The 54966-nt window shown below is 70.3% G+C and carries 54 protein-coding genes and 2 tRNA genes (2 of these 56 running past the window's edge); 16 read left to right on the top strand and 40 right to left on the bottom strand.

Going from position 1 to position 54966, the window contains the following annotated elements; genetic code table 11:
• Positions 1–742, bottom strand: partial view of a pyruvate dehydrogenase (acetyl-transferring), homodimeric type gene (gene aceE / locus EV670_RS05480; RefSeq protein ID WP_130430766.1) — the 5' portion only. The gene continues 1991 nt to the left of window position 1, outside the view; only the first 742 of its 2733 coding nucleotides appear in the window; it begins with the start codon at positions 740–742; the stop codon falls past the left edge of the window.
• A gap of 182 nt (positions 743–924) precedes the next feature.
• Between aceE and EV670_RS05475 the strand changes: the two genes are divergently transcribed.
• From EV670_RS05475 to EV670_RS05455, 5 genes are all read left to right on the top strand, one after another.
• Positions 925–3582 carry a PAS domain-containing sensor histidine kinase gene (locus EV670_RS05475; RefSeq protein WP_130430765.1) on the top strand — a complete coding sequence of 886 codons (2658 nt, stop codon included), beginning with the start codon at positions 925–927 and terminating at the stop codon, positions 3580–3582.
• On the top strand, positions 3579–4202 hold the full coding sequence (locus tag EV670_RS05470) for a response regulator transcription factor (protein ID WP_130430764.1): 624 nt from the start codon (positions 3579–3581) through the stop codon (positions 4200–4202). The genes EV670_RS05475 and EV670_RS05470 overlap by 4 nt, the downstream gene beginning before the upstream one ends.
• Before the next feature lie 424 nt (positions 4203–4626).
• Positions 4627–5478 (top strand): bifunctional methylenetetrahydrofolate dehydrogenase/methenyltetrahydrofolate cyclohydrolase FolD, encoded by an 852-nt coding sequence (gene folD / locus EV670_RS05465; RefSeq protein ID WP_130430763.1) that lies wholly within the window; start codon positions 4627–4629, stop codon positions 5476–5478.
• Positions 5479–5648: 170 nt separating this feature from the next.
• On the top strand, positions 5649–7703 hold the full coding sequence (locus tag EV670_RS05460) for a M3 family metallopeptidase (RefSeq protein WP_130430762.1): 2055 nt from the start codon (positions 5649–5651) through the stop codon (positions 7701–7703).
• A gap of 54 nt (positions 7704–7757) precedes the next feature.
• Positions 7758–8378, top strand: a complete 621-nt coding sequence (locus EV670_RS05455; protein WP_165393247.1) for a glutaredoxin domain-containing protein — start codon at positions 7758–7760, stop codon at positions 8376–8378.
• On the opposite strand, the gene rpiA is transcribed toward EV670_RS05455, so the two are convergent.
• Positions 8375–9037, bottom strand: coding sequence for a ribose-5-phosphate isomerase RpiA (gene rpiA, locus EV670_RS05450; protein ID WP_130430760.1), 663 nt, complete (start codon positions 9035–9037; stop codon positions 8375–8377). The genes EV670_RS05455 and rpiA overlap by 4 nt on opposite strands.
• Positions 9038–9112: 75 nt before the next feature.
• On the opposite strand from rpiA, the gene EV670_RS05445 reads away from it, so the two are divergent.
• Positions 9113–10147 (top strand): quinone-dependent dihydroorotate dehydrogenase, encoded by a 1035-nt coding sequence (locus EV670_RS05445; RefSeq protein WP_130430759.1) that lies wholly within the window; start codon positions 9113–9115, stop codon positions 10145–10147.
• A gap of 7 nt (positions 10148–10154) precedes the next feature.
• Here the strand turns inward: EV670_RS05445 and EV670_RS05440 are convergent, their stop codons facing one another.
• Genes EV670_RS05440 through EV670_RS05430 form a run of 3 tightly spaced genes read right to left on the bottom strand, consistent with a single transcriptional unit; the run spans position 10155 to position 13852 of the window.
• Entirely contained in the window at positions 10155–11441 is a 1287-nt protein-coding gene (locus EV670_RS05440; protein WP_130430758.1) for a 3-deoxy-D-manno-octulosonic acid transferase, read from the bottom strand.
• Positions 11442–11448: 7 nt separating this feature from the next.
• Positions 11449–12438, bottom strand: a complete 990-nt coding sequence (gene waaC / locus EV670_RS05435; RefSeq protein ID WP_130430757.1) for a lipopolysaccharide heptosyltransferase I — start codon at positions 12436–12438, stop codon at positions 11449–11451.
• 22 nt (positions 12439–12460) lie between these two features.
• Positions 12461–13852, bottom strand: coding sequence for a phosphomannomutase/phosphoglucomutase (locus tag EV670_RS05430; RefSeq protein ID WP_130430756.1), 1392 nt, complete (start codon positions 13850–13852; stop codon positions 12461–12463).
• A gap of 190 nt (positions 13853–14042) precedes the next feature.
• Between EV670_RS05430 and EV670_RS05425 the strand changes: the two genes are divergently transcribed.
• From EV670_RS05425 to EV670_RS05415, 3 genes are read left to right on the top strand one after another with little or no spacing between them, the layout of a single operon-like run.
• Entirely contained in the window at positions 14043–15512 is a 1470-nt protein-coding gene (locus EV670_RS05425) for a DNA-3-methyladenine glycosylase 2 family protein (RefSeq protein WP_130430755.1), read from the top strand.
• Positions 15509–16033, top strand: coding sequence for a methylated-DNA--[protein]-cysteine S-methyltransferase (locus tag EV670_RS05420; protein WP_130430754.1), 525 nt, complete (start codon positions 15509–15511; stop codon positions 16031–16033). Before EV670_RS05425 ends, EV670_RS05420 begins: the two co-directional genes overlap by 4 nt.
• The gene (locus EV670_RS05415) at positions 16030–16920 is read left to right on the top strand and encodes a DMT family transporter (protein WP_130430753.1); all 891 of its coding nucleotides are present in this window, start codon (positions 16030–16032) and stop codon (positions 16918–16920) included. The genes EV670_RS05420 and EV670_RS05415 overlap by 4 nt, the downstream gene beginning before the upstream one ends.
• A gap of 14 nt (positions 16921–16934) precedes the next feature.
• Here EV670_RS05415 and EV670_RS05410 read toward each other — a convergent pair whose 3' ends face one another.
• The 9 genes from EV670_RS05410 to EV670_RS05370 all read right to left on the bottom strand — a co-directional run bounded on the left by EV670_RS05410 (position 16935) and on the right by EV670_RS05370 (position 22773).
• Positions 16935–17156, bottom strand: a complete 222-nt coding sequence (locus tag EV670_RS05410; protein ID WP_130430752.1) for a LapA family protein — start codon at positions 17154–17156, stop codon at positions 16935–16937.
• A 46-nt stretch (positions 17157–17202) separates the two neighbouring features.
• Positions 17203–18099, bottom strand: a complete 897-nt coding sequence (locus tag EV670_RS05405) for a bile acid:sodium symporter family protein (RefSeq protein WP_165393246.1) — start codon at positions 18097–18099, stop codon at positions 17203–17205.
• Between the two features lie 107 nt (positions 18100–18206).
• Positions 18207–18282, bottom strand: a tRNA-Lys gene (locus EV670_RS05400).
• A gap of 44 nt (positions 18283–18326) precedes the next feature.
• Positions 18327–18402 (bottom strand) — tRNA-Lys (locus EV670_RS05395).
• A gap of 25 nt (positions 18403–18427) precedes the next feature.
• Positions 18428–19237 carry a tRNA threonylcarbamoyladenosine dehydratase gene (locus EV670_RS05390; protein WP_207225001.1) on the bottom strand — a complete coding sequence of 270 codons (810 nt, stop codon included), beginning with the start codon at positions 19235–19237 and terminating at the stop codon, positions 18428–18430.
• A 9-nt stretch (positions 19238–19246) separates the two neighbouring features.
• A complete protein-coding gene (gene ybgF, locus EV670_RS05385; RefSeq protein ID WP_242616840.1) occupies positions 19247–20023 on the bottom strand; it encodes a tol-pal system protein YbgF in 777 nt (258 codons plus the stop codon).
• 1 nt (position 20024) lies between these two features.
• Entirely contained in the window at positions 20025–20573 is a 549-nt protein-coding gene (locus tag EV670_RS05380) for an OmpA family protein (protein ID WP_130430749.1), read from the bottom strand.
• Positions 20574–20632: 59 nt separating this feature from the next.
• The gene (gene tolB, locus EV670_RS05375) at positions 20633–21946 is read right to left on the bottom strand and encodes a Tol-Pal system beta propeller repeat protein TolB (RefSeq protein ID WP_130430748.1); all 1314 of its coding nucleotides are present in this window, start codon (positions 21944–21946) and stop codon (positions 20633–20635) included.
• Entirely contained in the window at positions 21943–22773 is an 831-nt protein-coding gene (locus EV670_RS05370; protein WP_130430747.1) for a glycosyltransferase family 2 protein, read from the bottom strand. Before EV670_RS05370 ends, tolB begins: the two co-directional genes overlap by 4 nt.
• Before the next feature lie 133 nt (positions 22774–22906).
• On the opposite strand from EV670_RS05370, the gene msbA reads away from it, so the two are divergent.
• The 4 genes from msbA to EV670_RS05350 are packed head-to-tail and all read left to right on the top strand — an operon-like array spanning position 22907 to position 26941.
• Positions 22907–24643 carry a lipid A export permease/ATP-binding protein MsbA gene (msbA, locus tag EV670_RS05365; RefSeq protein WP_130430746.1) on the top strand — a complete coding sequence of 579 codons (1737 nt, stop codon included), beginning with the start codon at positions 22907–22909 and terminating at the stop codon, positions 24641–24643.
• A 12-nt stretch (positions 24644–24655) separates the two neighbouring features.
• Positions 24656–25261 (top strand): peroxidase-related enzyme, encoded by a 606-nt coding sequence (locus EV670_RS05360; protein ID WP_130430745.1) that lies wholly within the window; start codon positions 24656–24658, stop codon positions 25259–25261.
• Positions 25258–25959 (top strand): class I SAM-dependent methyltransferase, encoded by a 702-nt coding sequence (locus EV670_RS05355; protein WP_130430744.1) that lies wholly within the window; start codon positions 25258–25260, stop codon positions 25957–25959. Before EV670_RS05360 ends, EV670_RS05355 begins: the two co-directional genes overlap by 4 nt.
• A complete protein-coding gene (locus EV670_RS05350) occupies positions 25940–26941 on the top strand; it encodes a glycosyltransferase family 2 protein (protein ID WP_165393245.1) in 1002 nt (333 codons plus the stop codon). The genes EV670_RS05355 and EV670_RS05350 overlap by 20 nt, the downstream gene beginning before the upstream one ends.
• Positions 26942–26956: 15 nt before the next feature.
• Here EV670_RS05350 and EV670_RS05345 read toward each other — a convergent pair whose 3' ends face one another.
• Positions 26957–28135, bottom strand: a complete 1179-nt coding sequence (locus EV670_RS05345; protein WP_165393244.1) for a glycosyltransferase family 9 protein — start codon at positions 28133–28135, stop codon at positions 26957–26959.
• Between the two features lie 49 nt (positions 28136–28184).
• Between EV670_RS05345 and EV670_RS05340 the strand changes: the two genes are divergently transcribed.
• Positions 28185–29084, top strand: a complete 900-nt coding sequence (locus EV670_RS05340; protein WP_165393243.1) for a glycosyltransferase family 2 protein — start codon at positions 28185–28187, stop codon at positions 29082–29084.
• A gap of 15 nt (positions 29085–29099) precedes the next feature.
• Here EV670_RS05340 and EV670_RS05335 read toward each other — a convergent pair whose 3' ends face one another.
• From EV670_RS05335 to EV670_RS05290, 10 genes are read right to left on the bottom strand one after another with little or no spacing between them, the layout of a single operon-like run.
• Positions 29100–30083 carry an alpha/beta hydrolase family protein gene (locus tag EV670_RS05335; RefSeq protein ID WP_130430740.1) on the bottom strand — a complete coding sequence of 328 codons (984 nt, stop codon included), beginning with the start codon at positions 30081–30083 and terminating at the stop codon, positions 29100–29102.
• 10 nt (positions 30084–30093) lie between these two features.
• On the bottom strand, positions 30094–31563 hold the full coding sequence (gene rng / locus EV670_RS05330) for a ribonuclease G (protein ID WP_130430739.1): 1470 nt from the start codon (positions 31561–31563) through the stop codon (positions 30094–30096).
• A 39-nt stretch (positions 31564–31602) separates the two neighbouring features.
• On the bottom strand, positions 31603–32250 hold the full coding sequence (locus tag EV670_RS05325; RefSeq protein ID WP_130430738.1) for a Maf family protein: 648 nt from the start codon (positions 32248–32250) through the stop codon (positions 31603–31605).
• Positions 32222–32692 (bottom strand): 23S rRNA (pseudouridine(1915)-N(3))-methyltransferase RlmH, encoded by a 471-nt coding sequence (gene rlmH, locus EV670_RS05320; protein WP_130430737.1) that lies wholly within the window; start codon positions 32690–32692, stop codon positions 32222–32224. The genes EV670_RS05325 and rlmH overlap by 29 nt, the downstream gene beginning before the upstream one ends.
• A 24-nt stretch (positions 32693–32716) precedes the next feature.
• Entirely contained in the window at positions 32717–33439 is a 723-nt protein-coding gene (rsfS, locus tag EV670_RS05315; protein ID WP_130430736.1) for a ribosome silencing factor, read from the bottom strand.
• A gap of 51 nt (positions 33440–33490) precedes the next feature.
• On the bottom strand, positions 33491–34150 hold the full coding sequence (gene nadD / locus EV670_RS05310; protein WP_130430735.1) for a nicotinate-nucleotide adenylyltransferase: 660 nt from the start codon (positions 34148–34150) through the stop codon (positions 33491–33493).
• Positions 34147–35106 (bottom strand): oxygen-dependent coproporphyrinogen oxidase, encoded by a 960-nt coding sequence (hemF, locus tag EV670_RS05305; protein WP_130430734.1) that lies wholly within the window; start codon positions 35104–35106, stop codon positions 34147–34149. The genes nadD and hemF overlap by 4 nt, the downstream gene beginning before the upstream one ends.
• 10 nt (positions 35107–35116) lie before the next feature.
• A complete protein-coding gene (locus tag EV670_RS05300; protein ID WP_130430733.1) occupies positions 35117–35713 on the bottom strand; it encodes a 1-acyl-sn-glycerol-3-phosphate acyltransferase in 597 nt (198 codons plus the stop codon).
• Between the two features lie 26 nt (positions 35714–35739).
• Positions 35740–37035: a phosphoribosylamine--glycine ligase gene (gene purD, locus EV670_RS05295; RefSeq protein ID WP_130430732.1), complete on the bottom strand. Its 1296-nt coding sequence runs from the start codon at positions 37033–37035 to the stop codon at positions 35740–35742.
• A gap of 6 nt (positions 37036–37041) precedes the next feature.
• Entirely contained in the window at positions 37042–37767 is a 726-nt protein-coding gene (locus EV670_RS05290) for a YebC/PmpR family DNA-binding transcriptional regulator (RefSeq protein WP_130430731.1), read from the bottom strand.
• 169 nt (positions 37768–37936) lie between these two features.
• Here EV670_RS05290 and EV670_RS05285 point away from each other — a divergent pair, with 169 nt between their 5' ends.
• Positions 37937–39493, top strand: coding sequence for a helicase HerA-like domain-containing protein (locus tag EV670_RS05285; protein WP_130430730.1), 1557 nt, complete (start codon positions 37937–37939; stop codon positions 39491–39493).
• A 361-nt stretch (positions 39494–39854) separates the two neighbouring features.
• Positions 39855–40259 carry a DUF2306 domain-containing protein gene (locus tag EV670_RS05280; protein ID WP_130430729.1) on the top strand — a complete coding sequence of 135 codons (405 nt, stop codon included), beginning with the start codon at positions 39855–39857 and terminating at the stop codon, positions 40257–40259.
• A gap of 4 nt (positions 40260–40263) precedes the next feature.
• Here EV670_RS05280 and EV670_RS05275 read toward each other — a convergent pair whose 3' ends face one another.
• The 15 genes in view from EV670_RS05275 to EV670_RS05205 are tightly spaced (at most 38 nt apart) and all read right to left on the bottom strand, a layout consistent with a single transcriptional unit that may run on beyond the window.
• The gene (locus EV670_RS05275; RefSeq protein WP_130430728.1) at positions 40264–40905 is read right to left on the bottom strand and encodes a 4'-phosphopantetheinyl transferase family protein; all 642 of its coding nucleotides are present in this window, start codon (positions 40903–40905) and stop codon (positions 40264–40266) included.
• Between the two features lie 11 nt (positions 40906–40916).
• Complete coding sequence (locus EV670_RS05270) at positions 40917–41357, bottom strand: excinuclease ATPase subunit (RefSeq protein WP_207225000.1); 441 nt, start codon at positions 41355–41357, stop codon at positions 40917–40919.
• A gap of 38 nt (positions 41358–41395) precedes the next feature.
• Positions 41396–42622, bottom strand: coding sequence for a beta-ketoacyl-ACP synthase (locus EV670_RS05265; RefSeq protein WP_130430727.1), 1227 nt, complete (start codon positions 42620–42622; stop codon positions 41396–41398).
• The gene (locus EV670_RS05260; RefSeq protein ID WP_130430726.1) at positions 42619–43359 is read right to left on the bottom strand and encodes a 3-ketoacyl-ACP reductase FabG2; all 741 of its coding nucleotides are present in this window, start codon (positions 43357–43359) and stop codon (positions 42619–42621) included. Before EV670_RS05260 ends, EV670_RS05265 begins: the two co-directional genes overlap by 4 nt.
• Entirely contained in the window at positions 43356–43784 is a 429-nt protein-coding gene (locus tag EV670_RS05255) for a hotdog family protein (protein ID WP_242616839.1), read from the bottom strand. Before EV670_RS05255 ends, EV670_RS05260 begins: the two co-directional genes overlap by 4 nt.
• Positions 43785–43794: 10 nt before the next feature.
• Positions 43795–44976 (bottom strand): beta-ketoacyl-ACP synthase, encoded by a 1182-nt coding sequence (locus EV670_RS05250; RefSeq protein WP_130430724.1) that lies wholly within the window; start codon positions 44974–44976, stop codon positions 43795–43797.
• A 9-nt stretch (positions 44977–44985) separates the two neighbouring features.
• The gene (locus tag EV670_RS05245; protein WP_130430723.1) at positions 44986–46059 is read right to left on the bottom strand and encodes a class I SAM-dependent methyltransferase; all 1074 of its coding nucleotides are present in this window, start codon (positions 46057–46059) and stop codon (positions 44986–44988) included.
• Positions 46053–48419 carry an MMPL family transporter gene (locus tag EV670_RS05240; RefSeq protein ID WP_130430722.1) on the bottom strand — a complete coding sequence of 789 codons (2367 nt, stop codon included), beginning with the start codon at positions 48417–48419 and terminating at the stop codon, positions 46053–46055. Before EV670_RS05240 ends, EV670_RS05245 begins: the two co-directional genes overlap by 7 nt.
• A gap of 10 nt (positions 48420–48429) precedes the next feature.
• The gene (locus EV670_RS05235) at positions 48430–49068 is read right to left on the bottom strand and encodes a LolA family protein (protein WP_165393242.1); all 639 of its coding nucleotides are present in this window, start codon (positions 49066–49068) and stop codon (positions 48430–48432) included.
• On the bottom strand, positions 49065–49484 hold the full coding sequence (locus EV670_RS05230; protein ID WP_130430720.1) for an acyl-CoA thioesterase: 420 nt from the start codon (positions 49482–49484) through the stop codon (positions 49065–49067). Before EV670_RS05230 ends, EV670_RS05235 begins: the two co-directional genes overlap by 4 nt.
• On the bottom strand, positions 49481–51025 hold the full coding sequence (locus EV670_RS05225) for an HAL/PAL/TAL family ammonia-lyase (RefSeq protein WP_130430719.1): 1545 nt from the start codon (positions 51023–51025) through the stop codon (positions 49481–49483). The genes EV670_RS05230 and EV670_RS05225 overlap by 4 nt, the downstream gene beginning before the upstream one ends.
• Positions 51022–52002 (bottom strand): LpxL/LpxP family acyltransferase, encoded by a 981-nt coding sequence (locus tag EV670_RS05220; RefSeq protein WP_130430718.1) that lies wholly within the window; start codon positions 52000–52002, stop codon positions 51022–51024. Before EV670_RS05220 ends, EV670_RS05225 begins: the two co-directional genes overlap by 4 nt.
• Positions 51999–52730 (bottom strand): glycosyltransferase family 2 protein, encoded by a 732-nt coding sequence (locus EV670_RS05215; protein WP_130430717.1) that lies wholly within the window; start codon positions 52728–52730, stop codon positions 51999–52001. The genes EV670_RS05220 and EV670_RS05215 overlap by 4 nt, the downstream gene beginning before the upstream one ends.
• The gene (locus EV670_RS05210; RefSeq protein ID WP_130430716.1) at positions 52723–54441 is read right to left on the bottom strand and encodes an ApeI family dehydratase; all 1719 of its coding nucleotides are present in this window, start codon (positions 54439–54441) and stop codon (positions 52723–52725) included. The genes EV670_RS05215 and EV670_RS05210 overlap by 8 nt, the downstream gene beginning before the upstream one ends.
• A protein-coding gene (locus EV670_RS05205; protein WP_130430715.1) for a COG4648 family protein crosses the window boundary here: on the bottom strand, positions 54434–54966 show its 3' portion. The gene runs 34 nt beyond the window's last position; 533 of the gene's 567 nt are visible here — the last part of the coding sequence; the start codon falls outside the window, past its right edge — the gene reads right to left on this strand; its stop codon occupies positions 54434–54436. Before EV670_RS05205 ends, EV670_RS05210 begins: the two co-directional genes overlap by 8 nt.

Here is a 54966-nt window from a genome sequence, read left to right as displayed (position 1 = left end):
CGCAGAAGACCCAGACCTTGCGCTGGCTGGTGTCGGCAATGCCGCGCGCATGCAGGTACTTGAGGAAGCGCGCCTGGTAGATCGCCATCAGCGGGCCGAGGCCCATCGAGACGGTCGGGAACTGCCAGAACTCGGGCATCAGCTTCGGGTGCGGATAGCTCGACAGACCCTTGCCGTCGACCTCCTGGCGGAAGTTCAGCAGCTGGTCCTCGCTGATGCGCCCTTCCATGAAGGCCCGCGCATAGATGCCGGGCGAGGAATGGCCCTGGATGTAGAGCAGGTCGCCGCCATGGGTGCCGCCCTTGGCGGTGTCGTCGGCGTGCCAGAAGTGGTTGAAGCCGGCGCCGAACATCGTCGCCACCGAGGCAAAGCTGGAGATGTGGCCGCCGAGGTCGCCGCCGTCGGCCGGGTCGAGCCGGTTGGCCTTGACCACCATCGCCATCGCGTTCCAGCGCATGTAGGCGCGCAGCCGCTCCTCGATCTCGAGGTTGCCGGGGCAGCGCTCCTCGTCGGCCGGCTCGATGGTGTTGACGTAGCCGGTGGTGGCCGAGAACGGCATGTCGATGCCGGTCTGGCGGGCGTGCTCGAGCAACTGTTCGAGCAGGAAGTGGCCGCGTGCGCGACCCTCCGTGTCGACCACCGCGCTGAAGGCGTCGAGCCACTCGCGGGTTTCCTGGCGGTCGGCGTCGGCGGCATTGCCAGGCGGACGCGACTCGGGCGTGTCAGACAGTACGGCGGACATGTTTTGTCTCCTCAGAACGGCTTCGCACCCGCCAGCGCACGCTCGATCGGCGAGCCCGGCAGAACGGCCGCTAGTGTGGCACATCTAAAGTCAAATTCCAAATGCCGCAACGTAGTTGCGTATTATGAAATACATTTCAACGCATTCCGGGCCGAGGTAGCAGCCCTTGATAATCGGGACCAATGCCCTCCACGCGTGCCTCTTCCCAGACCGAAAAGCCGCTGCTTTCGCGTCGCCAGCGCCTGTTCGGCTCCTGGTGGAAGCGCCAGTCACCGGCCCGCCAGGACCGCTTTGCCACCATCGGCCCGCTGATCTCGGTGTTGCTGTTCCTGGCAGCGATGGTCGCGGCCTTCTGGTACCTGCGCAACGAGGAATTCGAGCGCGAGCAGGAATCGGTCAAGCGCGACACCGAGATCGCCCAACAGCAGATCCGGCTGCGCATGATCGAGAACCAGGAGCAGCTGGTGCGCATGGCGCGCGAGGTCGCCACGCAAGCCATCGACGTCGACGAGTTCGTCGGCCAGGCCACCGGCTTCGTGCGCGAACGCCCCGAGGTGACGAGCCTGAGCTGGATCAAGGCCGACCGCAGCACGCGCGCCCGCTACGACTCGCCGAACCACCCGCTCGACCCCGACCGCCGCCTCGAGCCCGATCGCCCCGTGGTGGAGGCCCCCCGACGCGCGCGCACCCGGCCCGCCGCACCGCCGCCGCCCGCAACGCCCGATGCGCCTGCCAGTCTCGGCAGCGAACCGGATCGAGCCTTTGCCGCGGCGCGCGAACTGCGCCAGCCGGTCTACTCGCGCCCCTATCTCAACCCGCTCGGCCAGCCGGTGTTCCAGGTCCACGTGCCCCTGCTCGACCGCAGCGCGTTCGCCGGCGCGCTGGTGTCGGAGGTCGCGCTCGAATCGCTGCTGCGCCACTACGTGCCCTCGGAAGTGGCGCGACGCCACGCGATCTCGCTGATCGACGGCTCGGGCCAGGTGCTTGCCAGCACCGTCACCCGCGACGCGGCCGACGTGGCGCGCCGCCCGGCCTTCGTCGAGCAGGTGCCGGTGGCGCCGGTCGGCAACGGCCTGGTGCTGCGCGGCCAGGGCTGGCGCACCTCGATCGGCCTGATCGGCAACGCGCTGTTCTGGATGGTGGTGGCGCTGTCGTGCCTGACGGTATGGATGCTGCTGGGAACCTGGCGCCACATGCGCCGGCGCAGCCAGATCCAGGGCGCGCTGAGCTCGGAGACCAACTTCCGCCGGGCGATGGAGAACTCCATGCTGACCGGCATGCGGGCGATGGACCTCGAAGGACGCATCACCTACGTCAACCCGGCTTTCTGCGCGATGACCGGCTTTGCCGAGCACGAGCTGATCGGCAAGCTGCCGCCCTTCCCGCACTGGCCGCCCGATCGCCTCGAGGAAAGCATGCGCCTGTTCCAGCAGGAACTGCTCGGCCGCAGCCCCGCGGGCGGCATCGAGGTCAAGGTGCTGCGCAAGGACGGCAGCGTCTTCGACGCCCGCATGTACGTCTCGCCGCTCATCGACGCCAAGGGCCACCAGACCGGCTGGATGACCTCCATGACCAACATCACCGAGGCCAAGCGGGTGCGCGACCAGCTCTCGGCCTCGCACGAGCGCTTCACGACCGTGCTCGAGGGCCTGGAGGCGGCTGTCTCGGTGCTCTCGGTCCAGGGTGCCGAACTGCTGTTCGCCAACCGCTCCTACCGGCTCTGGTTCGGCGCCGACGCCCAGGGCCACGCCCGGCTCGCCGGCGAGGAAGCGAGCGCGGTGGCGCTGCGCGACGGCGACGACGCGGTCGACAGCCTCGGCGGCCTGCCGACGCAGGAGCTGACCGAGGCCAGCGCCGACGCGCGCGAGGTCTACGTCCCCCAGCAGCAGAAGTGGTTCGACGTGCGCAGCCGCTACCTGCAGTGGACCGACGGCCGCATCGCGCAGATGCTGATCGCCACCGACATCACCTCCCGCGTGCGCGCCGAGGAGCAATCCAAGCACCAGGCCGAGCGGGCCCAGGAAACCAGCCGCCTGATCACGATGGGCGAGATGGCGAGCTCCGTCGCGCACGAGTTGAACCAACCGCTGACCGCGATCAGCAACTACTGCAACGGCATCATCTCGCGCGTGCGCGCCGGCTCGATCGCCGAGCCCGACCTGGTGGCGGCGCTGGAGAAGACCGCGCGCCAGGCCCAGCGCGCCGGCCAGATCATCCACCGCATCCGCGAGTTCGTGCGGCGCAGCGAGCCACGCCGGCAGCCGGCGCAGGCCCAGGACATCGTCGACGACGCGGTCGAACTGGCCGGCATCGAACTGCGCCGGCGCAACGTGCAGATCCACACCTACGTCGCGCAGCGGCTGCCGCAGATCGTGGTCGACCCGATCCTGATCGAGCAGGTGCTGCTGAACCTGCTGAAGAACGCGGCCGAGGCGATCGACAACGCCAAGCTGCCGCCGTCGCGGCGCCACATCGAGCTGCGCGTGGTGCCACGCCACATGCCGGACGAGGGCGGCGTCATCGAGTTCAGCGTCAGCGACACCGGCCCCGGCCTGAAGGACGAGGTCATCGGCCGCCTCTACGAAGCATTTTTCTCGACCAAGAGTGACGGATTGGGCATCGGGCTGTCCCTGTGCCGGTCGATCATCGAGTCGCACCGGGGTCGGATCCGCGCCGAGAACCTCTACAATGGGTCGACGGTGGTTGGTTGCCGTTTCTCCTTCACGGTGCCGGTGGAAATCAGCAGCGCTGGGCTGGTTGGCAACCGCAGCATCGATGTCGCCCCGAACGCGTCTTCGGGCGAATTGCGGCCTGCCGCGACCCAAACCCAGAACGCATGAGCCTCATCCCGAAGAAAGGTACGGTCTACGTTGTCGATGACGACGAAGCCGTCCGTGATTCCCTCCAGTGGCTGCTCGAAGGCAAGGACTACCGGGTCAAGTGCTTCGACTCGGCCGAGTCCTTCCTGTCGCGCCTCGATCCGCGCGAGGTGGCGTGCCTAGTGGCCGACATCCGCATGGACGGCATGACCGGGCTCGACCTGCAGGACCGCCTGATCGAGCGCAAGAGCCCGCTGCCGATCGTCTTCATCACCGGCCACGGCGACGTGCCGATGGCCGTCGGCACGATGAAGAAGGGCGCGATGGACTTCATCGAGAAGCCTTTCAAGGAAGAAGAGTTGCTCGGCCTCGTCGAGCGCATGCTCGAGCAGGCGCGCGCCTCCTTTGCCCATCACCAGGAGCAGGCCAGCCGCGACGCGCTGCTGTCGCGCCTGACCACGCGCGAGAGCCAGGTGCTCGAGCGCATCGTCGCCGGCCGCCTCAACAAGCAGATCGCCGATGACCTCGGCATCAGCATCAAGACGGTCGAGGCGCACCGCGCCAACATCATGGAAAAGCTCAACGCCAACACCGTGGCCGATCTGCTGAAGATCGCGCTCGGCGCCCAGGCCAAAGCCTGAGTCGTTTGTCTCGAAGGAAGGCCGCTCCCCGAGCGGCCTTCTTGCTTTCAGAGCCTCACTTGCGCTAGGGTCTGTTGGTATATGAATCACCCCTGCGTGGCACCCCAGAGCGGGCGCAATCTAGGCGCGAAGCGGAGCCGGGTTGGACACCCGGCGAGCATTGGCAACAACGAGTGCGCCCGCTCTGGGGTGCCACCCGAAGGGCCGGGCCGGCAAGGGGCGCCTCGCGTCGGTGCAGCCCTTGGTCGGGGCCCGACCCGCTCTGGGGTGCCACCCGAAGGGCCGGGCCGGCAAGGGGCGCCTCGCGTCGGTGCAGCCCTTGGTCGGGGCCCGACCCCGACCGGCGGCCCGCGCCTAGCGCCGCACCCCTTGCCGGCCCGGCGCAGGGGCGATTCATATACCAACAGACCCTGAACAGAACGACATGACGGCCCAACTCATCGACGGCATCGCGCTGTCCCGCCAGCTCCGCGCCGAGGTGGCGCTCCGCACCCAGGCGCTGGCCGCGCGCGGTCACACGCCGGGCTTGGCCGTGGTGCTGGTCGGCGACAACCCGGCCAGCCAGGTCTACGTGCGCAACAAGGTCAAGGCCTGCCATGACGCCGGCCTGCACTCGGTGCTCGAGCAGTACCCGGCCTCGATGAGCGAGGCCGAGTTGCTGGCGCGGGTCCATGCGCTCAACGAGGATCCGAGCATCCACGGCATCCTGGTCCAGTTGCCGCTGCCGGCCCACATCGACGCCCACAAGGTGATCGAGGCGATCTCGCCGCTGAAGGACGTCGACGGCTTCCACGTCGGCTCGGCCGGTGCGCTGATGGTGGGCCAGCCCGGCTTCAAGCCCTGCACGCCCTATGGCTGCATGAAGATGCTGGAATCGATCGGCTATTCGCCCAAGGGCAGGCACGCGGTGGTGATCGGCCGCAGCAACATCGTCGGCAAGCCGATGGCGATGCTGCTGCTCGCGGCCAACGCGACCGTGACCGTGTGCCACAGCGCGACACCCGATCTGGCCCACCACACGCGCCAGGCCGACATCGTGGTCGCCGCCGTCGGCCGCCGCAACGTGCTGACGGCGGACATGGTCAAGCCGGGCGCGGTCGTGATCGACGTCGGCATGAACCGCGACGAACAGGGCAAGCTGTGTGGCGACGTCGACTTCGCCGGTGTTTCCCGGGTGGCCGGCTGGATCACGCCGGTCCCGGGCGGGGTCGGGCCGATGACCATCACCATGCTCTTGGTCAACACGCTGGAAGCGGCGGAAAGAGCTGCGCGATGAACAGCATGGCCCGACTCTGCGAGCCTCCACGGGTCGATCCCCACCTGCGGTGGGCCCCTCGCCCTGCGCCCCCGCTCGCGGTCGATGACCATCACGATGCTGCTGGTCAACGCCCTTGAAGCGGCCGAACGCGCCTCCAACTCGATCTGATCCTCGCTGAGCCGCGCACGATGAACCCCACCACCAACCCACTGCTCGACCTCGTCGACCTGCCGCGCTTCGACGCGATCCGCCCCGAGCACGTGGAGCCCGCGCTCGACGAGTTGCTGCAGGCCGCCGACGCCGCGCTCGAGCGCGCGGTCGGTCCCGAGGTGCCGCTCGACTACGACGCCCTCTCGGCCGCGCTCGATCTGCCCGGCGACCTGCTGCACCGGGCCTGGGGTGCGGTCGGCCATCTCAACGCGGTGGCCGACACGCCCGAGCTGCGCGCCGCCTACAACGCGGTGCTGCCCAAGGTCAGCGAGCTGCTCACCCGCCATGCCGCCGACGAGCGGCTCTACGCCAAGTACAAGGCGCTCGCGAACAGCCCGCAGGCCGCCACGCTGAACCGGGCACGCCAACGCGTGCTGGCCAATGCGATGCGCGACTTCGTGCTGTCGGGCGCCGAGCTGCAGGGCGCGGCCAAGGAGCGCTTCGCGGCGATCCAGCACCGTCTGTCCGAGCTGGGCCAGGCCTTCTCCGAGCATGTGCTCGACGCCACCGACGCCTTTGCCCACTACGCCGACACCGGCGAACTGGTCGGCGTGCCGCAGGACGTGCTCGACGCGACGCGCGCCGCGGCCCAGGCCGAGGGCAAGGATGGCCACAAGCTGACGCTGCACATGCCGGTCTACCTGCCGGTCATGCAGTACGCGCAGAACCGCGCACTGCGCGAACGGCTCTACACCGCCTACGTCACGCGCGCCTGCGAAACCGGTCCGGCCGAGCGCGACAACTCGGCCGTGATGGGCGAGATCCTCGCGCTCAAGCAGGAGGAGGCCGCGCTGCTCAGTTATCCGGACGCTGCCGCGATGTCGCTGGTGCCCAAGATGGCGCGCTCGGCCTCCGAGGTGTTGGACTTCCTGCGCGACTTGGCCCGGCGCGCGCGGCCGCACGCCGAGCGCGACCTGGCCGAACTGCGCGCCTATGCCGCCGCCGAGCTCGGCCTGCCCGAGCTGCAGAGCTGGGACATCGCCTTCGCCTCCGAGAAGCTCAAGGAGGCGCGCTACGCCTTCAGCGACAACGAGGTGAAGCAGTACTTCACCGAACCGCAGGTGCTCGGTGGCCTGTTCCGCATCATCGAGACGCTGTTCGAGGTCCAGATCAAGCCCGACAGCGCGCCGACCTGGCACCCGGACGTGCGCTTCTTCCGCATCGAGCGCCGCGGCGCGGCGGGCGACGCCGCGCCGGAACTGGTCGGCCAGTTCTACCTCGACCCCTACGCCCGCCCCGGCAAGCGCCCAGGCGCCTGGATGGACGATGTGCGCGGCCGCTGGGCCCGGCCCGACGGCGTGCTGCAGACGCCGGTGGCGCACCTGGTCTGCAACTTCGCGGCTCCGGTCGGGGCCAAGCCGGCGCTGCTGACGCACGACGACGTCACCACCCTCTTCCACGAGTTCGGCCATGGGCTGCACCACCTGCTGACGCAGGTCAGCGAGATCGGCGTGGCCGGCATTTCGGGCGTCGAGTGGGACGCGGTCGAGCTGCCGAGCCAGTTCATGGAGAACTTCTGCTGGGAGTGGGAGGTGCTGCGCCACATGACGGCCCATGTCGACAGCGGCGAGCCGCTGCCGCGCGCGCTGTTCGACAAGATGCTCGCCGCCAAGAACTACCAGAGCGGGCTGCAGACGCTGCGCCAGGTCGAGTTCGCGCTGTTCGACATGCTGATCCATGCCGACCGCGAGGCCGGCGATGCGGCGCGCGTGCAACAGGTGCTCGATGCGGTGCGGCGCGAGGTCGCGGTCCTGATCCCGCCCGCCTTCAACCGCTTCCAGCACAGCTTCTCGCACATCTTTGCCGGCGGCTACTCGGCCGGCTACTACAGCTACAAGTGGGCCGAGTTGCTGAGCGCCGACGCCTATGGCGCCTTCGAGGAAGAAGGCGTGTTCAACCCGGCCGTCGGCCGCCGCTACCGCGAGGCGATCCTCGAGGCCGGCGGCAGCCGTCCGGCGCTGGAGAGCTTCACCGCCTTCCGTGGCCGCGAACCGCGCATTGACGCGCTGTTACGCCATCAGGGCATGGCATGAGCCCGTTCGGCGAGGCCCTGCGCTAGCATGACTGCCGAACAGGGGAGAAAACAAATGAAGCCTCGCATCCTCGCGCTCGTCGCCGGCACGCTGCTCGGCTCGGCCGCGATGGCCCAGCAATACAAGGTCACCGGCCCCGATGGCCGCGTGACCTACACCGACCGACCGCCGGTCACCCAGAACGCTCGCGTGCAGCCGCTCAACGCCTCGGGCGGGCCGGCACCGCAATCGGCGTTGCCGGCGGTGCTGCGCGACGCCGCCAGCCGCTATCCGGTGGCGCTCTATACCGCCGCGGATTGCACGGCCTGCGACATGGCGCGCAACTACCTCAAGCAGCGCGGCATCCCGTTCACCGAGACCACCGTCACCACCGCCGAAGACAGCGCGGCCTTCCGCCAGCGCTTCTCGGGCAGCAGCAGCGTGCCGCTGCTGACCGTCGGCGCGCAGCGATTGGAAAGCTTCAACCAGCAGGCCTGGAGTGGCTATCTCGACGCGGCCGGCTACCCGAAGACCTCGGCACTGCCGGTCGGCTACGTGGCTTCTGCCGCCGCGCCAATGGTGCCGCTGCCGGCCGACCCGGCCAAGTCGGCCGGCGTGCCGACCCTGCCGCAGGCCGCCACCGCGCAGCGCGAAGAGTCGCCAGCGCCGGGCACGCCGCCCGGCTTCAAGTTCTAGCCGAAGCTCAGCGTCTGCACGCCCTCGGGCGTGCCGAGCAGGCAGATGCTCGCGCGGTGCCGCGCGAAGATGCCGACGCAGAGCACGCCCGGCCACTGGTTGATCTCGGCCTCCATCGCCAGCGGATCGGCGATCGCCAGCCCCGACACGTCGAGGATCTGCTGGCCGTTGTCGGTCACGACGCCGACCCGCAGCTTCGCCGTACCGCCGATCGCGGCGAAGCGACGCGCCACCTGCGCCGCCGCCATCGGCACCACCTCGACCGGCAGCGGAAAGCGCCCGAGCACGTCGACGCGCTTGCTGGCGTCGGCGATGCAGACGAAACGATCGGCCAGGTCGGCGACGATCTTTTCGCGCGTCAGCGCGGCACCGCCGCCCTTGATCATGCAACCGCTGCCGTCGATCTCGTCGGCGCCGTCGATGTAGACCGGCAGCCGCTCGACCTCGTGGGTCTCGAAGACGCGGATGCCGTGCGACTGCAGGCGGGCGGTGCTGGCCACCGAGCTCGACACCGCGCCGCGGATGCGCTGCTTCTGCGACGCCAGGGCATCGATGAAGCAGTTGACGGTGGAGCCGGTGCCGACGCCGACGATCGCGCCCTCGGGCACATAGTCGAGCGCGGCGCGGCCGACGAGGGCCTTGAGTTCGTCCTGGTTCATGGTGGCCGATTATCCGTGAGCCACTCCTCGACGAGCCGCCACGGCGCCCGGAATCGGTCTGGGACAATCGGGCTCATGTCCCTGGTTCCGTACTCCCTCACCCGCCCCTTCCTCTTCAATCTCGATCCGGAGGAAGCCCACGAACTGACGCTGAGCCAACTGGCCCGCTTCCAGCACACGCCGCTGTCCTGCCTGTGGCGCGAGAGCCGGGTCGCCGACCCGGTGCACGTGGCCGGCCTGCCCTTCCCCAACCGCGTCGGCCTGGCCGCCGGGCTCGACAAGAACGGCCGCTGCATCGACGGCCTCGGCGCGATGGGCTTCGGCTTCATCGAGGTCGGCACCGTTACGCCCAAGGCGCAGCCGGGCAATCCCAAGCCGCGCATGTTCCGCCTGCCGGAGGCCGAGGCGCTGATCAACCGCCTCGGCTTCAACAACGAGGGCCTCGACGCCTTCATCGCCAATGTGCAGCGGGCGAAGTTCCGCCAGAACGGCGGCATCCTCGGCCTCAACATCGGCAAGAACGCCGCCACGCCGATAGAGCGCGCGGCCGACGATTACCTGCTCGGCCTCGAAGGCGTCTACCCGCACGCCGACTACGTGACGGTCAACATCTCGAGCCCCAACACCCAGAACCTGCGCAGCCTGCAAAGCGACGAGGCGCTCGACGCGCTGCTCGGCACGCTGCAGGAGCGGCGCCAGCAACTGATCGGCCTGCACCGCCGCACGGTGCCGATGTTCGTCAAGATCGCGCCCGACCTCGACGAAGACCAGGTCGCGGTGATCGCCGCCACACTCAAGAAGAACGCGATCGACGGCGTGATCGCCACCAACACCACGATCGCGCGCGACGCGGTGGCCGGGCTCGAGCACGCGCAGGAGCTCGGTGGCCTCTCGGGCCGGCCGGTGCTGGAGGCCAGCAATCGCGTGATCCGCCAACTGCGCCTGGCACTCGGCAAGCGCTACCCGATCATCGGTGTCGGCGGCGTGCTCAGCGGCGCCGATGCGCGCGCCAAGCGCGATGCCGGTGCCGACCTGGTGCAGATCTACACCGGGCTGATCTACCGCGGCTCGGGCCTGGTGGGTGAGGCGGCGCGGGCGCTGCGGGCCTGAGGCGCGCTCAGGCGGGCGGCAGGCGTTCGAGGATCGCGTCGGCCATGCGGCCGGCGGCACCGCGATGGGCGGCCGCGAAGTGCAAGGCGCGCTCGCCCATCTGGTCCAGTGACGTCGACACGCCGACCAGCGCCAGCGCGCGCTCGACAGCGGCCTCGATGCCCGTCACCCGCTCGCTCGCGCCGGCCGCCAGCGACAGCTCCGCCGCCTCCGCGAAATTGAAGGTCGAGGGCCCCATCAGCAGCGGGCAGCCACAGGCTGCGGCCTCGATCAGGTTCTGGCCGCCGAGCGGCTCGAAGCTGCCACCGAGCAGCGCGACGCGCGCCGCCGCGTAGTAGGCGTGCATCTCGCCGAGCGAGTCGCCGAGCCACACGTCCGAAGCCCGTGCCGCGACATCCGGCATGCCCTCGCCCCAGGCGCTGCGCCGTGACAGCGACAGGCCGGCCGCAGCCACCAGTTGCGCGACCTCGTCGAAGCGCTGCGGATGGCGCGGCACCAGCAGCAGGCGTGCGCCAGCCTCGGCACCGCGTCGCGCCGCCCATGCTGCCAGCAGCGGCGACTCTTCGCCCTCGCGCGTGCTCGCCGCGAGCACCAGCGGCCGATCGCCGCTGGCCGCACGCCAGGCTTGGCCACGTTCGAGCAGCGCCGGATCGGGGCTCAGGTCGAACTTGAGGTTGCCCATCACGCGCACCTCGCGCGCGCCGCCCTCGCGCAGGCGCGCCGCGTCGGCCTCGGTTTGCGCGAGCACCAGCGAGAGCCCTTCCATCGCCGGTCGCAGCAGTGACTCGAAGCGGCGACCGCGCGCCAGACTCTTCGCACTCAGCCGCGCGTTGGCCTGCACGATCGGCACGCCGGCGCGCACGGCAGCGGCCACCAGGTTCGGCCACAGCTCGGTTTCCATCAGCACGCCGAGCGCCGGCCGCTGGTGGACATAGAAGCGCGCCACCGCGGCCGGCGTGTCCAGTGGCAACCAGCATTGGCGATCGCCGGGATGCAGCAGTTCGCGACCGGCGGCGCGGCCGGTGGCGGTGCCATGGGTGAGCAGCAGGCGCAGGCCGGGGCGGCGTGCGCGCAGCGCATCGATCAGCGCCTTCGCGGCACGCGTCTCGCCGAGCGAGACCGCGTGGATCCACAGCGCCCCGGGCGCGACGAAGGGCTCCGCGTAATGGCCGAAGCGCTCGCCGACAGCCTCGCCATAGCCGGCCTCGGCGCGCGCCCGCCACCACAGGCGCGCGCGGTAGGCCGGCTGCAGCAGCGTCAGCAGGCCGCCATAGAGGCCGAGCGCGGTGTTCAAGAAGCGCTCACCCGGCGGCGACCTCGCGCCATGCCGACAACGCGAATTCAGGCGTGATCGGAATGGCAGCCGTGGCCTGCAGCGCCCGCGTGCGCGGCATCCAGTCGATCGCCGCGCGCCAGGCCTTGTCTTCCAGAAAGAGTTGCACGCTGGGCCTGCCGAGCGTGGCACTCAGGTGCGACAGGCCGGTATCGAGGCCGATCGAACCGGCGCTCTGCTGCAGAACACTGGTCAGGCGGTCGAGCGGCAGGCGTGGCGGCACGCGCACCGCTTCGCCGGCGTCCGCCAGCGCGCCGATCAGCTGCGAGCGCGCGCGCTCTTCGTCGGTGCCCCACGGCAGCATCACGCGCCAGCCCTCGGCCACCAGCGCCGTGGCGATGGTGGCCCAGAACGTCTCGTCGAGCAGCTTGACGGTCTTGGCCGAACCGTGGACCAGCCAGACCGCGCGCGGGTCGGCCCAAGCCACGTCGTCCGCGGGCAGCGCCGGCGGCGTCCAGTCGATCCTCGGCATGCCCTGGGGCGCGTAGGCGAGTGCGGCCGCCGCCAAGCGGCGCGAGCGCTCGACCACGTGGATGCGCGGCGGCATCGCGACCGCCTGGCTGTAGGCCCAGCGCGCCAGCGGCTCGTAGGCCGAGCCGTCGGTGCGATTGGCCAGTCCCGCGCGCACGCCACCGGCGCGCACCCGCGCCAGGCGCGCGACCAGCGCGCTCTTGATCAGGCCCTGCAGGTCGATCACCGCGTCGTAGCGCTCGCTCTGCAGCTCGGCGAGCGCGGCTCGCCGCTCCTCGCGCGAGGCGCGCCACTGCTTGCGCCAGCGGCGCAGCGCCACCGGCACCACGCGATCGACGCCGGCGATGCAGCGCGCCAGCGGAACGAAGGCCTCCTCGGCGACCCAGTCGATCGTCGTGCCGGGCAAGGCGGCGTGGATGTCGGCGACCACCGGCGCGGCATGCACCACGTCGCCGAGCGACGACAGGCGCACGATCAAAACGCGCACCGCGGCCGCCTGCCCGTCTTGCTCAGTGCGCCGCCGCGGCGATCCGCGCGTCGGGCTTGACGGCGCGGATCGCGGTCAGGAAGTCGTGCTGGATGCGCTCGAGCGCCGTCTGCGTCGTGCCCTCGAAGCGCAGCACCAGCACCGGCGTGGTGTTCGACGCACGCACGAGGCCGAAGCCGTCGTCGTACTCGGCGCGCAGGCCGTCGATGGTGATGATCTCGCGCGCACCCGGGAAGCTGGCAACCTCGCGCAGCTTCGCCACCACCGCGTGGTGCTCGCCCTCGGCACAGGGCACGTTCAGTTCCGGCGTGCTCAGGTTCTCGGGCAGCGCGTTGAGCAGCTTGCTCGGGTCCTTGCTGCGCGAGACGATCTCGAGCAGGCGCGCAGCCGTGTAGGTGGCGTCGTCGAAGCCGTACCAGCGCTCGGCAAAGAAGATGTGGCCGCTCATCTCGCCGGCGATCGGCGCGCCGGTTTCCTTGAGCTTGGCCTTGATCAGCGAATGGCCGGTCTTCCACATCAGCGGCACGCCACCGGCGGCGCGGATCTCGGGCGCCAGGCGCTGACTGCACTTGACGTCGAAGATCACGGAGCCGCCCTTGACGCGCGAGAGGATGTCGCGCGCGTAGAGCACCAGTTGGCGATCGGGAAAGATGTTCTGGCCGTCGGCGGTGATCACGCCGAGGCGGTCGCCATCGCCGTCGAAAGCCAGGCCCAGCTCGGCGCCGGTCTGCTTGACCGTGCGGATCAGGTCGACCAGGTTCTCGGGCTTGCTCGGGTCGGGATGATGGTTCGGGAAGTCGCCATCGACCTCGGAATAGAGTTCGATCACCTCGCAGCCGAGCGCGCGCAGGATGCCGGGCGCCGACGCCCCGGGAATGCCATTGCCGGAATCGACCACGATCTTCATCGGCCGCGCCAGCTTGCAGTCGCCGACGATGCGCGCGCTGTATTCGGGCAGCACGTCCATCGTGCCGACGCGGCCGTTGCCGGTGGCGTAGGCCTCGGCCTCGATGCGACGGCGCAGGCCCTGGATCTCCTCGCCATAGATCGCGCGGCCGGCGAGCACCATCTTGAAACCGTTGTAGTCCTTCGGGTTGTGGCTGCCGGTCACCTGGATCCCGCTGCGGCAGCCCTGCGCCGCACGGGTCGCGGCCACGTAATAGACCATCGGCGTGGTCACCGCGCCGAGGTCGACCACGTCGAGCCCGGTCGAGGCCAGACCGCGCATCAGCGCGCCCGCCAGACCGGGACCGGACAGTCGCCCGTCGCGCCCGACCGCCACCGCGCGCTCGCCGGCGGCGATGGCCTCGGTGCCGAAGGCTCGGCCCAGATGCTCGGCAAAGGCTTCGTCGATGGTCTGGCCGACGATGCCGCGAATGTCGTAGGCCTTGAAGACGGAGGCGTTGGTTTGCATGAATCGCTTCGAGAAGCACCTCGACCTGAGGCCGGCGCATTGTAGGGAGCGCCGGCCGGGTGCCGCCGCTCGCCTGACCCGGCCCCCGCGGCTGGCGGTGCCGGATGCGGCCGCCACGAGGGGCGGCGGATGCCCGGGCACAGGTCCGAAAACGGCGACTGCGGCCGCGCCGGCTGCCTATGATCGAGGCATGGACCAGCCCCCGACGCTCGATGCCGACACCGCCTGGCAGGCACTGCAGGCGCGCGATGCCCGCTTCGACGGCCGCATGTTCGTCGGCGTCACCTCGACCGGCATCTATTGCCGACCGATCTGCCGGGTGCGGCTGCCGCGTCGCGCCAACTGCCGCTTCTTCGACAGCGCCGCGCGCGCCGAGCATGCCGGCTTCCGCCCCTGCCTGCGCTGCCGGCCCGAACTGGCGCCGGGCCTGTCGCTGATGGATTCCTCGGCCAGCCTGGCGCAGGCGGCGGCACGGATGATCGATGCCGCGGTGCAGGCCGGCGAGGCGCCGGCGATGCCCGCACTGGCAGCGCGCCTGGGCGTGACCGATCGCCATCTGCGCCGCATCTTCGTGGCCGAGCATGGCGTGAATCCGGTCGAGTACCTGACGACGCGGCGCCTGCTGCTGGCCAAGCAGTTGCTCAGCGACACCGCGCAGCCGATCACGCAGGTGGCGCTGGCGAGCGGATTCGCGAGCCTGCGCCGCTTCAACGCGGCCTTCGTCGAGCGCTACCGGCTGAGCCCGAGCCGGCTGCGCCGCAACGGCGCCGAATCACTGCCGGCCGAGCCCTCGGCGCTGCGAATCCGGCTGGGTTTCAGACCCCCCTTCGATGCGCCGGCGCTGTTCGGCTTCCTGGACCGGCGCGCGATGGCCGGCGTCGAACTGGTGCGCGACGAGCGCTACGCGCGCAGCCTGCGGCTGCGTCACGGCAGGCAGGATCTGGTCGGTTGGCTCGGCGTGCAGGTCGACGCCGCGCGCTGCGAACTGGTGGTCGACGCCGCCCCTGTGCTGGCGCCGGCACTCGGCCTGCTGAGCGCGCGACTGCGTGACGCCTTCGACCTCGATGCCGATCCGGCGCTGATCGATCCGGTGCTCGCGCGATTGCCGCTGGCCTCGCGGCCGGGGCTGCGGCTACCGGGTTCGCTCGACGGTTTCGAGATCGCAGCACGCGTGATCCTCGGCCAGCAGGTCACGGTGAAGGCCGCGCGCACGCTGGCGCAGCGGCTGGTCGAGCGCTTCGGCAAGCCGGTAGCCACGCCGTGGCCGGAGATCACGCGCCTGTTTCCGAGCGCGGCGGCGATCGCGGCCGCCACGCCCGAGGCCATCGGCACGCTCGGCATCGTGCGCCAGCGGGTGCGTGCGCTGCAGGCGCTGGCGGTGGCACTCGCCGACGGCAGCCTCCGACTCGAACATGGCGCCGAAGCGCGGCCGGTGATCGAGCAACTGCAGGCGCTGCCCGGCATCGGCCCGTGGAGCGCCCAGCTGATCGCGATGCGCACGCTCGGCTGGCGCGATGCCTGGCCCAGCAGCGATGTCGGCCTCTGGCAGGCGCTCGGCAGCCGCGACCCCAAGCACATCGACGCGCTGGCCGAAGGCTGGCGCCCCTTCAGATCACATGCCGTGATGCGGCTGTGGCACGAGTTGGAGACTGCAGCATGAACTACCCCTGCGAACGCCTGGCGGCCCAGGCCACGATCGACACGCCGATGGGCCCGATGCTCATCGCCGCCACCGAACGCGGCCTGGCCGGCCTCTGGTTCGAGGACCAGCGCCACCACCCGGACGTGATCGACGCCAGGGTCGATGCCGGGCAACGCTGGATCGCGCTGACCGCACGGCAGCTGAGCGAGTACTTCGAAGGCCGGCGCGAGCGCTTCGAGATCCCGCTCGACGCCGCCGGCACCGAGTTCCAGCAAGCCGTCTGGCATGCGCTGTCGGCACTGCCCTTTGCCGCCACCACCAGCTATGGCGCGATCGCGCAGACCATCGGCAAGCCGGCCGCGGTGCGCGCGGTCGGGGCGGCGGTCGGCCGCAACCCGATCGGCATCATCGTGCCCTGCCACCGCGTGCTGGGCCGCGACGGCAGCCTCACCGGCTACGCCGGTGGACTCGATCGCAAGACCGCGCTGCTGGCGCACGAGGCGCGTCACAGCCCGACCGCGCTGGAACGCGCCGCATGAAGCAGCGCGACCTGTTCGAGCTGCTGCTGCTGGCGGCCCTGTGGGGCGCCTCGTTCCTCTTCATGCGGCTCGGCGCGGCCGACTTCGGCCCGCTGGCGCTGGCCGCGCTGCGCGTGGCGATCGCCGCGGCCGTGCTGCTGCCGCTGCTGCTGTGGCGCGGCGAGTGGGCGGCCATGCACCGGCACTGGAAGCCGATCGCGCTCGTCGGCATCGTCAACTCGGCACTGCCCTTCCTCGCCTACGCCTATGCGGCGCTGTCGATCAACGCCGGGCTGGCCTCGATCTTCAACGCCACCTCGCCGCTGTGGGCGGCGTTGATTGCCTGGGCCTGGCTCGGCGACCGCCTGACGCCGCCACGCGTTCTCGGCCTCGCGATCGGCTTCGTCGGCGTGATCTGGCTGGCCTGGGACAAGGCCTCGTTCAAGCCCGGTGCCGAGGCCGTCGGCTTCGCGGTGCTGGCCTGCCTCGGCGCGACGCTGATGTACGGCCTGGGTGCCAGCATGAGCAAGAAGTGGCTCGCCGGCGTCCCGCCGATGGCCACGGCCACCGGCAGCCAACTCGCCGCAGCGGTCCTGCTGTTGCCGCTCGGTCTTGGCGCGTGGCCGGCACAGCCAGCACCGCCGCTGGCCTGGGGCGCGGTGATCGCGCTCGGCGTGCTCAGCACCGGCCTGGCCTACCTGCTGTACTTCAGGCTGATCGCCCATGTCGGGCCGGCCAACGCGATCGCGGTGACTTTCCTGATCCCTCTGTTCGCGGTGCTCTGGGGCGGCCTGTTCCTCGGCGAGCGACTGACGCTCACGATGCTCGGCGGCGGCGCGCTGATCCTGCTCGGCACCAGCCTGGCGACCGGGTTCTGGCGCCCCGGAGCGCGCCAGTCGCCGCGCTGAGCGCGGCCTCTCACTCAGTGTGACTCGAAACCGCCCTTGTAGGAGCCCTTCAGCAGGCTCCACAGCGCGCCGCCGGTGAACATGCCCAGCACGTAGACCAGCAGGATCAGCAGCGTGACCGGCATCGTCATGCTGAACGCGAAGAACTCGACCGTCACCGACTGCAGGTTCTGGAACTTGAACGTCAATACCAGGATCGTCAGCAGCACGATGATCGCGATGTGCACGTAGCGCATGGAATGGCTCCTCGGTCTGGGTTTCGATTCAGTATATCGACCGCCCTCAGGCCGCATGCACGCTGGGCGCGGCGGCCACCGGTGTATCGACGAAGCGGCGCGCGACGAAGGCGAACAGCAGGCCGCCGGCATACATCAGCACGCCGTAGATCGCGCCCGGGATCGCCATCGCTTCGTCCTGCAGCACGGTGCTGGCGATCACCAGCGCCAGCGTGGCGTTCTGCACCGCGCTCTCGATGCCGAGCGTGATCGACTGCCGGCGCGACAGCCGCGCCAGCCAGGCAACCGCGAAGCCGCAGGCCAGCATCGACAGGTTCAGCACGACCGCCATCGGCGCCAGCGTCGCGAAGTTGGCGGTCAGCAGCACCCAGTTCTTGATCACGGCCAACAGCACGATGACGATGAACAGCACGGTCGAGACCTTGGTCGCCACCGGTTCCAGCCGCAGCGCACTCTGCGGCTTGAGGCGCCGCATCAGCATGCCCAGCGCCACCGGCACGCCGAGGATCAGGAACACCTGGGCCATCATCGGACCGGCCGGCGCCGAGACCGCGCGGCCGCCGCCCATGAACTGCTGCAGCGACCACGAGACGATCAGCGGCAGCGTGAAGATCGTCAGCACGCTGGCCACCGCGGTGAAGCTCAGCGCCAGCGCCACGTCGCCGCGCGCCAGGAAGGTCAGCAGGTTCGAGGTCGTGCCGGTCGGGCAGGCGGCGAGGATCATGAAACCCACCGCGAACGCGCCGGTGATGCCGAATAGCCGGATCAGCGCATAGGCGGCCAGCGGCAGCAACACGAAGTGGCACAGCATGCCGACCAGCAGCGCGCGTGGCTGGCGCACGATGCGCGCGAAGTCGCCCCCGGTCAGACCGAGGCCGAGCGAGAACATGATGAAGGCCAGCGCGGCCGGCAGCAGCACGAGGCTGACGAAGTCGATTTGCATGGCGCCGATTCTGTCGGCGCCGCCGCGCGCGACCATGCTGGTTATCGCCAAGCGCGGCACAAAGCAAAACGGCCAGCAGGTGTCTACCTGCTAGCCGTTCGCTTTTCTGGTGGGCCCTGAGTGACTCGAACACTCGACCTACGGATTAAGAGTCCGCTGCTCTACCAACTGAGCTAAGAGCCCTGAAACTTTTCTGAAGCCTGCGCCGCGGACAGTGGGTCCGTCGGTGGTGGGTTGTGCGGGACTCGAACCCACGACCTACGGATTAAAAGTCCGCTGCTCTACCAACTGAGCTAACAACCCAGCGAGCCCGCTAGTATAACCACACTCACGGAGTCGACTCAAGCCCTTCGAGCCGTGAATTGACAATCTGCTCGATCGCCACGTTGGCCGCGACCAGGCCGAAGCTCGCGGTGACCGTGACCACCGAGCCGTAGCCCGCGCAGTTGAGGCTGCCGTCGACCTCGCATTCGCCATCCGGTCGCCTGACCGGTTCGTCGGTGTAGACGCAAGCCAGGCCGATCGTGCCGCTGCGCGCGGCACCATGCTCGCGTCGCAGGCGCTGGCGCAGCGAGGCGAGCAGCGGATCGTGCGTGACCCGTGCAAGGTCGTCGACCGCGACCCGCTGCGCCTGCCGCTTGCCGCCGGCGGCGCCGACGATCACCAGCGGCGAACGCGTCTGTAGCGCCCAGGCCGCGATCAGCGTCTTGGCGCGCGGCGCGTCGCAGGCATCGATGACGACATCAACCGGCGCCGGCAGCAGCGCGGGCCACGGTGTCGCGTCCGCGTCGCCGACGAAGGCCTCGACCGCATGCACGACGCAACCCGGATGGATGCCGGCAATGCGATCCCGCAGCGCCAGCACCTTGGCCTGGCCGAGCGTGGCCTCGAGCGCGTGGACCTGGCGGTTGATGTTGGACTCGGCCACGTGGTCGAGGTCGACCAGCGTCAGCTCGGCCACGCCGCTGCGTGCCAGCGCCTCCGCGGCCCAGGAGCCGACGCCACCGACACCGACCACCGCCACCCGCGCCGCGCGCAGCCGCGCGTAGCCGGCATCGCCGTACAGGCGCCGCAGGCCGCCGAAGCGGCGTTCGAGGTCGGCGCCCACCACCAGGTCCATCGGCAGCGCGGCATTCATCGCGGGTGGCTACTTCAGCGACGCGAGGCGCTCGCGCGCGGCCTGCGCGGCCTCGCTCTTCGGGTAGGTCTTCTGCAGTTCCTCGAGCGTGCGGCGCGCCGACTTGGCGTCCTTCAGCTCGATCTGGCAGTTCGCGATGGCGAGCTGGGCCTCGGGCGCACGCAGGTGGTCAGGGGCCGCGGCCAGCAGCGAGCGGAAGCTCGCAATCGCCGCCTGGTACTCGCGCTTGCCGTACTGCGCGTTGCCGAGCCAGTAATGCACGCTCGGTGCGTAGCCGCTATTCGGGAAGCGCTTCTGGAACGCCGCGAAGGCGGCACCGGCGCCGGCGAAGTCGCCGCCGCGCAGCAGGCCGAGCGCGTCGTTGTAGAGGCGCGTCTCGTCGGGCGTGGCACTGAACTCGCGACCATCGACCGCCACCTTCTGCGGCTCGAAGCTGCGCAGCCGCTCGTCGATGCCGGTCTGCACGTCCTTCTGGCGACGCTGCAGCTCGGCCACCTCTCGCTGAAGCTGCTCGTTGCTGCCGCGCAGCTGCGCCAGCTCGGTGCGCAGCTTCTCGATCAGGTTGTTGAGCTCGAGCACGCCGGCGCGCGTCTGGCGCAACTGCTCGGCCAGGTCGGCATCGCGCGTCTCGGAGGCCTTCTGGCTCTGGTCGATGCGCGCGCGCAGATCGAGGATCGCGCGCCGCGCCTCGTCGTCGTCGAAGAGCCCGGCGCTGGCTGGACCAACCAGCGCGGCCAGCGCGGCGGCCGCGGCAACCGCGCGCACCACAGCAGCAAGCGGCCTCACCTTACTTGCTCCGCAGTTCGGCACGGCGGTTCTTGGCCCACGCCGCTTCGTTCTGAGCCGGATCGACCGGGCGCTCCTTGCCATAGCTCACCGGCTCGGCCTGGTTCGGCTGCACGCCGAGCAGCGTGAGGGCGCGCACCACGGCTTCCGAGCGGCGCTGGCCGAGCGCCAGGTTGTACTCGCGGCTGCCGCGATCGTCGGTGTGGCCTTCGATCACGATGTTCTTCTTGCGATCGGCGTTGAGCGCCTTGGCATAGCCCTCGACCAGCGGACGGAACTCGTCCTTGACCACATAGGCATCGAAATCGAACAGGATCACGCGGCCGAACTTGGCGCCGGGGTCCTGCGCCGACAGGTCGACGCTGCCGACCTGCGAGGCGGGCGCACCGCCGGCGCTGCCGTTGCCGCTGCCAGACGGCGTGGTGGAGCGGGTCTCGACCGGCACCTGCTCGTCGAGCTTGACCGGCGAACTGCAGGCCGCCAGCGCGAGCGCGGCGGCAATGGCCAGGCCGGAGGCGGCGAAGCGTCGGATGGAAAGGGTTGGGTGCATCTGTGCCTCCGTGAAATGATGAAGAAGAAAAAAGGGAAAAGAAGCGTCCGGGCGCCGGCTCAGCGACCGAAGGGGCCCCAGTGCGGCTCGCGCACGTCGGCCTGGGTCTGGACGAGCCGCGCCTTGATCCGGCCATCGAGCGTGCTCGTCACGAGCACATCGCGGCCCTGGACGCGCGAGGCGTACATCACGAGCCGGCCGTTGGGAGCGAAGCTCGGGCTCTCGTCGTCGCTGGTATCGCTGATCAGGCGCGAGTTGCCGCTCGCCAGATCCATGATCTGGGTGCGGAAGTTGCCGCCGTCGCGCGCGATGTAGACCATCGAGCGGCCATCCGGACTGATCGCCGGGCTCACGTTGTAGGCGCCGTTGAAGGTGACGCGCTCGGCCGCGCCGCCGCCGGCCGGCATGCGGTAGATCTGCGGGCTGCCGCCACGATCGCTGGTGAAATAGATCGTCTTGCCGTCCAGCGTGAAAGTGGCCTCGGTGTCGATCGAGCCGCTGTTGGTCAGGCGCCGTGGTTCGCCGCCGTCGCGGCTGATCGAGTAGAGCTGCGAGCCGCCCTCGCGGGTCAGCGTCACGACCAGGCTGCGGCCGTCCGGCGCCCAGGCCGGCGCGCTGTTGGAGCCGCGGAAGTTGGCCAGCGTGCGCCGCTTGCCGCTGGCCACGTCCTGCACGTAGACCACCGGCTTGCGCTGCTCGAAGGAAACGTAGGCAAGCTCGCGGCCGTCCGGCGCCCAGGCCGGCGAGATGATCGGCTCGGGGCTGCCGAGCGCGCTCTGGCCGCCCTCGCCGTCGGCATCGGCGACCCACAGCGTGTAGCGCGGGCCGGCCTTGGTGACGTAGGCGATGCGGGTCGAGAACACGCCCTTCTCGCCGGTCAGCTTCTCGTAGATCGCATCCGAGATCTGGTGCGCGGTCAGGCGCAGGTCGGCCGGCGTCACCGCGAAGCTGGCACCGCCGAGGTCGCGCCCCTGCACCACGTCCCAGAGCCGGTAGCGCACGTCGTAGCGGCCGTCGGCCAGGCGCGTCACCGAGCCGGCCACCAGCGCGTCGGCGCCGCGGCCGCGCCACTCGCTCATCGAGGGCTGCGAGCCTTCGTCGAGCGCGGCGCTGCCGGTGTCGACCGGCTTGAAGAAGCCGCTGCGCTCGAGGTTGGCGCGGATGATCGCGCCCACCGGCTGCGGCGCGCCGTCCTCGCCGCGGAACTTGCTCACCGCGATCGGAAGCTGGGTCGCGCCGACGCCGGCGATCTCGACCCTGAACTGCGCCAGCGCCGCCGGGACGACCGCTGCCAGCGGCAGCGCCAGCAGGGCGCGGCGCGAGAACTGCGCCGCGCTGGCGGACATCGAAAACATCGAGGAGGAATCGGTCATGCGGTGGTCGAGGCCGAGGACGGCGACTGAGTTCCGTGTGAAAGGTGGGTCGTGGCTGCCGGCGGCAGGCTCGCGGGGCCCGGGCCGCGCGCCAGCAGCCAGATCTTGAGATAGCGGTAGTAGGTGCCTTCGGCAATGCTGAACGCGACCACGAAGCCCATGCGCCCGTCGAGAAAGCCGCGCTTGAAGACGTAGCTGCGCAGGAAGGCCCAGAGGCCGTGCGCGATCGCCTTCGACAGGCTGCCCGAGCGGCCGGCGCGGTGCAGCTGCAGCGCGCGCCCGCTCGTGTAGCGGTTCAACTTGTCGAGGCAGGACTCCAGGCTCGGCTGGCTCTCGTGCAACAACTCGCCGTCGAGTCGGCCGACCGGACCGTCGGCCAGCACCTGCTCGTGGACGAGGTCGTCGCTGAAGCGCGCCGAGCCGCGTCGGAACAGTCGCAGCACATCGTCAGGATACCAGTCGCCATGGCGGATCCACTCGCCACAGAAGGATGAAAGTCGTGACACCTTGTAGCTCGCCGGGCCGGCCGCGGCGGCCATCGCGGCGCGGATCGAGGCGGCCAGTTCCGGGCTCGCGCGCTCGTCGGCGTCGATGCTGAAGACCCAGTCGCCGCTGGCCGCCGCCAGCGCGCGGTTCTTCTGCGGGCCGAAGCCGGGCCAGTCGCTGGTTTCGATGACGCGGGCGCCGGCGCGGCGTGCCAGTTCCTGGGTGCCGTCGCTGCTGCCGGAATCGACCACGATCCATTCGTCGGCAAAGCCCACCGAGGCCAAGCAGGCCTCGATGTGGCGGGCTTCGTTCTTCGTGATCAGGACGACGGAAAGGCGCATGCGCGGGCCGGGCGCGGAGCGGCCGGCACAGCGGCCGGCCGGTGTAGGGACAGGCCGCCATTGTAGGCAGCCCACCACAGGCAGCCCCGCATAATCCGAGCGACTGCCCGTCGACGGGCTCTGCCACCCACGCATGTCCAACAAGAATCCAGGCAACCTCGAGCGGCTGCGCGAGGTGCTGCCCTACTTCGGCGGCACCGGCTGGGCCTTCGTGGCCGCGACCATCGGCGCCGCCATCGGCGCCGCGACCGAGAGCGCGATTGCCTGGCTGATGAAGCCGCTGCTCGATGGCGGATTCAAGGCCGACGGCTTCGCGCTGTGGCTGGTTCCGGTGACGATCATCGGCCTGTTCGCGGTGCGCGGCGTGGCCGGGTTCGCCGTCAACTACGCGCTGGCCTGGGCCGGCCAGGCCGGCACCGTGCGCATGCGCAGCGCGATCTTCGAGCGGCTGCTGGCGGCGCGGCCGAGCCTGATGGTCGAGCAGACCTCGAGCAGCCTGATCAACACCGTCGTCTACGAATTGCAGATGGGGGCGACGCTGCTGGTCGGGGCGGTGCAGACCCTGCTCAAGGACAGCCTCACGGTGATCGCGCTGCTCGGCTTCCTGCTCTGGACCAACTGGCAGCTGACCCTGTTCATCGCGGTGCTGTTCCCGGTGGTCGCGTGGGTGATGCGGATCTTCGGCAAGCGCATGCACAGCGTCACGGTGGCCGGCCAGAAGGCGACCGACCAACTGGCCTACGTGGTCGAGGAAAACGTGCTCGCCTGGCGCCTGGTGCGACTGCACAACGCGGCGGCCGGGCAGACCCAGCGCTTCAACCGGGCCAGCCAGCTGCTGCGCAGCCTGTCGCTGAAGGCCACGGTCGCGGCGTCGGCGGTGACGCCGATCACGCAGGTGCTGTCGGCTTGCGCGATGTCGGCGGTGATCGTCGCGGCGCTGTGGCAAAGCCGCGCCCAGGGCGGCACCGTCGGCGCCTTCGTCGCCTACGTGACCGCGATGGTGGCGCTGATCAACCCGCTCAAGCACCTGTCGGAGGTGGCCGGGCCGATCACGCGCGGCTTCGCCGCCGTGCAGCGAGGACTCAGCCTCGCCCACCACGCGCCGGTCGAGAGCGGTGGCACGCATGCCCCCGGTCGCGCGCGCGGCGACATCGCACTGCGCGACGTGAGCCTGGTCTACAAGAGTGACCAGTCGCCGGCACTGCAGAACCTGAACCTCGAGATCCGAGCCGGCCAGACGGTGGCCCTGGTCGGTCCCTCGGGCGCCGGCAAGTCGACCCTGGTCAACCTGCTGCCGCGCTTCCTCGAACCCACCAGCGGCAGCATCACGCTCGATGGCGTGGCCCTGTCCGACTGGGACCTGCGCGCGCTGCGCGAGCAGTTCGCGCTGGTGAGCCAGGAGGTGATCCTGTTCAACGACAGCGTGGCCGCCAACGTCGCCTTCGGCGACACGCTCGACCGCGGACGCGTGCTGGAGGCCCTGGCCGGCGCCAACCTGCTGGCCTTTGCCGAGTCGCTGCCGCGCGGCATCGACAGCCTGATCGGCCACAACGGCAGCGAACTCTCGGGCGGCCAGCGCCAGCGACTGGCGATCGCGCGCGCGATCTACAAGAACGCGCCGATCCTGCTGCTCGACGAGGCCACCTCGGCGCTCGACAGCGAGAGCGAGCGCCTGGTCCAAGCCGCACTCGAGAAGCTGATGGTCGGCCGCACCTCCATCGTGATCGCGCACCGGCTGTCCACCGTCGAGGCGGCCGACAGCGTGGTGGTGCTCGACCAGGGTCGCGTCGTCGAGCATGGCACCCATGCCGAACTGCTGGCCAGGGGCGGCCTGTTCTCGCGCCTGCACGCGCTGCAGTTCAAGACCTGAGGAGCACCGCCGATGAAGCCCCCGATCAGCCGTTATCCGGTGCCCGAACTCAAGAACCTGCCGGCCGACATCCGCGAGAAGATCCTCGCGGTGCAGGAGAAGGCCGGCTTCGTGCCCAACGTCTTCCTGGGCTTCGCGCACCGGCCCGACGAGTTCCGTGCCTTCTTCGCCTACCACGATGCGCTGCTGCTGCGCGACGCCGGACCTCATGGACTCACCAAAGGCGAGAAGGAGATGATCATCGTCGCCACCAGTGGCGTGAACCGCTGCCTCTACTGCGTGGTGGCGCATGGCGCGATCCTGCGCATCGTCGAGAAGAACCCGCTGATCGCCGACCAGCTCGCGACCAACCCGGCCAAGGCCGACCTCAGCCCGCGCCAGCAGGCGATGATCGACTTCGCGCTTAAGGTCTGCAGCGACGCGCAGAACGTCGGCGAGTCCGACTTCGAGGCGCTGCGAGGCCATGGCTTCAGCGACGAGGACATCTGGGACATCGGGGCGATCACCGCGCTGTTCGGCCTGTCCAACCGCATGGCCAACCTGATCTCGCTGCGACCGAACGACGAGTTCTACCTGATGGGCCGCGCGCCCCGGGTCGCCGACCGCGGCAACCGATGAACAACGCCCTGCCCGACCTGCACCTGGACCTCGGCTGCGGCAAGCGGCCGCGCAATCCCTACGAGCGCGTCCGGCTCTGTGGCGTCGACATCCGCCCGATGCAGTCGACCGAGGGCTTCGAGTACCGGCATGCCAACCTGGCGATCGAGCCCATTCCCTTCGAGTCCGATCGCTTCGCTTCGGTCTCGGCCTTCGACTTCATCGAGCATGTGCCGCGCCTGATGCTGGCGGCGGACGGGCGCGGCACGATCTTCCCCTTCGTGCGCCTGATGGGCGAGATCTGGCGCGTGCTGGCGCCCGGTGGCCTGCTCTATGCGGTGACCCCGGCCTATCCGCATGCCGAGGCGTTCCAGGACCCCACCCACGTCAACATCATCACCGAGCGCACCCACGAGTATTTTTGCGGCGCCAAGCCGCTGGCCAGCATCTACGGCTTCGAGGGCCAGTTCGAGCTGCGCCGTCTCGAATGGGTGCATGTGCAGGAGGCCTACACGGCGCGGCCGCCGACGCCACCACCGCCAGCCGCCAAGCCACCCCTGGCCAGATCCGTGCGAGACGCCGTCAGACGGCTTCGAGGACGGGCGGTGCCGCCGCCGAGCCACGGTCCCTACCTGCTGTGGGAACTGCAGGCGGTCAAGGCCGCGGCGGCCGATGCCGATGTCGGAGCTTCGTCTAGCGATGTCGATGCTGCCCGCTGACGGCGCCCACCGCGCCTGCGTGATCCTGCTGGCCTACAACCAGCAGGCCACGGTCGAGTCCGCGGTCGCCTCGGTGCTCGGGCAGCAGTGCGAGCCGCTCGAGATCGTGCTGTCGGACGACGCCTCCGGCGACGGCAGCTTCGCGCTGCTGCAGGCCGCCGCCGAGCGCTACGTCGGACCGCATCGGGTGCGCGCGCGGCGCAACGAGGTCAATCTCGGCATCGGTGAGCACTACAACCAGTTGCTGCGCGAGACGCGCGCCCCGCTGCTGGTGACGGCGGCCGGCGACGACATCTCGACACCCGACCGCGTCGCCCGCCTGCTCCAGGCCTGGGACGCGAACGGCTGCCGCGCCGACCTGATCGCCAGCCATCTGATCGATCTCGACGATGAAGGCCGGCTGCACGAGCAGATCCGCGTCGACGACCTGGCGCCGTACCGCGGCGTCGAGGACTGGGCCGCGGGCCGGCCCTACATCGTCGGCGCCGGGCATGCCTTCACGCGGCGCATGATGGAGCGCTTCGGGCCGATGGCGCCCGAGGTCGCCTACGAGGACCAGATCATGGTCTTTCGCTCGATCGTCTCGGGTGGCGCGATCACGGTCGACGCACCGCTGGTGCACTACCGGCGCGGCGGCACCTCGCGTCGGCCGGTCTTCGACAGCGCGAGCGACATGACGCGCTGGACCAGTCGCCAGCGCGCGCGCGAGATCGCCGAGATGGAGCAGTTGCTGCGCGACGCCAGGGTCGCCGGCTGCGAGCCGCAGGTGCAGGCGGTGCTCAAGCTGCCGCTGCTGCGCGCCACCTACATCCCACGGCTGGCGCTCGCCGGATCGACCCGCGAGCGCTGGCAGGTCTACCGCGAGGCGGCCGGCACCCTGCCGTGGTGGTGGCGCTTTCGCAAGCTGCTGCATGCGCAGTTTCCGAACGCGACGCACAAGGTCAAGAACGGCCTGGCCGTCTTCCATCACCGCCGGCGCTGAGGCGGCGGTCGGCGCTCAGCGGGGCTCGTGCGCCGTGGCGCCCGGCGCGGGTTCCAGCGCCCGATCAAGTACCTGCGCGACGCGCACGGCATCGAGTTCGTCCAGGCAACGCGCGTAGCTGTCGAGCCGTCGCTCGCAGCCCTCCTGCAGGCAGGGCACGCAGTCGCCTTCGCCCTGCACCAGCCACACGTTGCCAAGCTGCTGCAGCGGTGACTTCATCTGCCAGGGACTGTGGCCGGGCGCGATGCCGGCATGCCGCGGCCAGGGACCCCAGGCGATCGGATGCGAGGGCCCGAACAGCGCGACCGTCGGCGTGCCGCAGGCCGCCGCCAGATGGGTCACCGAGGTGTCGGGACCGAGATAGAGCCGCGCACTGCGCAGCAGTTCGGCCAGTTCGGCAAAGCTCAGGCGGCCGGCGGCGCTCGTCACCTGCGCGGCGACCGCCGGCGGCAGCCCCTGCAGGATCGTCTCGATCCGCTGGCGCTCGGCCGGGCCAGGCCCGCCGCTGAGCACCACGCGCAGGCCATGGCTTTGCACCAGGTGCTGGATGGCGGCACGCCAGCCGGCATCGGTCCAGGCCTTGTAGCGGTACATCGGCGAGGGGTGCAGCACGGCAAGGGGCTGCTCGCGCCAGCGGGTGCCGAGCAAGGACTCGAGGCCGCTCTGGTCGGTCGTACTCGGCGGCACCACCTCCGGCACGCGCTCGACGCCCATCAGGTCGGCCAGCTCAAGATACTGGTCGACCGCGTGCAGCCGGCCGAGGCCGAGCTCGCACCAGCCGTGCGAGAGCCACCGCTTGCGCGCCGCGCCGGGCTCGTTGGCCGGCGGCACGATGTTGACGCGGCGCCGGCCGGCGAGCAGCGAGTACAGGTGCGGCCTATCGTTGTAGAGCGTGCTGATCGCGAGGTCGTAGCGCCGCGCCAGCCGCATCGCAAGACCGAGTCTCGCGAGCCGGTGATCGTCGTCGGGCTCGACGATCACCCGGTCGATGTCCGGATTGCCCTCGAGCACCGCGGCCGCGCCGGCCTGGACCAGCACCTCGATCCGGGCCTCGGGCCAGGCGCGGCGCAGGCTGCGGATCAACGGCGTGGTCAGCAGCACGTCGCCGAGCCGGCGCAGGCAGATCAGCAGCACGCGTCGCGGCGGACGCGCCAGCCGGAACGGTTGCGAGGCAGTTGGGGCGGTGATCGACAAGGCGGCGCGCAGTGTAAGCTGGGCATTCTCTCGTCGACGCCCTGCCCCGATGGCGAACATCGATCCGTCCTGCTCGTCCATCACCGCGGTCCTCGTCAGCTACAACAGCACGCGCGTGCTGGCGGCGGCGCTGGACTCGATCGAGGCGCTCGAGCACATCATCGTGGTCGACAACGGCAGCAGCGACGGTAGCGCCGAGCTGGCGCGGCAGCGCTGCCCGCGCGCCCGCGTGATCGAGGCCGGCGCCAACCTCGGCTTCGGGCGCGCCAACAACCTGGCGCTGGAGGCGGTGCAGACCGAACACGCGCTGCTGCTCAACCCCGACTGCGAGATGCAGCCCGGTGCCTTCGCCGCCTTGATCGAGGCAAGCCGCCGCTACCCCGAGGCGGCGATCTGGGGACCCAAGATCTACGACGCGCCGGGCGTGCTCGGGCTTTGCTACCGGCCCGCGTTCTACAAGCCGCAGCCCAAGGAACTGATCGATCCGCAGGGCGACCTGTGCACCGAGTTCCTGACCGGCGCCGCGATGCTGCTCAACATGCGGCTGATGCGGCAGGTCGGCTTCTTCGACCCGTGGTTCTTCCTGTACCTGGAGGACGACGACCTCTGCGAGCGCGCGCGCCGCGCCGGCCATCCGCTGGTCCTGATCAACGACGCACACGCGCTGCACCGGGTGCGCCAGTCGAGCGCGCCGTCGATGCGGCTGAGCTACCGCCGCGCCTATTGCATGACGCTGTCGAAGTTCTATATGCAGTACAAGTACTTCGGCCCGCTCAGCAGCGCCGGAACGATGCTTCGAGTCGGCATCGGCAGCCTGCTGATGCTGCCGATCAACGCGCTGACGCTGAAGTCCGAGCGCGTGGCGCGCAGCGCGGCCCGGCTGGTCGCTTCGCTGGTGGCGCCGATGCGCGTGCGCGCCGAACGCTGCCTGCCGCAGCCGCCGCGCTGAGTCGCGTCGCGGCGATCAGCCCGCCCCGCGCTCGAAGCGGTTGACGATGACCGCGTGTCTGAGCGGCCAGTCGCGCAGGTCGTGGTCGTTGCCGTCGAGCACGCTGCGCATGAAGGCCGAGGTCAGGTCGCGCGTGGCCAGCTTGACCTGCGCGTTGAGTTCGGTGCCACCGGTGCCGGTCCGGTCGGTGAACATGCTGTGCGAGCCGCCGGCGAACACGGCCAGCGTCTTGTTCGCGCTGCCGACGGCCTCGAAGATGGCCACGCGGTCTTCGGCACCGCTGTAGTAGCCGGGAATTCGGATGACGTCCTCGGTCGCGGTGATGTGCAGGCTCGGCACCCGGACCGGCGCCAGGATGCGCTGCGGCTCGCCCTCGCCGTAGAAGGGCGGCGCCGAGATCACGATGGCGGCGCGCAGCCGCGGGTCGTGCAGGTCGATCACGCCGCCGGCCCGCTCGACCCGGGCGCCGGCCGCCAGCAGCGTGGTGTTGGCGCCGTAGGAGTGGCCGGCCGCGACGATGCGCCGGCCATCGACGAGCGGCCCCAGTTCGCCGGCCAGCAGGCGGTCGATGGCAAAGCGCAGGTCGTGCACGCGCGCCACCGCCTCGGTTTCCTGGGCCGCCTCCTGCAGGCGGCCGACCAGGGAAAACAGGCTGCCGCCGCCCCACAGGCTGCGGTCGCTGCCGACATGCTGCACATGCAGGCTGGCCAGCCCCCGGCTGGCCCAGTGGCGGCCGAGGTAGCTGTAGCCGAAGCGCGAACCGCCGATGCCATGCGAGAACACGACCAGCGGCACCGGAGAGTCGGGCGTGGCGGCCCGCGGCAGGTACAGGCGCAGCGGCACGGCGCGATCGCGCGCCGGGTCGTGCCAATCGAGGTCGACGATCTCGTAGCGCGACTCCTGCGCCCAGCTCGCCCGTGCGCCGCCGAGCAGGCCAAGGCCAAGCCCCGCCGTCGTCGACGCGGTCGCGACCAGGAAGGATCGGCGGCGGCAGTTCATGCGAGGTGCCTCACAGCAGCACGATGTCGTATTGCTCGGGACTGATCGCGCCCTCGCTCTGCAGCGAGATCGGCTTGCCGATGAAGTCCGAGAGCCCGGCCAGGTGCTGGCTCTCCTCGTCGAGCAGCATCTCGACCACCGAGGCGCTGGCGACGACGCGGAACTCCTTCGGGTTGAACTGGCGCGCCTCGCGCAGGATCTCGCGCAGGATGTCGTAGCAGACGCTGCGCGCGGTCTTGACCTGGCCGCGGCCATCGCACATCGGGCATGGCTCGCACAGCAGGTGGGCCAGCGACTCGCGCGTGCGCTTGCGCGTCATCTCGACGAGGCCGAGCTGCGTGAAGCCGCTGACGGTGATCTTGACGCGATCGCGCAGCAGCTGCTTGCGCAACTCGGCCAGCACCGCCTGCTGGTGCTCCTCGCGCGCCATGTCGATGAAGTCGATGATGATGATGCCGCCCAGGTTGCGCAGCCGCAACTGGCGCGCGATCGCCAGCGCCGCCTCGAGGTTGGTCTTGAAGATCGTGTCGTCGAAGTTGCGCGCGCCGACGAAGCCGCCGGTGTTGACGTCGATCGTCGTCAACGCCTCGGTCTGGTCGATGATCAGGTAGCCACCGCTCTTGAGGTCGACCCGGCGCGCCAGCGCGCGCTCGATCTCCTGCTCGACGTTGACCAGGTCGAACAGCGGCCGCTCGCCGGCGTAATGCTCGAGCCGCGCCACCGCGCTCGGCGTGTACAGGCTGCCGAAGGCCTGCAGTTGCTCGAACTGCATGCGCGAATCGATGCGCACGCTGTGCGTCTTCTCGGTCACCAGGTCGCGCAGCACGCGTTGCGCGAGGTTGAGGTCCTCGTGCAGCAGCGTGCCGGGGCCGGCCTTCAGCGCGCGCTCGCGGATCGCGGCCCAGGTCTTGCGCAGGTAGGCAATGTCCTCGGCGAGTTCGGCATCCGAGGCCTCTTCCGCGTTCGTGCGCAGGATGAAGCCGCCGCTGGCCTCGCCGACCAGCGCCTGCATGCGGCTGCGCAGGGAGTCGCGCAACTCGGCCGAGCCGATCTTCTGGCTGATGCCGATGCGGTTGTCCTGCGGCAGGAAGACCAGCAGCCGACCGGCGATGCTGATCTGGCTCGACAGCCGCGCGCCCTTGCTGCCGATAGGATCCTTGATGACCTGCACGACGAGGGTCTGGCCCTCGAACACCAGGCGCTCGATCGGTGCCGGGGTGGCGCCGTCCTCGCGCTGCAGGTCGGCCACGTGGAGGAATGCGGCGCGCTCGAGGCCGATCTCGATGAAGGCGCTCTGCATCCCGGGCAGCACGCGCGCCACCTTGCCGGCGTAGATGTTGCTGACCCATCCCCGCTCGAGCGTGCGCTCGATGTGCAGCTCCTGCACCGCCCCGGCCTCGACGATCGCGACCCGGGTTTCCTGCGGCGACCAGTTGATCAGGATATCTTGCGAGGCGATCGATCCGGGCGTTGGCTGCATGCGGCCATGTTACGGGAGCGCGGCCACCAAGTGCCCGGCTCAGAAACGCAGGCCGATGCCGCGCAGCAGCTGCGCCGTCTCGAACAGCGGCAAGCCCATGATTCCCGAGTGGCTGCCCTCGATGTGCTCGATCCAGGCCGCGGCCTGGCTCTGGATCGCATAGGCGCCGGCCTTGCCCTGCGACTCGCCGCTGGCCACGTAGCGCACGATCTCGTCGACCTCGAGCACGCGCATGCGCACGCTGCTGACCTGGAGCGCGAGCTGCGGCAGGAAGGCCGGATGAGGCGCCTCGATCACGGCGACCGCGGTGATCACGCGGTGGGTGCGGCCGGCAAGCTGCTGCAGCATGCGGGCGGCGTCCTCGTCATCGGCCGGCTTGCCGAAGATGCTTTCATCGAGCGCCACCGTGGTGTCGGCCGCGAGGATCGGGCCGTCGGCCAGGCCACGCGCAACGTGGCGCGCGCGCGCAGCCGCCAGCTTGGCCAGCGTCACACGCTGGCAGTAGGCCTCGGGAGCCTCGCCCGGTAGCACCGCCTCGAGCGCCTCGGCGTCCTCGTCGGCGCCGGGCAGCAGCAACTCATGGTGGACGCCGATCTGGTCGAGCAACTGGCGCCGGCGTGCGCTCTGGGAAGCGAGGTAGAGCATGTCGGCGTGGATCTCACTCGCGGTGGTATGGGTGGCCGGCATTGACCGACCAGGCCCGGTACAGCGCCTCGGCCAGCAATACCCGCGCCAGTGCGTGCGGCAGCGTCAGGTCCGACAGCCGCAGGCTCTCGTCGGCCGTGCGCTTGAAGGCGGCATCGATGCCGTCGGGCCCGCCCATCAGCAACACCACGTCGCGCCCGTCCTGCTGCCACTCGCGCAGCCGCTCGGCCAGTTGCAGGCTGGTGACGCGCGTGCCGCGCTCGTCCAGCAGCGCCCGGCGCGCGCCCTTGGGGCAGGCCGCTTCGAGGCGCTGGGCCTCGGCCGCCATCAACGCCTCGACCGGCTTGCCCAGCGTGCGCGGCTCGGCCTTGGGCGTCTTGATCTCGGCACGCCACTCGGGCGGCAGCCGCTTCCAGTAGTCGTCGCAGGCGGTCTCGGCCCAGGCCGGCAGGCGCTGGCCGATGGCGACGAGCGTGAGCTTCAATGGGGCGCGCCGGAGCGCCGCAGGTCAGGTGGCGCGCCGCGCGGGGGCCTTGGCGGCCGGCCGCTTGGTGGCCACCTTCTTCGCCGCCGGCTTCTTGGCCGCCGCCGGCTTCGCAGCAGGCTTGCTGCCGGCCTGGTTGCTGGCCTTCTCGGCGGACTTGCGGGTGCTCTGCAACGAATTGGCCGTGTCGGCCGCCCGCTTCTTGGCTGCGACCTTCTTGGCAACCGCGGTACCGGCGGCCGCCTTCTTGGCCGGCACCACCTTGCGCGCGGGCGCCTTCTTGGCACCCAGGCGCGTGTGCGGACCCTTGTTGGCCGGCATCTTCTTGCCGGCCGCCTTGCGTGCTGCTGGCAGCGCTTCCTCGTCGATCGGCTCCGAGGCCTTGACCAGGCCGTGCGCCGAGTCGTCGAGCTTCATCTTGACCGGCTTGCCACCCCAGATCTCCTCGAGGTGGTAGTACTGGCGGATGGCGGGCTGCATGATGTGCGCCACCGCGGCGCCGCAGTCGACGATGATCCACTCGCCATTGACCTCGCCCTCGGTCCGCATCACCGTCATGCCGCCCGACCTGACCGCGTCGCGCACGCTCGCCGCGAGCGCCTTGGTCTGCCGGTTGCTGGTACCGGAGGCGATGATCACCCGCTCGAAGAGCGGCGAGAGATGCTCGGTGTTGAGGACGACGATGTCCTGTGCCTTCACGTCCTCGAGACCATCGACGATGGCGCGTTGCAGCTTGCGGATGTCCATGCAGTAAGGGCTCTTCTGGGTGTCTTGGGGTGGATGGGCGGGGCTTGGACTTCAGGCCGCGGCCGTCGTGCCGGAGGCGGCGCGGTACAGATGGTGCTGGTCAATATAGCGCGCCACCACCGCCGGCACCATCTCGGGCACCAGCGAGGCGGCGCTCGCGCCGGCACCGATGCGCTCGCGGATCTCGGTGCTCGACACCGCCATCGGCGGCATCGGCACCGGCTCGACGCGATGCCACACCATCATCAGCGAGCGCGGCGTCGCGGCCGAGCGGCCATCGCGATCGGCCACCGCCAGCGTCACGCGGGTGAGCAGTTCGCGCCACTCGCGCCAGGTGTTCAGGCGCTCGTACTGGTCCTGGCCGATGATCAGGAAGATCGTCGCCTGCGGATGCTCGGCCTGCAGTTCGCGCACGGTGTCGATGGTGTAGCTGGGGCCGTCACGCTCGATCTCGCGGCGGTCGAGCGCAAAGCCGCTCTGGTGGGCGATGGCCGCGCGCACCATGGCCTCGCGATGCGCGGCCTCGGTCACGCGGTGCCCGGCCGCATCGGTCTTCTGCCAGGGATGGCCGACCGGCACCCAGAGCACGCGGTCGAGGCTGAGCGCCTCGCGTGCGCTCTGCGCCAGCACCAGATGCCCCATGTGGGGCGGGTCGAAGCTACCGCCGTAGACGCCGATGCGGCGTACGGGTTTGGCCGGGAGACTGGTCATGGGTTGATCGCGACGGCCGCGGCCGCGCCCTCTTTGTCCAGCCAGTCGCGCGGCCGCAGGAAGTCGCTGTAGAGCCGGGCCTCGGCCGAGCCGGGCTCGGGCTGCCAGCCGTAGCGCCAGTTCACCACCGGCGGCAGCGACATCAGGATGCTCTCGGTGCGTCCGCCCGACTGCAGGCCGAACAGCGTGCCGCGGTCCCAGACCAGGTTGAACTCCACGTAGCGGCCGCGGCGGATCGCCTGGAACTCGCGCTCGCGTTCGCCGTAGGGCGTGTCACGCCGGCGCTGCACGATCGGCAGGTAGGCCGCGAGGAAGGCATCGCCCACCGCACGCGTCATGGCAAAGCTGCGCTCGCCGTCGAACTCGGAGAAGTCGTCGAAGAACACGCCCCCGATCCCGCGCGGCTCGTTGCGGTGCTTCAGGAAGAAGTACTCGTCGCACCACTTCTTGAAGCGCGGGTACTTGTCGGCACCGAAGGGTGCGAGCGCGTCGGCGCAGACACGGTGAAAGTGCACCGCGTCCTCCTCCACGCCGTAGTAGGGCGTGAGATCCATGCCACCGCCGAACCAGCTGACGGTCCCGCCGCCCGCCGTCTGCGCGGCGAGCATGCGCACGTTCATGTGCACCGTCGGCACATGCGGGTTGCGCGGGTGGAACACCAGCGATACGCCCATCGCCTCGAAGGGTGCGCCGGCCAGTTCCGGCCGGTGCTGGGTGGCCGAGGGCGGTAGCTGCGGCCCGCGCACGTGCGAGAAGCCGACACCGCCGCGCTCGAGCAGCGCGCCGTTTTCGAGGATGCGGGTGATGCCTTCGCCCTGCAGCCGCTCGCCGGGCGGCTTGGTCCAGGCATCGCGCGCGAAACGTGCCTGGCCGTCGGCGGCCTCGAGTGCCGTGCAGATGCGCTGCTGCAGGTCGAGCAGCCAGTCGCGAACGGCAGTGGTGTGGCTGGAGTTCATCGAGTGCGGCTCAAAATTCGATCGGTGCGGCATGCGCGGCATGCTTGCCCTGCACGCCGGCCAGGGCCCGCGCGATGGCAGCCCGATCATGCGGCAGGTTGCCGCTCAACGTGAGAAAAGCTTGGACGTCGACCTCGCGCCGCGCCCAGTCGAGCCGCGCGATGCCTAGCGGCACGCCGGCCTTCAGCGCCAGGTGATAGAAGCCCGAGCGCCAGCGCGGCTGCCAGCCGCGCGTGCCCTCGGGTGAAAGCGCCAGCCACAGCACTTCGTCGCGCTCGCGTGCCTGTTCGAAGCGTCGCACCATCGCGTCCACCTGGTTGCGCGCCGCGCTGCGCTCGACCGGGATGCCACCGATCCAGCGCAGCCAGCGGCCGAAGCCCGGCACCTTGAACAGCGTGTCCTTGCCCCAGAAGGAGAACGGCAGTCCGCCCGCGGTCTTGGCGACCATGCCGACGACGAAGTCCCAGTTCGAGGTGTGCGGGTAGGCGATCAGCACGCCCTGCCTCGCCGGCAGGCCGTGGAAGTTGACGTGCCAGCCAGCCACGCTGAGCACCGCACGCGCCAGGCGGTTGCCTTCGAAGCGGATCGGGAGAGCGTCGCGGCGCATTCGAGCTCGAGGCTGTCCCGCTGCGTTCAGCGTTTGATGGCTCGATGGCCGATGTCGCGCCGGTACTGCATGCCGTCGAAGCGGATCGAAGCCAGCGCCTCGTAGGCGCGGTGCTGGGCAACCTTGGTCGACTCGCCGAGCGCAGTGACGCAGAGCACCCGACCACCACTGACCACCAGCTGCCCGTCCTGCTGCGCGGTGCCGGCATGAAAGACGATCGCGTCCTCCTGCTCGGCCGGCAGGCCGGTGATGGCGTCGCCCTTGCGCGGATGCAGCGGGTAGCCATGCGCGGCCATCACCACGCCGAGCGCCACGCGCCGATCCCACTGCAACTCGACCTGGTCGAGCGTGCCGTCGGTGGCGTGCATGAAGACGTCGAACAACTCGCTCTTGAGCCGCATCATGATCGGCTGCGTCTCGGGGTCGCCCATGCGGCAGTTGAATTCGATGGTGCGGGCATGGCCCTGGCCGTCGATCATCAGGCCGGCATAGAGGAAGCCAGTGAACGGCACGCCGTCGCGCGCCATGCCGGCCAGCGTCGGGTGGATGATCTCCTGCATCACCCGCGCGTGCACGTTCGGCGTGACCACCGGCGCCGGCGAGTAGGCGCCCATGCCGCCGGTGTTGGGGCCGAGGTCGCCGTCGCCGAGGCGCTTGTGGTCCTGGCTGGTCGCCAGTGCCAGCACGTTCTTGCCGTCGGCCAGCACGATGAAGCTGGCCTCTTCGCCGAGCAGGTATTCCTCGATGACGACCCGCGCGATGGCCTTTCCGTCAGCCCCGGCGTTGTGGCTCACGCCGAGCGTGTTGTCGACGAGGATGAAGTCGATCGCCTCGTGCGCCTCGGTCAGCGACATCGCCACCACCACGCCCTTGCCGGCAGCCAGGCCGTCGGCCTTGATGACAATCGGCGCGCCCATGCGGTCTACGTAGGCGTGGGCCGCGGCGGGGTCGGAGAAGGTCTCGTAGGCCGCGGTCGGGATGCCGTGGCGCTGCATGAATGACTTTGCAAAGGCCTTGGAGCTCTCGAGCTGCGCCGCCGCCTTGGTCGGACCGAAGACACGCAGTCCGCGGGCGCGGAACAGGTCGACCACCCCGGCCGCCAGCGGCGCCTCGGGGCCGACCACCGTCAGCACGACCTTCTCGCGCTGGGCGAAGTCGGCCAGCTGCTCGATGTCGGTGATCGGCACGTTCTCCAGGCGCCCGTCGAGCGCGGTACCACCGTTGCCGGGCGCCACATAGACGACCTGCACCTTCGGCGACTGGGCCAGCTTCCAGGCCAGTGCGTGTTCACGGCCGCCGCTGCCGATGACGAGGACTTTCATGAGCGATCAGGCGTCCAGTTCGGCGTTGTGGAACACATCCTGCACGTCGTCGAGATCCTCGATCACGTCGAGCAGCTTCTGCATCCGGGCGGCATCGTCACCAGCGAGTTCGATCGTGTTCTCGGCGCGCATCGTGACCTCGGCGATCTCGGGCTTGAAGCCGGCGGCCTCGAGCGCGTTCTTGACGGTCTCGAATTCCAGCGGCGCGGTCAAGACCTCGATCGAGCCATCGTCGCCGGTGATCACATCCTCGGCGCCGGCCTCGAGCGCGGCGTCCATCAGCTTGTTCTCATCGGTGCCGGGCGCAAAGACCAGCTGGCCGCAATGCTTGAACTGGAAGGCCACCGAGCCCTCGGTGCCCAGGTTGCCGCCGTACTTGCTGAAGGCGTGTCGCACCTCGGCCACGGTGCGGACCCGGTTGTCGGTCATGGTGTCGACGATGATCGCCGCGCCGCCGATGCCGTAGCCCTCGTAGCGGATCTCCTCGTAGCTCAGCCCCTCGAGGGTGCCTGAGGCCTTGTCGACGTTGTACTTGATGCGGTCGGCCGGCATGTTGGCGGCCTTGGCCTTCTCGATCGCCAGCCGCAGCCGGGGATTCATTGCCACGTCGCCGCCACCCTGGCGGGCTGCGACCGTGATCTCACGGATGATGCGGGTCCAGATCTTGCCGCGCTTCTCGTCCTGGCGGCCCTTGCGATGCTGGATATTGGCCCACTTGGAATGCCCGGCCATGTTTTCTTTCTCTGAGGTTTGCCCCAAGGCCGCCGCCCGCGGCGTCCGTCCCTCGAGGGGAGGCAGGAAGCTCTCGGCGGCCCGGCACTTCCTTGGGAGAGCTTAGGATTGCCTCGATTTTAGCGGGGGCCACGGCCCTCTCCACCCAGACACCCTGACGAGGAAGCCCATGGCCGACCCGATCCTGATTGCCAAGCACGGTGACATCGAATGCGCGCTGCTGCCGGCGCTGGCCAACCGCCACGGCCTGATCACCGGCGCCACCGGCACCGGCAAGACCATCACGCTGCAGAAGCTGGCCGAGGGTTTCAGCCTGATCGGCGTGCCGGTGTTCCTGGCCGACGTCAAGGGCGACCTGACCGGCATCGCCAAGAGCGGCAGCATCAGCCCCAAGCTGGCCAAGACGCTGCAGGAGCGCGGCCTGCCGCTGCCGGAGCCCATCACCTGCCCGGCCACGCTGTGGGACGTGTTCGGCAAGAGCGGCCACCCGGTGCGCGCCACCGTCTCCGACATGGGCCCGCTGCTGCTGGGCCGCATGCTCGGCCTTAACGAGACCCAGCAGGGCGTGCTGAGCCTGGTCTTCAAGATCGCCGACGACAACGGCCTGCTGCTGCTCGACGAGAAGGACCTGCGCGCGATGCTGCAGCACGTCGGCGACAACGCCAAGGATTTCACCACCGCCTATGGCAACGTCAGCGCGGCCAGCATCGGCGCGATCCAGCGCGGCCTGCTGCAGATCGAGGAACAGGGCGGCGACAAGTTCTTCGGCGAGCCGATGCTCGACATCGCCGACTTCATGCAGACCGCCGACGGCAAGGGCGTCATCAACATCCTCGCCGCCGACCAGCTGATGAACTCGCCGCGGCTCTACGGCACCTTCCTGCTGTGGATGCTGAGCGAGCTGTTCGAGACCCTGCCCGAGGTCGGCGACGTCGAGAAGCCCAAGCTGGTGTTCTTCTTCGACGAGGCGCACCTGCTGTTCAAGGACGCGCCGGCGGCGCTGGTCGAGCGCATCGAGCTGGTCGTGCGGCTGGTGCGCTCCAAGGGCGTCGGCGTCTATTTCGTGACCCAGAACCCGCTCGACGTGCCCGACAGCGTGCTCGGCCAACTCGGCAACCGCGTGCAGCACGCGCTGCGCGCCTTCACGCCGCGCGACCAGAAGGCAGTCAAGGCGGCCGCCGACACGATGCGCGCCAACAAGGGCCTCGACATCGCGACCGCGATCACCGAGCTCGGCGTCGGCGAGGCACTGGTCAGCCTGCTCGACGAGAAGGGCCGCCCCGGCATGACCGAGCGCGTGTTCGTCATTCCTCCGGGCAGCCAGATCGGCCCGATCACGCCCGAGGAGCGGCAGGCGCTGATCAAGGGTTCGCTGGTGGCCGGCGTCTACGAGAAGCTGGTCGACCGCGAAAGCGCCTTCGAGAAGCTCAAGGGCCGCGCCGCCGGCACCGCCGATGCGGCCCAGAGCATGCAGGACGAGGTCGAGGCCACCTTCAAGACCGGCGGCAAGACCGGCGGTGCACAAGCGCCGGCCGAGAGCGGCGGCGGTCTGCTGGGCGGCCTGGGCGACATCCTGTTCGGCACCACCGGACCACGGGGCGGAAAGAAGCCGGGCGTGCTCGACGCCGCCGCGACCTCGGCTGCGCGCTCGATCGGCTCCTCGGTCGGCCGCGAGATCGTGCGCGGGGTTCTCGGCGGCTTGCTGGGGGGCGGCAAGCGCCGGTAATTGCGCCAAGCCGAGAACTAGTTCACGAGCCGTCGCGCGGCTCCCGCGAGTGCGGGGCCCACGGCCGCGGCAAGCCCGATTGACCGCCCACGCCGAAGCGCCAAGACTTGCTGCGTGGGCGACCCGTTCGGGGCAATACGGAGGGGCGACGGTCCGTCGAGACATCGACAGCCGGCCGCTCGATCCGGCTCCGGCGGGCGTCCATGCCACCGATCCCCACCCCCGCACGCCGCCGTTCACGCCGACCTGTCGGCGCTTTGCGAACGGTTCCGTCACTTCGTCGCAGCCGCCTGTGCGGCAGGCGCCGGCGCGACGAGCATGAGCTCCAGGGAGGCATCGCCGCCTCCCATCGGAGACCGCCATGCCCGCCATCGCTCCCGTCGTTGCCATCCATCTGGCCTGCGCCATCCCGGCGTTGCTGCTCGGCCCGGTCGCGCTGGTCGCCCGCAAGGGCTCCCGCCTGCACCGCGCCGCCGGCTACGGCTGGGTCACGCTGATGCTGGGCGCTGCCATCAGCGCCCTCTTCATCCACGGCCCCGGCCTGCCCACCTTCGCCGGCTTCTCGCCGATCCATCTCCTGGTGCCGCTGACCTTTGGCGGCATCGGCCTCGCGATCTGGCGCGTGGCCCATGGCGACGTTCGCGGCCATCGCCGCAGCATGCGCTACACCTACTTCGCGGGCTGCGTCGGTGCCGGGCTGTTCGCGCTGCTGCCGGCGCGCTGGCTCGGCCAGCTGGTCTGGGGCCAGTGGCTGGGCTTGATCTGAACGCTCAGGCGGGTGGCAACCGCCAGTGGCCGGTGGTGCGTGGTTCGAGTGTGGCCGGCCACTCGATGTCGGCTTCGACCACGCCTTCGCACACGAGTGCCACGAACAACGCCTGCTCGCCATCCGCAGCATCGATGCACCAACTCGCAGCACTGGCCGCCGCCGGCGATGCGGGCTCGGGCCGCCAGCGCGCGAGTCGCTCGAGCCCGATCTCCTGACCCGATCGCTTGAGCACCGCCTCCTTCAGCGTCCACGCGGTGTAGAAGGCCTGCGGCTCGGCCGCTGCGCCGATCGCCGCACCGAGCCCGACCAGGTCGCGCCCCGGTCGCTCGCGCTCGATGTCGACGCCGACCGGTCGGTCGGCCAGCGCACAGGCGACCCACGGGCCGCTGTGGCTGATCGACAGTTGCAGCGCCGGCCGATCGAGCAGCAGTGGTCGGCCCTCGGCGCTCAACGGCAGCGCGTCGCCTTCTCGGGTCTCGCCCACCTCGCGTAGCAGCCGGCGCAGCAGTTGGCGCGCGGCAAGGTACTGGCGGCGGCGCGGCAGCGAGGCAAGCCCGGCGGCACGCGCCTGCTCGGCCGTACTGAGCGGCTCGGCTTGGGCCGCCAGCAGCGCGTCGATCGACGCGAGCGCGAGCCGCAGCATGGTGGCCAGACTCAGTTCTGGACCGTCGCGTAGGTGCCCTTGAGCGCAACGCCGATGACCCAGGCTCCGGCGTGGCACTCAAAGTCAGTCGGGCTGGCAACTGTGTTCTTCTTGTAGTAGCTGACGATGTCGACCACCGCGTTGGCGCCCGCCTGCTTGGCCTTGTTCTGCAGCGCGAGCAGCGCCGACAGCGCGGCCCACTTGCAGCCGAACTCGTCGGCCTTGCCCATGCCGTTGGTCTTCTGGTTCGAGACATCCTCGCCCTTGCGCTCAAGCACGGTCGGCGTGGCCTGGCCGGCGAGGTAGAACTTGACGCTCCCGTCGAGCTTGCCCTGGGCCTCGGGCATCGCCAGCACATCGGCCAGCGGGAACTTGTATTGGGTGTCGCGAGCCTGGGCAACGCCGACCACGGCGCACAGACCCAGAGCCACGAGCATCAGTTGCTTCATCATGCGAATTCCCTCCAGTGGTTGTTGTCGGTGCCGTGGACTCAATCGCGCCAGCGCCTGAACACCAGCGAGGTGTTGATGCCGCCGAAAGCGAAGTTGTTGCTCATCACCAGGTCGGTCTCGATGGCGCGGCCTTCGCCGACCAGGTAGTCGAGCGGCGCGCAGGCCGGATCGACGTGATCGAGGTTCAGCGTCGGTGCAAACCAGCCCTCGCGCATCATCTGCACCGTCATCCAGGCCTCGAGCGCGCCGCAGGCACCGAGCGTGTGGCCCATGTAGCTCTTGAGCGAACTGATCGGCATGCGTGCGCCAAAGACCGCGTGGGTCGCCGCACTCTCGGCCACGTCGCCCGGTGCGGTCGCGGTGCCGTGCGCGTTGACGTAGCCGATCTGCTCGGGCAGGCCGGCGTCGTCCAGCGCCAGCTGCATTGCCACCGCCATCGTGCGCGCCTCGGGCTGCGTGACGTGGCGGCCGTCACTGTTGGTGCCGAAGCCCACCACTTCGGCCAGGATCGTGGCGCCGCGTGCCCTTGCGTGCCCCAGTTCCTCCAGCACCAGCGTGCAGGCGCCCTCGCCCAGCACCAGGCCGTCGCGCGCGGCGTCGAAGGGCCGCGGCGTCAGCTCGGGTTGCTCGTTGCGGCAGCTGGTCGCGAACAGGGTGTCGAAGACCGCCGCCTCGCTGGCGTCAAGCTCTTCGGCGCCACCGGCCAGCATCGCCACCTGGGCCCCGCTCTTGATGGCCTCGTAGGCGTAGCCGATGCCCTGGCTGCCCGAAGTGCAGGCGCTCGAGGTCGTGACGATGCGTCCGGTCAGGCCGAGGAACACGCCCATGTTCACCGCCGCCGTGTGCGACATCATCTTGATGTAGGTGTTGGCGGTGATGCCCTCGATCGACTTGTTGGCGAACAGGCGGCTGAAGTCACCCATCGCGCTCGGCGTGCCGGCCGAGGAGCCGAAGGCAATGCCCATGCGGCCGCTGCTCACCAGCTCGTGGCCGAGCAGGCCGGCATCGGCCAGCGCCAGCTCGGCACTGCGGGTGCCGAGCAGTGCCACCCGGCCCATGCTGCGCATGCTCTTGCGGTTGTAGTGCGGCGGCAGCTCGAAGGGCGCCGCCGGCGCGCCGAGCCGCGTGTTCAGGCCCTCGATCCCGGCCCAGTCGTCGATCACGCGCACCGCATTGCGGCGCGCTCGCAGCGCACCCAGCACGCTGCTCCAGTCGTTGCCGAGCGGGCTGATCGCGCCCGCGCCGGTGATGACCACCCGCTTCATCCGACCATTCCTCCGTTGACCGAGATCACCTGCCGCGTCACGTAGGCCGCGTCGTCGGCCATCAGGAAGGCCACCGCAGCCGCCACCTCCTCGGGCCGGCCCATGCGCCTGGCCGGGATCGCCTTCATCGCTTCCTCGAGCACCTGCGGGTCGACCATCTCGGTGTCGATCAGCCCCGGCGCCACGCAGTTGACCGTGATCGCGCGGCTCGCCAACTCCACCGCGAGTGCCTTGGTGGCGCCGATCAGCCCGGCCTTGGCGGCGCTGTAGTTGGTCTGGCCGCGGTTGCCGACCAGGCCCGAGACCGAGGCGATGGTGACGATCCGGCCCGGCTTGCGCCGCCGCACCATCGGCATCACCGCCGGGTGGATCACGTTGTAGAAGGCGTCGAGATTGGTGTGGATCACCGCATCCCAATCCTCGCCGCTGAGGGCCGGAAAGGCGCCGTCGCGCACGATGCCGGCGTTGCAGACCAGACCGTGATACGCACCATGGGCTTCGATATCGGCCTCGATCGCGAGCTTGGCGGCGGCGCGGTCGGCGACGTCGAAGCACAGCAGGCGTGCGTTGCGGCCGAGCGCCGTGATCTCGTCGGCCACCGTCTGCGCGGCCGGCGTCAGGCTGCGGCCGTGGACCACGATGTCGAAGCCGTCGCGCGCCAACCGCAGCGCGATCGCGCGGCCGATGCCGCGGCTGGAGCCGGTGACGAGCACCGTGCGTTCATTGTTCGTCTTCATTGTTCGGATTCAGCTTCCGTCGGCTCGAACACCGAGATGCGTGCGGTCGCCAGTGTCCGACCCGCCAGCGACAGCGTGCAATCGAACATGCCCAGGCCGTTGTCGGCCATCAGCTCGCAGCGTGCCTGCACCTGCAGCGTGGCGCCGGCGGCAAAACCGGCGCAGTGCGCCTCGTAGCGGCGGGTGCCGAGCAGGTAGCCCACGCGCGGCGGGCGCCCGGCCCGCTGACCGCGCGCGCCGGCCCAGGCCGCCACCGCCTGCGCCATCAGTTCGATACCCACAAAGCTCGGCATCAGGCCGTCGCGTACGAAGCGACCCTGGTGCGGGACGTCGACCTCGACGCGGATGCTCTCGTCGTCGGCCTCGATCAGGCGGTCGATGAGCAGCATCGGCGCGCGGTGCGGCAGCAGTGATTCGATGTCCATGTTCATCGCCTCACGCTTGCGACAGCAACACGCAGGCGTTGCTGCCACCAAAGGCGAAGGAGTTGCTCATCACATGGCGCGGCGCGTAGCCCAGCGATTCGCCGGGCTCGCTCAGTCGCAACGGCGCCAGCTGTGGATCGCGCTCGCCGTCCCACCAGTGACCCGGCAGCCGGCCGCGCGGATTGCCCACCAACGTCAGCCAGGCAAAAGCGGCCTCGATCGCGCCGGCGGCGCCGAGCGCGTGGCCGGTGAGCGGCTTGGTCGAACTCACCGGCACTTCATGGCCCAGCACCGCCGAGACCGCCAGCGATTCCATCGCGTCGTTCTGCGGCGTGCCGGTGCCATGCAGGTTGAGGTAGTCGACCGCGCCCGGCTCGACGCCGGCGCGCTGCAGCGTGGCCGCCATCGCGCGCATCGCGCCGGCCCCGCTCGGGTCGGGCGCCGACATGTGGTGCGCGTCCGAGCTCTCGCCCCAACCCGAGAGCCGCACCGGCCCCGGCTCGCGCGTCATCAGGAATAGCGCCGCGCCTTCGCCGAGGTTGAGTCCGTCGCGCCGCGCCGAGAGCGGCCGGCTGCGCTCGCTCGACAGCGAACCGAGCGCGCCGAAGCCGGCCACGGTAAAGCGCGACAGCGCATCGGCGCCGCCGGTCACGACCGCGTCGACGATGCCGGCATTGAGCATGCGCGCGGCCGAGGCCAGCGCCTTCGGGCCCGAGGAGCAGGCGGTCGAGATGAGGTGCGCCGGGCCTTCGATGCCGAGCTGCCAGGCGAGGAAGCGCGCACCGGCGCCCATCTCCTGCTGGCGGTAGTCATAGCCCTCGGGCCAGTAGCCGTTGGCAGCGTGAAAGGCTGCCGCCGCCTCGCCCTCGGGCACGCCCGAGGTGCTACCGCCGATCACGACACCGACCCGTTGCGGGCCGAAGCGCTCGACCGCGGCCTCGACCTCGGCGCGGATCGGCGCCAGCGCCGCCGCCAGCAGCGCGTTGGTGCGGCTGCGGTGTTCCAGCGGCCAGCCTTCGATGGCGGGCAGCGCCGCACTCACCTCGCCCAGCGGCAAGGCACGGTCCGGGCTGTAGCGATCGCTGACGACGATGCCGCGTGGCGCGTCGCTGGTCCAGAGCGCCGCGCGCACTTCGGCGTGGCTGCTGCCGAGCGCGCAGACGATGCCAGGTTGATGCAGAAAGCAAGCCATGGTCGTGGATCAGACCCGCGCGAAGCGCAGCAGCGTGTGGCAGTAGCCGATGCCGTCGCGTGCAGTGAGCAGTTTCAGGCCGGCCGCCTCGCACAGCCGGATGTAGTCGGCGCCCTGGTAGACCTTGCTGTTGCCGCTGGCCAGCGCGCTGAAGTAAGGCGAGGTGTTGATCAGGCAGTAGGCGGCGATGTCGTAGCGCTGGCGGTCCCACAGCGTGTCGAGGATCAGCAGCTGCCCGCCGGGCGCGAGCGCGGCCACCGCACGCGCCAGGATGCTCTCGATCACCGGCTCGCTGAAGCAGCTCAGGAACTGGCTCATCCAGACGATGTCCATGCCGCCCGGAAAGCCGGCGCCGCCATCGAGCATGTCGACCGGATGCAGTTGCGTGCGCCCGTCCAGCCCCGCGTCGCGCAACGTGGCTTCGGCCACCGCGAGTTGTTGCGGCAGGTCGACCAGGTGCAGCTCGACGCCGGCGTCGTAGCCGAGCGCGGCGCAGCTGAACTTGCCGGTGTTGGCGCCGATGTCCATCACCCGCTTCGGCGCGGTGGCAAAGACGTCGGGCAGGATCTCCGGGAACGAGGTGTCGGAGTAGTGGTGATCGAAGGCGAACCAGCTCGCCTTGGCCGGCTCGGGCAGCTCGGCCAGGCCCTGGTAGACGGTCGGCCAGTCGCCGAGCGCGGCCAGGCCGAGCGGGCGCTGCTCGTCGAGCGAGCGGTCGAGGTCGAACAGGCCCTGGTAGCAGACGTCGTGCACGAAGTTGAGGTTGACCTGCGTGATCGCGTCGCTGAGCACGCAATAGCCGGTCTTGTCGAGCAGGTAGCGGCCATCGGCCAGGCTGACGACGCCGGCCGAGAGGCAGCTCTCGAGCGCGACCTTGAGCGCGTACGCACTCCAGCGGCCACCTTCGGCCAGCTCCTCGATGCTGCGGCCGGCGTCGCCGGCCTCGGCCAGCGCCTGCAGCATGCCGCGCTTCCAGGCATAGCGAACGCATTGAAAGATCACCGGGCCGAAGGCAATCTTCTGGGCCTCGAAACGGGCCGCAAAGGCGCTCTGGCGGGCGGGCGAAAAACTCTTGGTCAGCATGGGGCGGGTTCGGGAGAAGAAGGGATGGCCGGTCGCAGCAGCGGCGACAAGGCCCAGACCGTGGCGATGCCCAGCGCCAGCGTGAGCCCGAAGGCCCGCAGCGCGGGGGTCGATGAAAGACCGAGCAGACCGAAGCTCAGCAGCGTGCTGGCCGCGCCCAGCATCACCGAGAGCCAGGCCGAAGCGTCCTCGGGGTGCTCGACCAGGAAGATGCCGTAGTCGACACCGACGCCGAGCAGCACGATCAGCGCCAGCACGTTGAACAACTGGAATGGCTCGCCGAGCCAGCCGAGCGTGGCCAGCGTGAAGCCGGTCGCCAACAGCGTCGGCAGCCAGGCACGCCAGGCGCGGCGGCCGAAGCGGCGTGCCAGCACCAGGTAGACCAGCACGAAGCCGGCCACCAGCAGCGCACTCATCGCCGAGCGGTAGCTGCCGAGCGTGGCCGAGACCTGGGCCGGGCGATCGATCAGTTCGATGCCCTCCTGCCCCGCGAGCGCGGCCGCGAGGGCCTGCACGCCGGCCGTGGTCGGGGCCTGCAGATGGATGACGCTGGCGACGCCACCACCGGCGACGGCGCCGAGCCACTGCGCGCGCAGCGGCTCGGCCAGCGGCAGCGCCAGAAAGCTCGGCAGTGGCAAGGCTTCGCTCGCGCGCGGCGCGTGGCGCGCCGGCGCCTCGCCGAGCAGCTCGGCGGCGCTCGCCAGCGCCGCTTGTTCGGCTGCAGCGACCCACGCCGCGTGATCGCGCTGACGCGCGCTCGACGGCACCCAGTCCGACAACGCCGACCAGCCGACCAGCTCGCCGGCCGCCTGCCGCGCTGCCAACAGCGGCCGGATCGATTCCTCGCGCGCGAGCACCGCGTCCGCACTTTCGCCGCGCACGACGATGAACTGCGCCGGGCTCGGCGCGCGCAGCAACTGCTGGACCTCGCGCTGGCTCTGCAGCAGCGCCTTGGGCACCGACTGCAGCTGGCGGATGTCGTCGTCGACATGCAGGCGCGCGATGCCGATCGCCAGCAGGACCACGGCCAGGCCGGTGCTCGCCGTCGCGAGCCACCGCCCGCGCCGACTGGCGGGCAGGCGCAACCGCGGCCAGTGCCTCAGGCTGGCGCCGAGCGTTCGCGCAAAGCGCGTCTCGCGCGGCGCGCGGCGATCGGCCAGCGGGAACCAGCACAGCACCGTGAGGAAGGCTGCCGCCAGGCCGACGCTCGAGAACAGCGCCATCTGGCGCAGTCCCGGGAACGGCGCCACGCCGAGCGCCGCGTAGGCCGCGATGCTGCTCAGCAACGCCAGCAACATGCCCGGCAGCAGGCGCCTTATCAGCGTCGGCGGTGCCTCGCGGGGCGCGTTAGCGCGCGCGGCCCAGTAGTGGATGCCGTAGTCCTCGGCGACGCCGATCAGCGTGGCGCCGAAGACCAGCGTGATCAGGTGGACCCGATCGAAGACCAGGGCCGTCACGCTCAGCGCCGCCGCGCAGCCCACGGCGAGCGAGACCGCCACGCCGATCACCGGCAGCGGCGAGCGGAACGCAAGCCACATCAGCAGCACGATCGCGGCCAGCGAGCCCCAGCCGATCACATTGATCTCGCGGCTGGCCTGGGCTGCCGCGGCCTCGGCAAAGAGCGGCACGCCGGCCGCCAGCACCCTGGCCTGCGGCACCGCGGCACGCACTACGGCCTCGGCCGCATCGAGCGCGCCGCGCTGGCGCGCGCTGCCATCGAGCGAGAAGGCCGAACCGGGCAGATCGCGCAGCAGCACCTGCCATTGCATCTTCGGCGTGGCCAGCCACAGGTGGCCGTCGCGTGGCTGCACCGGGCTGGCGGCGGCGCGCTCGCGCCACCAGTCGGCGCCGAGGTTGAGCGGGTCGTCGCTCCAGGCACCGAGACGCGGCGCCAGGCCTGGTTGGTAGAGCGCGGCAAGCGCCTGCTCCGCGAGTTGCGCCGGGCCTTGCGCCTGCAGCGTGGCGCGTTGCGAGTCGCTCAGCAGTCGGTCGCGCCACGGCGCCAGCGCGGCGATCGCCGCGGCGGGATCGGTGGCGGCTGCCGGCACCGACAGCAGTTCGGGTGCGGCTGCGCGCCAGGCGGTGTCGAAGGCCTCGGCCGCGCGCGCCGCCGAGGCCTGGTCGGCCGCGCCGACCAGCACCACGATGCGGCGCGCGGCGCTGGCCGCAAGCTTGGCCGCGACCTGGTCGGCCGCCTGCGCCGCAGCATCGCGCGGCAGCAGCGCCATCACGTCGGTGTCGAGCGGCTCGTGCTGCCAGAAGCGCCACTGGTGCAACGCGATCGCCAGCACCACCAGTGCCCACGCGCAGGCGAGCCACAGGCTCGCGCGCTCGCGGCGCGCCGGGGCGAGAGCTGGCACCGCGCTCACCTCAAGCCCCTTCCAGCAGCGCCAGCTCGGCCGGCGTTGCCTCGGCGGCCGGGCGCTGGGCGCTGAAGCGGATCTGCACGCGATCACCACCGGCCTCGTCGATCGTGACTTGCTGGACGAAACCATCACCTTCGACCCGGACCCGTGCCATCTGGGCCGCGACCGCGGGCGCCAGTGGTTCGAGCACCAACGTCCAGCCGTGTGCGCCAAGCAGTTCGCCATCGATGCGGAACTGCGTCGACAGCGCTCCGAGGTCGCCGGCCAGCAGCGCCAGCATCAGCTGCGTGAACTCCTTGAGGCCGGGCACTCGCGCGACGTCGAGCTGCTGCTGCACGCGGCCGTCGGCGCCGACGGCACGCAGCGTCGTCGGCGTGATGACCAGGCTCGATGCCGCCGGTTCGCGCGTGCGCCACAGCACGCCGCGATCGCGCAGGATCAGGAATTCGCCGCGCGAGACCAGCGCCCGCTTGGCGCCACGCAGCGTGCGCTGCTGCTCGAACTCGCCATGCAGCGCCGGTGGCCGGTTGGCGAGCCGCGCCTGCACCGCCTCGACCAGCGTCGCAGCCGAGGCCGCGCCGGGCAGCGACGCGATCGAAGCCAGCAGGGCCAACAGCGCGCGTCGATGCAGGAGACCGCTCACGACGCCACCCCCAGCCGATCCCACAGCACCGGCGGGCAGACGAAGCACAGCTCGCGCGTGCGCATGTCGACCGCGACCTGGGTGCTGGTCGCCTTGTGCACCTTGTGGCCGGTGACGGCGTCGCGGATCAGGTAGACGATGCGCAGCCGGCTCTCCCACTCGATGATCTCGGCGCGCACGATCAGGCGCTGGCCGAAGCTCGCGGTGCGGATGAACTTCTGCTGCAGCTCGACGATCGGCCAGGCGTAGCCGGATTCCTTCATCCGCGTGTAGCCGTAGTCGAAGCGATCGAGCAGCGCGCAGCGCGCGATCTCGAAGTATTTTGCGTAGTTGCCATGCCAGACGATGTCCATCGGGTCGAGGTCGTGGAAGGCCGGGACGATCTCGACTTCGCAGCTCAGGTCGGGCTTGCTCATGCAGACAGCTCCCAGGCCTGCGCGCGAATCGCCTCCAGCAGCACATGCAGATCGGCATCGAGCGCGCGATCCTCGACCACCAGCGCCACGCGGTCGGCGAGGTCGGCCTCGAAGGCGGCCAGGCGCTCGTTCAGCGCCAGGGTCGGATTCACGCGCCGACGCAATTCGAGGCCTTGGCGCGCCGCGATCAGCATCGCCGCCGCCACCTGCTCGACCAGCTCCAGCACCCGCAGGCAGTCGCGCGCGGCGATGGTGCCCATGCTGACCTTGTCCTGGTTGTGGCACTCGGTCGAGCGCGAGAACACCGAGGCCGGCATCGTCAGCTTCAGGGCCTCGGCGGTCCAGGCCGAGACGCTGATCTGCAGCGCCTTCAGGCCGTGGTTGATCGGCGCGCGCTCGCCGGTCGCACCCGAGAGGTTGGCCGGCAGGCCGTGGTTGTAGCGGGCATCGACGATCAGCGCGAGCTGGCGGTCGAGCAGGTCGGCGATGTTGGCGACCAGTTGCTTGAGCGAATCCATCGCGAAGGCGATGTGGCCGCCGTAGAAATGGCCGCCATGCAGCACGCGACCGGAGGCGACGTCGATGATCGGGTTGTCGTTGGCGCTGTTGAGCTCGTTCTCGATCTGCGCGCGCAGGAAGGGCAGCGCGTCCTCGAGCACGCCGATCACGTGCGGGGCGCAGCGCAGCGAGTAGCGGTCCTGCAAGCGGTGACTGGCGCCGGCCGGCGCGCCGGCCAGGTCGGCACGAAGAGAGGCGGCCACCCGCTGCTGGCCGGCGTGCGGCTTGACCGCGAACAGGGTTTCGTCGAAGTGCGCCGGGTTGCCGTCGGCGACCAGCACGTTGCAGGCCGTCAGGCGCGTCGCGAGTTGCGCGAGGTAGCTGGCGCGATCGAAGGCCAGGGAGGCCAGCGCGGTCATCACGGCCGTGCCGTTCATGATCGCCAGGCCCTCCTTCGGGCGCAGGCGCAGCGGCGTGATGCCGAGTTCGGCGAACACCTCGGCCGCGGCGCGGCGCTCGTCCTTGAACCAGACCTCGCGCTCGCCGCAGAGCACCGCCGCCACGTAGCTCAGCGGCGTCAGGTCGCCGCTGGCGCCGACCGAGCCTTCGGCCGGGATCAATGGCAGCACGTCGTGCAGCAGCAGCAACTGAAGCTGCTGCAGCAGCTCGACGCTGACGCCGGAATGCCCTTGCGACAGCGATTGCAGCCGCGCTGCCAGCACCGCGCGCGTTTCCTCGGGCGTGAGGAAACGGCCCATGCCGCAGCCGTGGTAGGTGTAGAGGTGGTGCGGCAGCTCGGCCACCAGCGCCGGCGGCACGTTGACGGTGCAGGAGTCGCCGTAGCCGGTGGTGACGCCATAGACCACGCCCTCGTCGCGCAGCAGGCGCTCGATGAGTTCGGCACCGGCGGCGATGCGGGCGCGAAATGCGGGCTCGGGTGAAAGCTCGGCACGGCGCTGCCGTTGCGCCAGCGCCAGCACGTCTTCGATGTTCAGGCGCTGGCCGTCGAAGCGGACCGGCTCCCTCTGTTGTTCACTCGTCATGAGAGATTCGTCGCGGGATGCTCGGGGCCGGCCGGCAGCGAATGCGTCGGCTGGTCCCAGAAGGCAAAGAAGTTGAACCACTCGCAGGGCGCGCGCACCAGCAGCCGTTCGAGCGCCGCCACGTAGCGCGCTGCGTGCTCGCGCAGCGCAGCCTCGCGCGTGGTGCGCGGCAGCACGACGCGCTCGGCGAGCAACTCGAAGACCTGCACGTGGCGGCCGTCGGCCTCGCGGATGCAGCCCATGAAGTAGAGCGGGCACTTGAGCAGCGCCGCCAGCACGTAGGCGCCGACCGGAAATGGCGCCGCATGGCCGAGGAAGGGCAGGCTCAGCGTCTTGCTCTGCCGCACCGGCACCCGGTCGCCGACGATCGCCACCACGCCGCCGGCCTCGACCCGAGCCGCGAGCCTGGCGGCGGTGGCGGCATCGACCTCGGTCACCTGCAGCAGCTCGATGCGCTGCTTCGGATTCAAGCGTCTCAGCACCGCGTTGAAGCGCTCGGCATGGCGGGTGTGAACCAGCACCGTCAGCGGCAGTGCCACGTCCTGCTCGGCCAGCGCCTGGCACATCTCGAGGCAACCGACATGGGCGGTGACGATCAGCGCGCCCTCGCCGCGCGCCAGCCGAAGCGCGATGTCCTCGCGGCCCTCGACCCGCACCCGACCGAAGCCATAGCGGCCGCTGGCGGCCAGCAGCTTGTCGAGCAGCGTCTCGGCGAAGGCCAGGAAATGAAGCAAGCTCTGGCGCCAGCCCGGTGGCCCGCCGAACGCACCGTGCGCGGCCTCGATGCGCTGCAGGTACTGCAGCGAGGCGCGGCGCGCGTCGGCCCGCGTGGCCCAGTACCAGGTCACGACCGGATAGAGACAGAGCCGGAACGGCGTGCGGCCGAAGACCCGGTAGACCGCCCACAGCAGCCAGATGCCGGCGACGCTGGTGTGCTCGCCGATCGAAGACCAGTGCCGGTGGGCTTGCTTGCTCATGCGAGCTTCCGCCACAGCAACCCTGGCGCCCGCGGCAACATGCCGAAGAACAGCCGCGTGTGCATCCACGAGATCAGCAGGTTGTCGTGCAGCGCGCGGAAGTGCGAGACGCCGCCCTGCGGGTAGGTCACGCGGGTCGGCTGCTGGATCACCGGAACCCCGGCCCAGACCAGGCGCACCAGCACCTCGACGTCGAAGTCCATGCGACGACCGATCTGCACCCGGTCGAGCAGCGCCACCACCGGCGCCAGCGGATAGACCCGAAAGCCGCACATCGAGTCGCGCACGGCAAAGGACAGCGTGTTGATCCAGACCCAGACATGGGTCGCATAGCGGCCGACCAGGCGACCGAGCGGCACGCTGCGGTCGTAGATCGGGCGGCCGGCGATGACCGCCCGCGGGTTCTGCCCGGCGAGCGCGAGAAAGGCTGGCAGGTCGCCCGTGTCGTGCTGGCCATCGGCGTCGATCTGGATCGCATGCGTGTGACCGCGCGCCAGCGCCGCGCGCAGGCCGGCCATCACCGCCCCACCCTTGCCCTGGTTGCGCGCCAGGCGCACCAGCGCCACGCCCTCGCCCGCCGCCAGCGTGTCGAGCACCGCGGCGCAGCCGGCATCACTCCCGTCGTCGACCAGCACGCAGCACAGACCCTGCGCGCGCACCGCGTCGACCACCCGGCCGACCGTGGCGCCATGGTTGTAGACCGGGATCACGACCGCGACATCAGGCATCGACACACTCCCCGAACACCAGCCGGCCACCGCTGTGAGAACCAACGCGCGAGGACCACGCGAACACCAGCGTCGAACTCTCGGCACGCCATTCGAGCGCCAGCGTCAGCCGCGTCGCCGGTCGCACCGGTTGCTGGAACTTGAGCGCTTCCATCCGCAGCACCGCACCACGCGAACCAAAGGCCTCGCGCGCGGCGGCGATTGCCCAGTCGAGTTGCAGCACGCCGGCCAGGATCGGCGCGCCGGGGAAATGACCGTCGAAGGCGGCGTCAAAGCTGGCGAGCCAGAGCCGGGCTTCGGCATGCGTCTCGTCGCGCCGCAGCCAGTGGCGCGCGGGTGCCGCCTCGCCTTCATGCTCGAACAGCCCGCGCAGCGTCGCCTCGGGCAGCTTGCCCTGGGCGTTGAAGGGCAGCGCCAGCACTTCGCGCCAGCGGCGCGGCAGCGCAACGCGCTCGACCTGCGCGGCAAGCCCTTCGCGCAGCCGCTCGTGCAGCACGCGCTCGCCCTGCGTCTCGATCAGCTCCCAGCCGGCCTCGCTCGGCACCGAAACCACCGCGATGCGTTCGCCGCCCGCGCCCGCCAGCACCAGCGCGCGCGCATCGGCCAGCAGCGGGTTGCTACGCAGCGCCTGCTCGATCGCCGTCAGCGAGACGCGCTTCTCCTCGATCTTGACGATGCGATCGACGCGGCCGAGCAGCGTGAAGGCATGGCCACCCTCCTGCGGCTGGACCCGGTCGCTGGTGCGGTACCAGTCGCGATCGGGCAGGAACGGCGAGCTGAGTTCCAGCAGCTCGGCCTCGACGCGCCAGTCGACGCCGGGCAGCAGCTGCCAGGCATCGCCATGCAGCGCGCGCTGGCGCCAGGCGATGCCGCCGGTTTCGGAGCTGCCGTAGATTTCGATCGGCGCGACGCCGAAGGCAGTCAGCGCCTGCTGCGCGCTCTCGGGCAGCAGCGGCCCGCCGGAGGACAGCACGGCGCGCACGTGGCCACGCAGCGCGGCCCAGTCGAGTTGCTCGGGCAGGCGCTTCAGATGCGCGGGGCTGGCCACCAGCAGGCTCGGCGCGGCTGCGAGGCGCGCCACCATCTCTTCCGGATAGACGATGCGGCGGGTCGCGAACACGCGCCCTGCCGCCAGCGGCCACAGCAGTGCGAACAGCAGGCCGTAGATGTGGTGGTGCGAGACGGTCGCATGCACCTGCAGTTCTGCGTCCGCGGCCCAGCCGATGCCGTGCAGCGCATGCTGGACCTCGATCTCGGCCTGCAACTGGGCCAGCGACTTCGGGATCGCCGCCGGCTCGCCGCTGCTGCCGGAAGTGAACAGCAGCAGGCTTGCCCGCTGCGGGTCGAGCGCGCGGCGTTCGATCGGCATCACGCTATCGGCTGCGGGCAGCAGCCCGCCCGGCAGTTCGCCCGCCAGTGCATCGACCTGCGGCCGCAGCCGCTCCAGCGTCGCCGGCTGGCGATCAGCGGGGATGCAGACCCGCTTGCCGGCGTGCCAGGCGCCCCATAGCGCGGCCGAGAACTCGAAGGGGTCGTCGTGGTGCAGGGCAATCACCGGGCCGGGCGTGGCAATCAGCAGCGTCTGCCAGCGGTCGACCGCGGCCAACCAATCGGCGCGCGTGAGCGCCTGTGCGTCGCGCAGCGCGAGCACCCGCGCCGCATCGGCGGCGGCAGGCAGCGCGAGTTCGCCCAGCGCAATCAACTCAGCCATGCGCCAGCCTCGACCTGAGCAGTTGCCGCACGCACCACTCGCCAGCGAACAGGGCGCCGATCAGCAGGTACGCGACGAGCCCGTTGTAGAGCGCCCAGGTCGCGGTGTCCGCGTAGAGCGCGGTCAGCGCGGCGATGCTGCCGTTGACGATGAAGAAGACGCACCAGATCTGCGTGACGCGACGCGTGTAGCGCACCGCGGCCGGCGGCAGGTCGGGCTCGCGCAGTCGCGCCAGGCGCTCGACCAGGCTCTGCCCGCGCAGCAGGCTGGCACCGAACAGAGCCAGCAGTGCGGCGTTGACCAGCACGGGGTAGAACTTCAGCGGCGCCACGGCATTGCCGACGAATGCGAGCGCGCCAAGCAGCGCGGCACCTGCCAGCAGCCAGCGCGGGTCGAGCCTGGTCGCGGTCGGCTGGGCGATGCTCCCCAACGCCAGTCGCGCCAGCACGAGCACCAGCAGCGCCAGCGCCAGCCAGCGCGGCGCCACATGCTCGAGGCCCCACCAGACCGCGAGCGGATAGGCCA

Origin of the sequence: Rivibacter subsaxonicus, from assembly GCF_004217215.1 — a bacterium.
Classification (GTDB): domain Bacteria; phylum Pseudomonadota; class Gammaproteobacteria; order Burkholderiales; family Burkholderiaceae_C; genus Rivibacter; species Rivibacter subsaxonicus.
This window is presented reverse-complemented; position numbering and strand designations above follow the sequence as displayed.

Bases quoted from the DNA above. Each gene is read 5' to 3' on its own strand.
- EV670_RS05455 (WP_165393247.1), top strand. From the start codon at position 7,758: ATGAAGCCTCGCATCCTCGCGCTCGTCGCCGGCACGCTGCTCGGCTCG.
- EV670_RS05245 (WP_130430723.1), bottom strand. From the start codon at position 46,059: ATGCTGACCAAGAGTTTTTCGCCCGCCCGCCAGAGCGCCTTTGCGGCC.
- EV670_RS05290 (WP_130430731.1), bottom strand. From the start codon at position 37,767: ATGGCCGGGCATTCCAAGTGGGCCAATATCCAGCATCGCAAGGGCCGC.
- EV670_RS05270 (WP_207225000.1), bottom strand. From the start codon at position 41,357: ATGATGAAGCAACTGATGCTCGTGGCTCTGGGTCTGTGCGCCGTGGTC.
- rpiA (WP_130430760.1), bottom strand. From the start codon at position 9,037: ATGAACCAGGACGAACTCAAGGCCCTCGTCGGCCGCGCCGCGCTCGAC.
- EV670_RS05335 (WP_130430740.1), bottom strand. From the start codon at position 30,083: ATGAACTGCCGCCGCCGATCCTTCCTGGTCGCGACCGCGTCGACGACG.
- EV670_RS05410 (WP_130430752.1), bottom strand. From the start codon at position 17,156: ATGCGCTACGTGCACATCGCGATCATCGTGCTGCTGACGATCCTGGTA.
- EV670_RS05285 (WP_130430730.1), top strand. From the start codon at position 37,937: ATGGCCGACCCGATCCTGATTGCCAAGCACGGTGACATCGAATGCGCG.
- EV670_RS05255 (WP_242616839.1), bottom strand. From the start codon at position 43,784: ATGGACATCGAATCACTGCTGCCGCACCGCGCGCCGATGCTGCTCATC.
- EV670_RS05325 (WP_130430738.1), bottom strand. From the start codon at position 32,250: ATGCCGGCCACCCATACCACCGCGAGTGAGATCCACGCCGACATGCTC.
- EV670_RS05425 (WP_130430755.1), top strand. From the start codon at position 14,043: ATGGACCAGCCCCCGACGCTCGATGCCGACACCGCCTGGCAGGCACTG.
- EV670_RS05360 (WP_130430745.1), top strand. From the start codon at position 24,656: ATGAAGCCCCCGATCAGCCGTTATCCGGTGCCCGAACTCAAGAACCTG.
- EV670_RS05355 (WP_130430744.1), top strand. From the start codon at position 25,258: ATGAACAACGCCCTGCCCGACCTGCACCTGGACCTCGGCTGCGGCAAG.
- EV670_RS05445 (WP_130430759.1), top strand. From the start codon at position 9,113: ATGTCCCTGGTTCCGTACTCCCTCACCCGCCCCTTCCTCTTCAATCTC.
- EV670_RS05265 (WP_130430727.1), bottom strand. From the start codon at position 42,622: ATGAAGCGGGTGGTCATCACCGGCGCGGGCGCGATCAGCCCGCTCGGC.
- EV670_RS05260 (WP_130430726.1), bottom strand. From the start codon at position 43,359: ATGAAGACGAACAATGAACGCACGGTGCTCGTCACCGGCTCCAGCCGC.
- rng (WP_130430739.1), bottom strand. From the start codon at position 31,563: ATGCAGCCAACGCCCGGATCGATCGCCTCGCAAGATATCCTGATCAAC.
- hemF (WP_130430734.1), bottom strand. From the start codon at position 35,106: ATGAACTCCAGCCACACCACTGCCGTTCGCGACTGGCTGCTCGACCTG.
- EV670_RS05210 (WP_130430716.1), bottom strand. From the start codon at position 54,441: ATGGCTGAGTTGATTGCGCTGGGCGAACTCGCGCTGCCTGCCGCCGCC.
- EV670_RS05250 (WP_130430724.1), bottom strand. From the start codon at position 44,976: ATGGCTTGCTTTCTGCATCAACCTGGCATCGTCTGCGCGCTCGGCAGC.
- EV670_RS05280 (WP_130430729.1), top strand. From the start codon at position 39,855: ATGCCCGCCATCGCTCCCGTCGTTGCCATCCATCTGGCCTGCGCCATC.
- rsfS (WP_130430736.1), bottom strand. From the start codon at position 33,439: ATGGACATCCGCAAGCTGCAACGCGCCATCGTCGATGGTCTCGAGGAC.
- nadD (WP_130430735.1), bottom strand. From the start codon at position 34,150: ATGACCAGTCTCCCGGCCAAACCCGTACGCCGCATCGGCGTCTACGGC.
- tolB (WP_130430748.1), bottom strand. From the start codon at position 21,946: ATGACCGATTCCTCCTCGATGTTTTCGATGTCCGCCAGCGCGGCGCAG.
- EV670_RS05475 (WP_130430765.1), top strand. From the start codon at position 925: ATGCCCTCCACGCGTGCCTCTTCCCAGACCGAAAAGCCGCTGCTTTCG.
- EV670_RS05415 (WP_130430753.1), top strand. From the start codon at position 16,030: ATGAAGCAGCGCGACCTGTTCGAGCTGCTGCTGCTGGCGGCCCTGTGG.
- EV670_RS05300 (WP_130430733.1), bottom strand. From the start codon at position 35,713: ATGCGCCGCGACGCTCTCCCGATCCGCTTCGAAGGCAACCGCCTGGCG.
- EV670_RS05230 (WP_130430720.1), bottom strand. From the start codon at position 49,484: ATGAGCAAGCCCGACCTGAGCTGCGAAGTCGAGATCGTCCCGGCCTTC.
- EV670_RS05420 (WP_130430754.1), top strand. From the start codon at position 15,509: ATGAACTACCCCTGCGAACGCCTGGCGGCCCAGGCCACGATCGACACG.
- EV670_RS05215 (WP_130430717.1), bottom strand. From the start codon at position 52,730: ATGCCTGATGTCGCGGTCGTGATCCCGGTCTACAACCATGGCGCCACG.
- EV670_RS05470 (WP_130430764.1), top strand. From the start codon at position 3,579: ATGAGCCTCATCCCGAAGAAAGGTACGGTCTACGTTGTCGATGACGAC.
- EV670_RS05275 (WP_130430728.1), bottom strand. From the start codon at position 40,905: ATGCTGCGGCTCGCGCTCGCGTCGATCGACGCGCTGCTGGCGGCCCAA.
- EV670_RS05390 (WP_207225001.1), bottom strand. From the start codon at position 19,237: ATGAATGCCGCGCTGCCGATGGACCTGGTGGTGGGCGCCGACCTCGAA.
- purD (WP_130430732.1), bottom strand. From the start codon at position 37,035: ATGAAAGTCCTCGTCATCGGCAGCGGCGGCCGTGAACACGCACTGGCC.
- EV670_RS05350 (WP_165393245.1), top strand. From the start codon at position 25,940: ATGTCGATGCTGCCCGCTGACGGCGCCCACCGCGCCTGCGTGATCCTG.
- msbA (WP_130430746.1), top strand. From the start codon at position 22,907: ATGTCCAACAAGAATCCAGGCAACCTCGAGCGGCTGCGCGAGGTGCTG.
- EV670_RS05340 (WP_165393243.1), top strand. From the start codon at position 28,185: ATGGCGAACATCGATCCGTCCTGCTCGTCCATCACCGCGGTCCTCGTC.
- EV670_RS05460 (WP_130430762.1), top strand. From the start codon at position 5,649: ATGAACCCCACCACCAACCCACTGCTCGACCTCGTCGACCTGCCGCGC.
- folD (WP_130430763.1), top strand. From the start codon at position 4,627: ATGACGGCCCAACTCATCGACGGCATCGCGCTGTCCCGCCAGCTCCGC.
- EV670_RS05220 (WP_130430718.1), bottom strand. From the start codon at position 52,002: ATGAGCAAGCAAGCCCACCGGCACTGGTCTTCGATCGGCGAGCACACC.
- EV670_RS05405 (WP_165393246.1), bottom strand. From the start codon at position 18,099: ATGCAAATCGACTTCGTCAGCCTCGTGCTGCTGCCGGCCGCGCTGGCC.
- EV670_RS05225 (WP_130430719.1), bottom strand. From the start codon at position 51,025: ATGACGAGTGAACAACAGAGGGAGCCGGTCCGCTTCGACGGCCAGCGC.
- EV670_RS05430 (WP_130430756.1), bottom strand. From the start codon at position 13,852: ATGCAAACCAACGCCTCCGTCTTCAAGGCCTACGACATTCGCGGCATC.
- EV670_RS05370 (WP_130430747.1), bottom strand. From the start codon at position 22,773: ATGCGCCTTTCCGTCGTCCTGATCACGAAGAACGAAGCCCGCCACATC.
- EV670_RS05380 (WP_130430749.1), bottom strand. From the start codon at position 20,573: ATGCACCCAACCCTTTCCATCCGACGCTTCGCCGCCTCCGGCCTGGCC.